This window comes from Cobetia sp. 5-11-6-3, assembly GCF_013374055.1.
GTDB lineage: Bacteria > Pseudomonadota > Gammaproteobacteria > Pseudomonadales > Halomonadaceae > Cobetia > Cobetia marina.
Map to the genome: position 1 here is coordinate 57672 of NZ_BLWJ01000001.1, position 57671 is coordinate 115342.

The 57671-nt window shown below is 60.7% G+C and carries 45 protein-coding genes (2 of these 45 cut by a window edge); 23 read left to right on the top strand and 22 right to left on the bottom strand.

Going from position 1 to position 57671, the window contains the following annotated elements; all coding sequences use genetic code 11:
• Positions 1–62 carry the beginning of a type VI secretion system Vgr family protein gene (locus tag HXS66_RS00210; RefSeq protein WP_176502592.1) on the bottom strand. Its footprint begins 2545 nt before the window's first position, so 62 of the gene's 2607 nt are visible here — the first part of the coding sequence; the start codon lies at positions 60–62; its stop codon lies off the left edge, out of view.
• Between the two features lie 301 nt (positions 63–363).
• Here HXS66_RS00210 and HXS66_RS00215 point away from each other — a divergent pair, with 301 nt between their 5' ends.
• The 5 genes from HXS66_RS00215 (at position 364) to HXS66_RS00235 (ending at position 5996) form a co-directional block, all read left to right on the top strand.
• Entirely contained in the window at positions 364–504 is a 141-nt protein-coding gene (locus tag HXS66_RS00215; RefSeq protein WP_176502593.1) for a hypothetical protein, read from the top strand.
• 86 nt (positions 505–590) lie between these two features.
• Complete coding sequence (gene aldA / locus HXS66_RS00220; protein ID WP_136938011.1) at positions 591–2015, top strand: aldehyde dehydrogenase; 1425 nt, start codon at positions 591–593, stop codon at positions 2013–2015.
• 172 nt (positions 2016–2187) lie between these two features.
• Positions 2188–3423 (top strand): mandelate racemase/muconate lactonizing enzyme family protein, encoded by a 1236-nt coding sequence (locus HXS66_RS00225; protein ID WP_176502594.1) that lies wholly within the window; start codon positions 2188–2190, stop codon positions 3421–3423.
• A gap of 5 nt (positions 3424–3428) precedes the next feature.
• On the top strand, positions 3429–5057 hold the full coding sequence (locus HXS66_RS00230) for a GMC family oxidoreductase (RefSeq protein ID WP_176502595.1): 1629 nt from the start codon (positions 3429–3431) through the stop codon (positions 5055–5057).
• A gap of 180 nt (positions 5058–5237) precedes the next feature.
• The gene (locus HXS66_RS00235; protein ID WP_176502596.1) at positions 5238–5996 is read left to right on the top strand and encodes an IclR family transcriptional regulator; all 759 of its coding nucleotides are present in this window, start codon (positions 5238–5240) and stop codon (positions 5994–5996) included.
• Between the two features lie 304 nt (positions 5997–6300).
• Here HXS66_RS00235 and HXS66_RS00240 read toward each other — a convergent pair whose 3' ends face one another.
• The 5 genes from HXS66_RS00240 to HXS66_RS00260 all read right to left on the bottom strand — a co-directional run bounded on the left by HXS66_RS00240 (position 6301) and on the right by HXS66_RS00260 (position 12556).
• Positions 6301–7734: an aldehyde dehydrogenase family protein gene (locus HXS66_RS00240; protein ID WP_176502597.1), complete on the bottom strand. Its 1434-nt coding sequence runs from the start codon at positions 7732–7734 to the stop codon at positions 6301–6303.
• 108 nt (positions 7735–7842) lie between these two features.
• Positions 7843–8802, bottom strand: a complete 960-nt coding sequence (locus HXS66_RS00245; protein WP_136938016.1) for an NAD(P)-dependent oxidoreductase — start codon at positions 8800–8802, stop codon at positions 7843–7845.
• A gap of 322 nt (positions 8803–9124) precedes the next feature.
• A complete protein-coding gene (locus tag HXS66_RS00250) occupies positions 9125–10039 on the bottom strand; it encodes a LysR substrate-binding domain-containing protein (RefSeq protein ID WP_176502598.1) in 915 nt (304 codons plus the stop codon).
• A gap of 268 nt (positions 10040–10307) precedes the next feature.
• Complete coding sequence (locus HXS66_RS00255; RefSeq protein WP_176502599.1) at positions 10308–11564, bottom strand: Xaa-Pro peptidase family protein; 1257 nt, start codon at positions 11562–11564, stop codon at positions 10308–10310.
• A gap of 86 nt (positions 11565–11650) precedes the next feature.
• Positions 11651–12556 carry a phytanoyl-CoA dioxygenase family protein gene (locus HXS66_RS00260; RefSeq protein ID WP_308477987.1) on the bottom strand — a complete coding sequence of 302 codons (906 nt, stop codon included), beginning with the start codon at positions 12554–12556 and terminating at the stop codon, positions 11651–11653.
• A gap of 98 nt (positions 12557–12654) precedes the next feature.
• Here HXS66_RS00260 and HXS66_RS00265 point away from each other — a divergent pair, with 98 nt between their 5' ends.
• From HXS66_RS00265 to HXS66_RS00275, 3 genes are all read left to right on the top strand, one after another.
• Complete coding sequence (locus HXS66_RS00265; protein ID WP_176502600.1) at positions 12655–13569, top strand: LysR family transcriptional regulator; 915 nt, start codon at positions 12655–12657, stop codon at positions 13567–13569.
• Positions 13570–13780: 211 nt separating this feature from the next.
• Complete coding sequence (locus HXS66_RS00270; protein ID WP_176502601.1) at positions 13781–15391, top strand: BCCT family transporter; 1611 nt, start codon at positions 13781–13783, stop codon at positions 15389–15391.
• Positions 15392–15704: 313 nt separating this feature from the next.
• On the top strand, positions 15705–17327 hold the full coding sequence (locus HXS66_RS00275; protein ID WP_176502602.1) for a BCCT family transporter: 1623 nt from the start codon (positions 15705–15707) through the stop codon (positions 17325–17327).
• A gap of 101 nt (positions 17328–17428) precedes the next feature.
• Here the strand turns inward: HXS66_RS00275 and iolB are convergent, their stop codons facing one another.
• From iolB to HXS66_RS00290, 3 genes are all read right to left on the bottom strand, one after another.
• Entirely contained in the window at positions 17429–18232 is an 804-nt protein-coding gene (gene iolB, locus HXS66_RS00280) for a 5-deoxy-glucuronate isomerase (protein ID WP_084208911.1), read from the bottom strand.
• A gap of 35 nt (positions 18233–18267) precedes the next feature.
• On the bottom strand, positions 18268–19263 hold the full coding sequence (iolG, locus tag HXS66_RS00285) for an inositol 2-dehydrogenase (protein ID WP_088743391.1): 996 nt from the start codon (positions 19261–19263) through the stop codon (positions 18268–18270).
• Between the two features lie 107 nt (positions 19264–19370).
• The gene (locus HXS66_RS00290; RefSeq protein WP_176493110.1) at positions 19371–20291 is read right to left on the bottom strand and encodes a MurR/RpiR family transcriptional regulator; all 921 of its coding nucleotides are present in this window, start codon (positions 20289–20291) and stop codon (positions 19371–19373) included.
• A 360-nt stretch (positions 20292–20651) separates the two neighbouring features.
• On the opposite strand from HXS66_RS00290, the gene HXS66_RS00295 reads away from it, so the two are divergent.
• The 9 genes from HXS66_RS00295 (at position 20652) to HXS66_RS00335 (ending at position 32885) form a co-directional block, all read left to right on the top strand.
• Positions 20652–21665 carry a sugar ABC transporter substrate-binding protein gene (locus tag HXS66_RS00295; RefSeq protein ID WP_176502603.1) on the top strand — a complete coding sequence of 338 codons (1014 nt, stop codon included), beginning with the start codon at positions 20652–20654 and terminating at the stop codon, positions 21663–21665.
• Positions 21666–21738: 73 nt separating this feature from the next.
• Positions 21739–22857, top strand: a complete 1119-nt coding sequence (locus tag HXS66_RS00300; protein WP_176502604.1) for an ABC transporter permease — start codon at positions 21739–21741, stop codon at positions 22855–22857.
• 110 nt (positions 22858–22967) lie between these two features.
• Positions 22968–23750, top strand: coding sequence for an ATP-binding cassette domain-containing protein (locus HXS66_RS00305; RefSeq protein ID WP_084209753.1), 783 nt, complete (start codon positions 22968–22970; stop codon positions 23748–23750).
• A 118-nt stretch (positions 23751–23868) separates the two neighbouring features.
• Entirely contained in the window at positions 23869–25860 is a 1992-nt protein-coding gene (gene iolC, locus HXS66_RS00310; RefSeq protein WP_176502606.1) for a 5-dehydro-2-deoxygluconokinase, read from the top strand.
• Positions 25857–27734 carry a 3D-(3,5/4)-trihydroxycyclohexane-1,2-dione acylhydrolase (decyclizing) gene (gene iolD, locus HXS66_RS00315; protein ID WP_176502607.1) on the top strand — a complete coding sequence of 626 codons (1878 nt, stop codon included), beginning with the start codon at positions 25857–25859 and terminating at the stop codon, positions 27732–27734. The genes iolC and iolD (HXS66_RS00315) overlap by 4 nt, the downstream gene beginning before the upstream one ends.
• A gap of 144 nt (positions 27735–27878) precedes the next feature.
• The gene (gene iolE, locus HXS66_RS00320; protein WP_176502608.1) at positions 27879–28781 is read left to right on the top strand and encodes a myo-inosose-2 dehydratase; all 903 of its coding nucleotides are present in this window, start codon (positions 27879–27881) and stop codon (positions 28779–28781) included.
• Between the two features lie 55 nt (positions 28782–28836).
• Positions 28837–30339, top strand: coding sequence for a CoA-acylating methylmalonate-semialdehyde dehydrogenase (locus HXS66_RS00325; protein WP_176502609.1), 1503 nt, complete (start codon positions 28837–28839; stop codon positions 30337–30339).
• Between the two features lie 100 nt (positions 30340–30439).
• Complete coding sequence (locus HXS66_RS00330; protein WP_218015129.1) at positions 30440–31282, top strand: sugar phosphate isomerase/epimerase; 843 nt, start codon at positions 30440–30442, stop codon at positions 31280–31282.
• 148 nt (positions 31283–31430) lie between these two features.
• Positions 31431–32885 (top strand): sugar porter family MFS transporter, encoded by a 1455-nt coding sequence (locus HXS66_RS00335; RefSeq protein ID WP_176493103.1) that lies wholly within the window; start codon positions 31431–31433, stop codon positions 32883–32885.
• A 210-nt stretch (positions 32886–33095) separates the two neighbouring features.
• On the opposite strand, the gene HXS66_RS17585 is transcribed toward HXS66_RS00335, so the two are convergent.
• The 13 genes from HXS66_RS17585 to HXS66_RS00395 form a co-directional block, all read right to left on the bottom strand.
• Positions 33096–33236, bottom strand: coding sequence for a VOC family protein (locus tag HXS66_RS17585; RefSeq protein ID WP_373996110.1), 141 nt, complete (start codon positions 33234–33236; stop codon positions 33096–33098).
• Between the two features lie 414 nt (positions 33237–33650).
• Positions 33651–35150: a sugar porter family MFS transporter gene (locus HXS66_RS00340; protein WP_084208921.1), complete on the bottom strand. Its 1500-nt coding sequence runs from the start codon at positions 35148–35150 to the stop codon at positions 33651–33653.
• A gap of 164 nt (positions 35151–35314) precedes the next feature.
• Positions 35315–36223: a TIM barrel protein gene (locus tag HXS66_RS00345; protein WP_176493101.1), complete on the bottom strand. Its 909-nt coding sequence runs from the start codon at positions 36221–36223 to the stop codon at positions 35315–35317.
• Between the two features lie 140 nt (positions 36224–36363).
• The gene (locus HXS66_RS00350) at positions 36364–37566 is read right to left on the bottom strand and encodes a Gfo/Idh/MocA family protein (RefSeq protein WP_084208923.1); all 1203 of its coding nucleotides are present in this window, start codon (positions 37564–37566) and stop codon (positions 36364–36366) included.
• Between the two features lie 124 nt (positions 37567–37690).
• Entirely contained in the window at positions 37691–39541 is a 1851-nt protein-coding gene (gene iolD / locus HXS66_RS00355; protein ID WP_176502610.1) for a 3D-(3,5/4)-trihydroxycyclohexane-1,2-dione acylhydrolase (decyclizing), read from the bottom strand.
• Between the two features lie 352 nt (positions 39542–39893).
• Positions 39894–40658: an SDR family NAD(P)-dependent oxidoreductase gene (locus HXS66_RS00360; RefSeq protein WP_084208925.1), complete on the bottom strand. Its 765-nt coding sequence runs from the start codon at positions 40656–40658 to the stop codon at positions 39894–39896.
• 55 nt (positions 40659–40713) lie between these two features.
• A complete protein-coding gene (locus HXS66_RS00365) occupies positions 40714–41496 on the bottom strand; it encodes an HpcH/HpaI aldolase/citrate lyase family protein (RefSeq protein WP_176502611.1) in 783 nt (260 codons plus the stop codon).
• A 48-nt stretch (positions 41497–41544) separates the two neighbouring features.
• Positions 41545–42501, bottom strand: coding sequence for an SMP-30/gluconolactonase/LRE family protein (locus HXS66_RS00370; RefSeq protein ID WP_176502612.1), 957 nt, complete (start codon positions 42499–42501; stop codon positions 41545–41547).
• Between the two features lie 107 nt (positions 42502–42608).
• Positions 42609–44336, bottom strand: coding sequence for an L-arabinonate dehydratase (araD, locus tag HXS66_RS00375; RefSeq protein ID WP_084208928.1), 1728 nt, complete (start codon positions 44334–44336; stop codon positions 42609–42611).
• Between the two features lie 130 nt (positions 44337–44466).
• Positions 44467–45693, bottom strand: coding sequence for a Gfo/Idh/MocA family protein (locus HXS66_RS00380; RefSeq protein ID WP_176502613.1), 1227 nt, complete (start codon positions 45691–45693; stop codon positions 44467–44469).
• 337 nt (positions 45694–46030) lie between these two features.
• The gene (locus tag HXS66_RS00385) at positions 46031–47062 is read right to left on the bottom strand and encodes a LacI family DNA-binding transcriptional regulator (protein ID WP_084208930.1); all 1032 of its coding nucleotides are present in this window, start codon (positions 47060–47062) and stop codon (positions 46031–46033) included.
• Between the two features lie 676 nt (positions 47063–47738).
• Positions 47739–47933: a CsbD family protein gene (locus tag HXS66_RS00390; RefSeq protein WP_054555838.1), complete on the bottom strand. Its 195-nt coding sequence runs from the start codon at positions 47931–47933 to the stop codon at positions 47739–47741.
• 639 nt (positions 47934–48572) lie between these two features.
• A complete protein-coding gene (locus tag HXS66_RS00395) occupies positions 48573–50114 on the bottom strand; it encodes a carbohydrate porin (protein ID WP_255303009.1) in 1542 nt (513 codons plus the stop codon).
• 373 nt (positions 50115–50487) lie between these two features.
• On the opposite strand from HXS66_RS00395, the gene HXS66_RS00400 reads away from it, so the two are divergent.
• The 6 genes from HXS66_RS00400 to HXS66_RS00425 form a co-directional block, all read left to right on the top strand.
• On the top strand, positions 50488–51756 hold the full coding sequence (locus HXS66_RS00400; protein WP_176502614.1) for an ABC transporter substrate-binding protein: 1269 nt from the start codon (positions 50488–50490) through the stop codon (positions 51754–51756).
• Between the two features lie 15 nt (positions 51757–51771).
• Entirely contained in the window at positions 51772–52746 is a 975-nt protein-coding gene (locus HXS66_RS00405) for a carbohydrate ABC transporter permease (RefSeq protein ID WP_176493092.1), read from the top strand.
• Between the two features lie 11 nt (positions 52747–52757).
• Positions 52758–53600 (top strand): carbohydrate ABC transporter permease, encoded by an 843-nt coding sequence (locus tag HXS66_RS00410; protein WP_216061623.1) that lies wholly within the window; start codon positions 52758–52760, stop codon positions 53598–53600.
• A 26-nt stretch (positions 53601–53626) separates the two neighbouring features.
• Entirely contained in the window at positions 53627–55267 is a 1641-nt protein-coding gene (locus HXS66_RS00415; RefSeq protein ID WP_176502874.1) for an alpha-glucosidase, read from the top strand.
• A 45-nt stretch (positions 55268–55312) separates the two neighbouring features.
• Positions 55313–56419, top strand: a complete 1107-nt coding sequence (locus HXS66_RS00420) for an ABC transporter ATP-binding protein (RefSeq protein ID WP_176502616.1) — start codon at positions 55313–55315, stop codon at positions 56417–56419.
• 151 nt (positions 56420–56570) lie between these two features.
• On the top strand, positions 56571–57671 hold the 5' portion of the coding sequence (locus HXS66_RS00425; RefSeq protein WP_176502617.1) for an alpha-amylase family glycosyl hydrolase. It continues 549 nt past the right edge of the window; 1101 of the gene's 1650 nt are visible here — the first part of the coding sequence; it begins with the start codon at positions 56571–56573; its stop codon lies off the right edge, out of view.

Below are 57671 nucleotides of genomic sequence, written 5' to 3' on the forward strand. Positions count from 1 at the left end.
TTCTGGCTCAGCGAGATATCAAACGACGACAATAAAGCGTCGAGTCCCCATGAATCCGACATGTTCTGCATCCCTGGCAATTGACGTAGACGATGGCCTGAGGTCACTGGCCCGTCCCTGGCTCTCGATCAGGTGGCACAGCATATAGGAATGCTCTCATTTAGTTAATGACTGAACAGAGTGAACACTTACGCTGAAAGCGCGTTAATTCCAGCGAAAGATGCGCCATGAAGGGCCAGAAAGAGGCAACTCAAATGTGGGAATTCTCGCCTGACATTCCTGCACGCGCGTCATGACATCGTGTCAGAACCAACGGCTTTCCCACTCTCTTTTCGCCGGCAGCATGTAGCGTGAAGCACTGCCATGGCAGATGACATCGCTGAACAGGACATGCCCCAGGATGCCAGCGGAAATCTCTCGATGGCATGGCCGCCGCCACAGGCAGGCATGACAGCCATGGAAGACATGACGATCAAGGTAGTCCCGATCAAAAATTCCATATAAGGAATTTAACTTCCGTATGTGAAAAACAGTTTGACAGTCTTGGCACCGCTTCATAGCCTGTAAGCCAAATTCAGGAGGAGTGATGCATGCGCACTGACAAGAACTTCATCAACAACGAATTCGTCGCCTCATCCCAGGGCGAGATGATTTCGGTCTACAACCCGGCCACCGAAGCACTGGTAGGTCAGGTGCAGGCAGCAACCACTGACGAAGCGCTTGAAGCGGTGAGCATTGCGGCCAAGGCTCAAAAGGACTGGCGTGCCAAGACCAGCACCGAGCGTGCCGGCTACATGCACAAGCTTGCCGAGGCCCTGATGGCGCGCAAGGATGCCATCGGCCAGGCATTGGCAGATGAGTCGGGCAAGAGCCTTGAAGACGCCACCAATGAAGCCGTCTACGCCGCCGACATCACGCGCTACCACGCCGAGTGGGCACGTCGTATCGAGGGCGAGATCGTCCCCAGCGACACCCCCAATGAAAGCCTGCTGCTGCAGCGTGAGCCCATCGGCGTCGTGGCCTGCCTGATTCCGTTCAACTACCCGGTGTTCACCCTGCTGCGCAAGATCGCCCCGGCGCTGATCACCGGCAATGCCGTGGTCGTGCGTCCGAGCAACAACACCCCGACCTCCGCCTTCGAGATCGCCAAGGCGATCCAGGATGCCGGCATTCCGGCAGGCATCGTCAACATCCTGGCAATGGACCACGGCACCGCGGAAGCCGTCTGCACTCATCCCAAGGTGGGCATGATCACCCTGACCGGCAGCGTCGGTGCCGGTCGCAAGGTGCTGGAATATTCCCAGGTCAACATCGCCAAGTCCTCGTTGGAGCTGGGCGGCAAGTCACCGGCCATCGTCGAGCCGGATGCCGATCTGGCCAAGGCAGCGGCACAGATCGCGGCCTCTACCCTCACCAACTGTGGCCAGCTGTGCACCGCCATCGAGCGTGTCTATGTGCACGAATCCGTCTATGACGATTTCGTCGCCCAGCTGAAGCAACAGATGGAAGGCGTCAAGTTCGGCAACCGTCTGGACGATGCCAGCCTGATGGGGCCGCTGATCAACGAGAATTCGCGTCTCAACATCCATCAGATGGTGGAACGCGCCATCGATGACGGCGCCACTCTGGAAATCGGCGGCTACATCCCCGAGGGCAAGGGTCACTTCTACCCGCCGACCCTGCTGACCGGTTGCCGTCAGGACATGGAGATCGTGCAGGAAGAGATCTTCGGTCCGGTGCTGCCAGTGCTGACCTACCGCGATATCGATGAAGCCCTGGAGCTGGCCAACGATCACCAGTTCGGCCTGGCCTCCGTGGTCTTCACCGAGAACTATCGCACTGCCATGAAGGTCGCCAACAACATCGAAGCCGGCGAGCTCTACATCAACCGCACCCCGGCGGACCCCTACCAGGGCTACCACGCCGGCTGGAAGCGCTCTGGTCTGGGCGGTGATGATGGCAAGCACGGCATGCTCGACTACACCCAGACCCGTCTGGTCGTGATGAACTACTGATCACGCCATTCCGTCTTGCCTGTCACGCCTCCGGGGAGCCCTCTCCTCGGAGGCGCTGACGCCCTACCCCATTTCTTTCCGGAAGCGCGCTGTTGGCGTCGAATGACGGCATGTCAGGCAGTGCGCTCCCACACCATCCTGCTAGCCAGTGACCACTGAAAGGCCTGCCACCATGAAAGTTGTCAGTTGCGAGACACACATCGTCGCCACTCCGCCGCCCCACGTCGGCGGCATGTACTGGATCTTCGTCCAGCTACGTACCGCTTGCGGCATTGAAGGGGTCGGTGAAGTCTATGCCGCCACCTTCCATCCGGAAGTCATGAGCAAGGCGATCGCCGATGTCTTCTCGCGTTATCTGGAAGGCAAGAACCCGCATCATATTGAACGTCTGTACCGCGAAGCCTTTTCCAGTGGCTTCACCCAACGCCCTGATCTCACCATGATGGGCGTGCTGAGTGGTCTCGAGATGGCCTGCTGGGACATCGTCGGCAAGGCGGCTGGCCTGCCAGTCTATGAACTGATCGGTGGCAAGGTCCACGACAAGCTGCGTTCCTACACCTACCTGTACCCCAAGGATGCACGCGGCAACTACGACTATGACAACGTCGAGCTGGCCGTCGAGTGCGCACTGGAGAACAAGGAAAAGGGCTTCACCGCATTGAAGTTCGATCCGGCTGGCCCCTACACAGCCTACTCCGGTCAGATGCTGTCTCTGGAAGGCATGGACAAGAGCGCCACCTTCTGCCGCCGCATCCGCGAAGCAGTCGGCAACAGCTGTGATCTGTTGTTCGGCACCCACGGCCAGATGACACCGGCGTCTGCCATTCGTCTCGCCAAATATCTCGAGCCCTATGACCCGCTGTGGCTGGAAGAGCCGGTACCACCGGGACAGAGCGAAGCCATGGCGCGCGTGGCAGACCACACCTCCATTCCGGTCGCGACCGGTGAGCGCCTGACCACCAAGTACGAATTCCACGATGTGCTCAAGAACAACGCGGCCTCCATCCTGCAGATGAACCTGGGGCGCGTCGGCGGCATTCTGGAAGGCAAGAAGATCGCGGCGCTGGCAGAAGTCTATTACGCCCAGATCGCGCCGCACCTCTACAACGGCCCGGTCGGCGCCGCGGCCAGCATCCAGCTGGCGACCGCCACGCCCAACTTCCTGATTCAGGAAAGCATCGGCACCTGGGATGGCTTCCACGCCGATGTGCTCAAGGAGAAGATCGAGTGGCGTGATGGCTACATCATCCCCTCCACCAAGCCAGGCTTGGGGGTCGAGCTGGACATGGACGTGGTCAAGGCCAATTCGCCTTACACCGGCCGGACACTGCACCTGAGCATGGACCCGCGTCCCTATGACGTGAAGGAACAGTCCAGCACCGACTGGAAGCGCAAGCCGGAGGCGTAACGCCGATGCAATACGATTTCATCATTGTCGGTGCCGGGTCGGCGGGGTGCATCCTCGCCAACCGGCTGAGCGCCAACGGTCGCCACAAGGTGTTGCTGCTGGAGGCCGGCGGCAAGGACACCTCGCCCTGGATCAAGGTGCCGGTCGGGTTCGCCAAGACCTACTACAACCCGACCTACAACTACATGTATTACAGCAAGGAAGAAGCCGCGATGGGGGGCCGCAAGATCTATACCCCCCGCGGCAAGGTGCAGGGTGGCTCCGGCTCCATCAATGCGATGATCTACGTCCGGGGCCAGGCCTCGGACTTCGATGACTGGGCGCGCGCCGGCAACGAGGGCTGGTCCTATCGCGAGGTACTGCCCTACTTCAAGCGTCTTGAATGCCACCCGGGAGGCGATACCGAGTATCGCTCCGGCCAGGGCCTGATCGGCATCACGCCGCTGAAACATGGCGCGCACCCGATCTGCCAATCGTGGCTGGAAGGGGCCCGCGAGCTGGGGTACACGCTCAATGATGATTTCAATGGCAAACACTTCGAGGGGGCTGGCATCTATGAGGCCAACATCCGCAAGGGACAGCGGGATTCCAGCAATACCGCCTACCTGAAGCCGGCACTGTCACGCGACAACCTCACGCTCAAGCATATCTGTCGGGTGGAGCGCGTGACGCTGGAAGAGACGCCCGATGGCGGCAAGCGTGCCACGGGTGTTGCCTACCGGCTTGATGACGAAGTCATCGAGGTGACGGCGCGTCGCGAAGTCATTCTCTGCGCTGGCGCGGTGGACTCCCCGAAGCTGCTGCAGCTTTCGGGGATCGGCGGGCGTGAGGCGCTGGCCACGCATGGTATCCAGACACAGGTAGACCTGCCGGCTGTCGGTCAGAATCTGCAGGACCACCTGTGCGCCAGCTACTACTACCGCGCCAATCGCACCACACTGAATGATGACTTCGCGTCCTTCTGGGGCCAGGCCAAGGCGGGACTGCAGTACCTGATCAACCGCAGCGGGCCGCTGGGCATGAGCGTGAATCAGGCCGGAGGATTCTTCCGGGGCAGCGAGGCGGAGTCAGAGCCGAACATCCAGCTCTACTTCAACCCGATGTCCTACCAGATTCCCAACGACCCGAAGGCCAAGCTGACACCGGAGCCGTATTCCGGCTTCCTGCTGGCCTTCAATTCCTGCCGACCGACCAGCCGTGGCAGCATTTCACTGTCCTCGGCAGACCCGGCAGACCCGGCGACGATCTGCCCCAACTACCTCAGTACCCAGAAGGACATCGATGAGGTGATCCAGGGCAGTCGCCTGGTGCGCAAGCTGATGGGCGCGCCCGCTCTCAAGGCCATCACCGAGTGCGAGGTCGCCCCGGCCGAGACGGTCCACGATGAGGACAGCATGCTTGCGTACTTCCGCTCCCAGGGTGGCTCCATCTACCACCTGTGCGGTTCCTGCGCGATGGGGCCGGACAAGGCGAACGCCGTGGTCGACAGCCGGCTGAAGGTACATGGTGTGGCGGGGCTGCGGGTCATCGATGCCGCCATCTTCCCCAACATCACCTCCGGCAACCTGAATGCGCCGGTGATGATGGTGGCGGAAAAAGGCGCGGATCTGGTGCTGGCCGACCACGCAGACTGACCCGGCGGATAGCCGCCAACCCCACGAACGGCCCATGGGTCTGGTACCCTATGGGCCGTTCCCCTTTCCACGGATGGGCGATGCAGCCCGAGGCATCGCCCATCCGTCGTCACAGTGTCACAGCCTTCGGTCAGAAACCGCCTGTGACCGAGATTCGCGTTTCGGAGTGACCCCGCGTTCATGAATCACGAGAAGACCAAAGCCCCTGCCGTCGACCACAGTGTCATGATTCTGGATCTGCTTGCGGCAGCCTCCTACCCGCTGACGCTCTCGGAAATCTGTGAGTCCACCGGCATCTCGCCCGCTACCGGTCACCGCGTGATCAATGCCCTGCTGCACCATCAGCTGGTCGCTCACGATCCCGGTCGCAAGAAGTCCTATTGCATCGGCTCGCGCATCTTCCAGATCTCCTCGACGATCTACAACAAGCAGAGCCTGATCCCGGTCTTCTACCCCATCGCGGAGATTCTCAAGAACGAGATTCACCGCTCGATCTTCCTGTGCATCCCCATCGGGGACCAGGTGGTGGTGATCTCGAAGGTCGATGCCTCCGGCAGTGGCAGCTACAACCTCTATATCGGCAAGACCATGACCCAGCACGCCTGCGCCGCCGGCAAGGCGATTCTTGCCATGCGCCCCGAGAGCTCGCGTCAGCTGTACCTGGAGGCTGCCACACGTATCACGCCCGAACTGGCCGAACGCCGTGACGAGATGGATGCCGAGCTTGAGCGTGCGCAACGCCTCGGGTATGCCGTATCCAGTGGCGATGCCGAGGGACAATTGAGCTGTATCGCCGCGCCTGTACTGAACATGCGCAATGAGCCCATCGCCGCCATCAGCGCCGTCATCAGCCAGGACTGGCTGAATCCGCAGCAGGCACGCGCCTACTCCAAGCATCTGGTCCAGGCGGCGCGCCAGCTGTCCTCGCGCATCATCTGAGGCCGAAAACGTTGCCTGGCGAGCCCGCCATGCTGCACCGCACAAAGTCTTGCCACTATATATAGGTATTTTCAGCACCCAATATAGGTATTTTTCAGCACCCAGCGATCTGACAGACGCGATGGGCGTTGCTCTGATAGCGAAACGCGGCGGCGACAGCCGACAAGCACCTTGAGGGCGCCTTTTGTCGATGGCGCGAATGGTCGATGGCGCGAATGCAAGATACCCGTGATTCACGGGCCACTCTGGCCTCACGAATCACGGGTATCTTGCGTGGCATCACGGCTGCGTCATTCGCCTTCTGTCAGGCGATGGCCGGCGCCCCGAGCAGTGCCTTGACCTCGACATATTCCGCCAGGCCTTCGTCACCCCATTCGCGGCCATTGCCGGAACGCTTGTAACCACCGAAGGGGGCATCGAAGGAGAACTCTGCCCCTTGCAGATAGCATTGTCCTGCCTGCATGCAGCGGGCGATGGGCAATGCTGCCTCGGCGTCACGCGCATAGACCGCAGATGACAGGCCATAGACGCTGTCATTGGCGATGGCGATCCCCTGCTTAACATCGTCGTAGGGCAGGATGCACAGCACCGGGCCGAAGATCTCCTCGCGGGCGATCTCCATTTCATTGCTGACATTGGTGAAGATGGTCGGACGCACATAGCAGCCCTTCTCGAGCCCTTCGGGCGGCTCGACGCCACCGAGCGCCAGCTCGACACCATCATCGATGGCACGCTGCACCAGATGCAGGACACGTTCGCGCTGACGCTCGGAGACCAGCGGCCCCATGGTGGTCGCCGGGTCGTTCGGGTCACCCACCACCTGCTCATTGGCGATCTCGACTGCCAGGCGGGTCGCCTCTTCCAGTCGCGAACGCGGCACCAGCAAGCGAGTGAAGGCGTCGCAGGTCTGGCCGGTGTTGGCCATGATGTTCTCGACGTTCAAGCGCACGGCCGCGGCCAGGTCGGCATCTTCGGTCACCAGCAGCGGCGACTTGCCGCCCAGTTCCTGACAGACCCGCTTGACGGTGGGCGCGGCACTCTCGGCGACCTTGCTACCGGCAATGGTGGAGCCAGTGAAGGACACCATGTCCACTTGCGGATGGCCGGACATCACCGGACCGATCTCGCTGCCCTCGCCCGTCACCACATTGAAGACCCCTGCAGGCAGACCGACCTTCTCGAAGATCTCGGCCATGATGAAGTCCTGCAGCGGAGTCTGCTCCGCCGGCTTGGCGATCACGGTGCAGCCTGCCGCCAGCGCCGGGGCCAGCTTGCCGATCAACTGATGCAGCGGATAGTTCCACGGATTGATCAGCGAGCAGACGCCGATGGGCTCGCGCATCAGGGTCACATCGCCCTTGCGCTCGTCCTCTTCCATCTGGAAGGCGCGTTCGGCGTAGTACCGCATTCCCTCGATGGGGCCTTCCACGTGCAGCGCGCCGGCCAGTTGTACCGGGCAACCCATGGTGAGCACCTGAACGTCGCGCAACTCAGCGAAGCGACGCTGCATCTCATCCGCTGCCGCCATCAGGATATCGTGGCGTTCCTGCGCGGATGTCGTGGACCAGGCAGGCAGCGCCTGACGTGCTGCCATGATGGCAGCCTCCACATCCTGCTCACCGGCGCGCGGCACACTGGCGCACAGCTCGCCGGTGGCCGGATTGATGACCTCCATGCGCTCGCGCCCGCAGGGTGCCTGCCAGTGGCCATTGATGTAGAAGTTGTCGTGATGTTGCATGCCAGACCTCTCGTTGCTGGTGGGAGATAACACTCTCCCTGAGGGTGAGTCTCAAACGCAAATGCCCCGGAGGCCATTCTCACGGCACCCCGGGGCAGTCTTCACGGCTCAGCTGCGGCCGGTAACGCCGACCTCGTAGCCGACTTCTTCCGGCTCGTCATCGGTCAGCTCTGCCGGGAAGCCGGTGCCGAGCACACGGACATCGGCGGCTTCCTCGAGACGACGGATGATGTTGGATGACCACTCACGCGGGCCGAAGCGTTCCTGACCATCGCGGAAGATGTCCATCAGCATCGGGGAGATTTCCAGCGGCACGTCCAGGTTCCTGGCCAGGGTGTCGAACAGGCCGACATCCTTGAGCACCAGATCCATGGTGAAGCTGATGTTGCGGCTACCGTTCAGGATGACCTGGGACTCGGTCTCGTGGACGAAGGAGTTGCCCGAGGAAATCTTGATCGCCTCGTAGGTGGTATTCATGTCCATGCCGGCCTTCTTGCAGACGGTCAGGGCTTCGGCGACGGCGCACAGGTTGGCGGTGGCCAGATAGTTGGTCATCACCTTGAGCACCGAGGCGGTACCCAGCTCCCCGGTGTGCAGGACACGGCGACCCAGGTTGGTCAGCACCGGCAGCACCTGCTCGAAGGATTCGCGGTCACCGCCGACGAAGATGGAGATGTTGCCGGTGGCGGCGCGGTGGCAGCCGCCAGAGACCGGGGCTTCCAGTGCCTTGGCACCGGTGGCCAGCACCTTGTCGGCGATGCGACGCAGTTCGCCGTCATCGGTGGTACTCATCTCGAGCCAGATCTTGCCTTCGCACAGACCGGCAATGATGCCGTCATCGCTTTCCATCACGGCGCTGCAGGCAGCCGGAGATGGCAGGCAGGTGATGACCATGTCGTTGGCTTCGGCGAGTTCCTTGGAAGAATCCGCCCACTTGGCACCCTGCGCGAGGAAAGGCTTGGCGGCTTCCGGGTCAAGGTCACGCACGGTGACGTCATGCCCATTGCGCAGCAGGCTACCTGCCAGCTTGCCACCCACGTTACCGAGACCGATGAATCCGACTTTCATGTGCTGTCCTCTCTGCTGTCTGCCTGCTGGCTGTCCGGTGTCCTGCACAGGGCCGCTCGGGACGGAGGGAAATCCTGTCCGGTGTGGCCCATGTCATCTTGAGGCTCACCCTACTGGCCGACCTGCCTGCCAACAATTCATAAGAATTTGGCGATTGGTAACAATTTTTGTGAGCCCGCCTAGACCCCGCGCCTCCGCACAGCGATCCGCGATCCGCCCACAAACGTCAGAGCCTCATGCGCCAGAACCCAGAACCAGATGTCGGAAACAAGAACGCCACCCGAAGGTGGCGTTGTCACGTAACCGCTCTCGCTCTGGCGGATCAGGTAGGCACGCTGCGACTCTGCGACGCCAGCCAGCCAAGGAGGGTCGCGACGCGCGGATCCCGCTCCAGCTCGCGGTGACAGACAGCACCCCATTCACCGCACCCTGTCGTCACCTGCCCGGTCGGGTTGATGAGTCGACCGTTCGCCAGGTCATCGTCGGCAAAGGGCCCGTTGACCAATGCCACGCCCTCCCCCCGCGCCGCCATCTCCAGGGCGACGGCCAGGGTGTCGACCACGATGCAATTGCGGGTAGGACAAGGGCCTAGCGACAATGCCTCGAAGTAACTCTCCCAATTCCAGCCCTCGGTGTAGACCCCGATCAACGGCAGCGTCTTCAAGGCATCCGCGGGGACCGGGCGTGCATCGTCGCCCAGCAGCTGGGGGCTGCAGACCGGGAAGAGGCGTGACTCGAACAACGGCTGCCAGTGGAGGTGGTCCGCCAGCGGCGCATCGCGGAAGACGATACCGACATCGGCATTGGCCTCATCGAACTCCCAGCCGAGACTGCACGTCATCAGCTTGAGCTCGACTTCAGGATGCATGGCCTGGAAATGCGACAAGCGAGGTGCCAACCAGCGAATCGAGGTCGTCACATAGACCTGAATCGTCAGCGGCTGGGCATGCTGCATCTGGCGCAGGGACTCGGCGCCTTGCACCAGACCCGCCAGCGCTTCACGCACCACCGGATAGAAACGCTCGCCAGCCGCCGTCAGCACCACATGACGGCCTTCACGGGCAAACAGTTTCACCTCCAGACTCTCTTCGAGACGCTGAATCTGGTTGGCGATGGCCGGATGCGTCAGGTTCAGCTCCTCGGCAGCCGCGCGGAGACTCAGCAGACGCGCAGCCGCTTCAAACCCTTTCAGCGAACTCAAGGGCGGCAGTTTCTGCAGTGGCAGAGGGGTTGGCATAGACGACACTCACGAAAGGCGAAAGGCGAGCAGGAAGCAACCGGTACCCCATGAACGATAGACGTTCTCGACGCTCTCTCCCGTTCACGGCACACGGCCGCCCTCTGGCCCTCTTTCGCCATGAGACAATGGCAAAGCGGGTGACCGTCGCTGACAGCCACCCGCACAATTGACCTCATGTTACCAAAGCCGCCATGCCGCGTAATGCCGATGCGCGTCGGCAAGCTACCTGGGTCCGGCTCCGCCGGCCTGACTCAACCGGCCTGACTCAGACGGCCTGGCTCAGCAGACGCTCATCGAAGGGATAGTCCGACAACAGCTCCACCTGACCATCGTCACGAATGTACAGCTGCTCTTCGAGCTTGACGCCTTCGCCGCCGGACTCATGTCCGATATAGCTCTCCACGCATAGTGTCATCCCCGGTTGGAGGATGCCGTCGTAGCCCTTGTCCTCGATATCCTCGCGATGAACGATGTAGGGATACTCACCGTTCATCCCGACACCATGCGCCAGGGCAAAGTAGCGACGCGCGCGATAGCCGGGAGGGATTCGCCAGGCACGTTCGGCGTATTCCTTGAAGCTGACCCCCGGCTTGAGATTTTCCATGTTGGTCTGGATCTGGTCATACGCCATGCGATAGAGCGATTTCTGCTCGGCGCTGGCCTCACCCGCGCCACACAGGAAGGTTCTCGAGAAATCCGCGTAGTACCCGTAACGCCCGACCACATCGGTATCCAGCGCGACCAGTTCTCCCGCCTGGATGATCCGGTCGGAACATTCCTGGAACCAGGGATTGGTGCGCGGCCCGGAATTCATGAGGCGTGTCTCGATGAAGTCGGCGTCTGTCTCGATGATGTGCTGATGCAGTCGGGACCAGACGTGATTCTCGGTGATCCCAGGCCGTATGGAGGCCTCCAGTTTGCGCACTCCCTCCTCGACCGCTCTCAGCGAGGAGCGAATCATCTTTATCTCGTTGGGCACCTTGAAGGCTCGCGCCTGCTCAAGGGGCTCCTGAGCATCCAGCACCTGATAGCCTCGCTGCTCGAGCATGAAAGCGGCTTCCGCGGTCGCGCTCTCGATGGCGATCCGCTCACCTCCGCCGCACTGACGCACCAGATCGATGATTTCATCCGCCCAGGCTCTGGTGACGGCTTGTGTATTCTTCTCGTTGAAGTAATAGGAAATCGCCTTGGCCGGGCGAATCTCGTCCACGGTCGGCAGATGGCTGGCCAGGTGTTCGCACCCCGAGAACTCGAACAACACGACCGGCCCTGCGGCGGGGACGAATACGTAGCGAGCGGGATTGCGCGAACTGTACACCTGCATGTTGCGGGACCCGGTGGCATAGCGGACGTGTGCCGGGTCGAACAGGACTGCCGCCATGATATCGCGTCGGGCCAGCTCCTGGCGAACACGCGCGAGTCGGTCACATTGGATCTGCGCAATCTCTTCCGACGTCGGTTCGCAGTCTTCCAGTGCATGGGTCGGAGCGAGGATGCCCATCGCCGTCAGGTCCATTTTCATGTGGGATGCCCTGTGGGGAGTGTTCGATCAAGCGCCCGAAAGGCGCATGCAAGTTGAGAAGGCGTCACGGGAATACCGGACATCGATCAGTCGAGCAGACCGTCGGCGCGCTGGACGTATCGGGCTTCCGCCAGAATGTGCTGCTCCGAGACGCGCCCATACAGCTGGCGCGTGCGTTCCAGTCGCCCCACCACTCCCGGCGTTTCGGAATAGGCGAAGATCGCCGTCAGTCGGGGCACCTCACCCGACACCTGCGTGACGCGGTGCAGACTGAACCGCCCCTTGAACAACTGCAGATCCCCCGGGTTGAGACTCAGGGTCTTCACCGCTTCACGCGACTCTCCCCGGATCACTTCGCCCACGGCAGCGTAATGCTCATCGTTGGGGGTGCGGATGCCGGGACAATACTCGAACTGACCACCGCTCTCGGGCTGTTGGGTCATCATGGTGACGATGAATTCGTTGGTGTCGTAGTGCCAGGGTTGCTCGGTGCCCTCTGGCAGCACGTTGAGCACGAGCCCGGCAAAGGGGTCGGCATACTCGTACACCCGCTCGCGCCCAAGACAGGCCGACACCAGTTGCTTCATGGCCTGCGAGACGAACAGCCGCTGCATCAGGCTATCGACAGGAATCATGTCGCGCGTCACGAAGCCACTGGTGCGGGTCATGAACAGGCGACGCGGATCCTGGTGGGGCAAGCGGTCGTCATCGGCCGTGAAATAGGCATTCACCTCGCGAGTGTTGAAGAACGCGCACTCGGCGAGACGAGCCGTTTCCGCTTGCATCTGCGCAAGACGCTCCGGACGCAGAAATCCTCTCAATACGGCGCAACCCTCACGTTCAAGATCTTCACGCGCCTTGGCGATCGCGGCCTCAAGCGCTGGAGATCGGGGGTCATGCAGGGGGTAACGCTCGGTATCGATCAGCGCGGAGAGATCGACGGTCTCGGCATCGGCCAATGGCGGGGGCATCGCGGAAGTCAGGTCAGTCACGGAGGTATCCTCACGTCGTGGGGCTGGGGGACAAGACAGCTCGTGGGTCAGGCACTATGCTGGCCAGAATCCATGCATTTGAGAAACGAGTCATTTCAATGAAATCCATCGGAAAACCCGATACATCAAGCACAGACGCCCCTCGCCCCTTGCCATCGCTGGATACGGATCTGCTGCTGGCATTCGTGACCGTCGCCGACAGCGGGAGCTTCACTCAGGCGTCACGCCATCTGCACCGTACCCAGTCCACCGTCAGTCTGCGCATCAGCACTCTCGAGGAACGACTTGGCTATCGACTGCTGATACGCACCAGTCGTCATATGGAATTGACCGATGCCGGCCGAACGTTTCTTCGCTACGCACGCCGCATCCTGCAATTGCAACGTGAAGCCGTGGCTGCCCTCGGTGAAAACGATCAACCGATCACGTTGCGCCTCGGCTTGCCGGAGGACTACGCCACCACCTGGCTGCCGCAGCTATTGGCACAGATCAGTGAGCGTCATCCCCAGATCCGGCCACACATCCACTGCCGGATGTCCACGGAACTGCTGGAACAGCTCGATGCCGGTCAGCTGGATCTGGTCATCGCGGTCAGTCACAACCAACAACGCCAGGGGGAGTTGCTGTCTCGCGAGCCTGTGGTGTGGGCGGCGCATCAACGCTTCGTGCTGGACCCCTGCGCTCCGCTGCCATTGGCACTGTTCCCTGAGCAATGCATCTATCGCGAACGGGCCTTGTCCGCCCTGACGCAGGCCGAACGCGGCTGGCGTATCGATTCCACCAGTCAGAGCCCCAGCGGCTTGAGAGTCATCGTCAATCAGGGCCATGCCATCACGGTGGCAGATCGACGTTCGTTGCCTGAAGACTGGTATGAACTGGGTGAGGACATGGGTCTGCCAACGCTGCCTACCGCGGAGATCGAACTTCATCGCTCTCCCAGCCTGACGCACCCGATATTCGATACCTGTGCAGAGATGATTCGCGAATTGTTGCGAGACGAGGCTCAGACCTGAGGCGAGAAGGTGCCGCCCATGCGGTCTTGCTGCTTATGCACGAATTTTCACTATCCCGAATACGCCCTCCACGCATCCATTGACGACAGCCGAGAAGATTTTTCTCTTACCACTGCCCTACGCTGCACGGCAGTTCACTGCATGCCCCTGATCGACTGGCGCCCTCCCCGGCAACATCGCAAGACACGACAACAAGAACGAGGAAACTCACATGTTCGGAGCATCCGTGCGTCCACTGGTCTTCTGGCCACCTTTCATTCTGCTGTTCGCCTCCGTATTGGCGAGCTTGATCGATCTGGACAGCTTTCTGGCTGTCACCACCAATCTCAACAACCAGGTACTCAGCAAGTTAGGCTGGTTGTTTTCCATCACGGCGCTCAGCATGGTGGTGGCCTGCCTCATCGCCTATCTTTCGCCACTGGGCCGTACCCGTATCGGCGGCGAGAACGCGACGCGACTGTTGTCCCCATGGCGTTGGTTCTCCATCACGTTATGCACCACGTTGGCCGTAGGCATCATGTTCTGGTCGACCGCAGAGCCGCTTTATCATCTTCACTCGCCGCCCACTTCGCTGGACATTGCCGCCAATAGCCCGGAAGCCGCGCGGTTCGCGCTCTCGACCATGTTCCTGCACTGGTCGTTCACGCCCTATGCGATCTACACCGTCCCTGCGCTGATCTTTGCCCTGATGCATTACAACCTCGGCAAGCCCTTCTCGCTCGGCACCCTGTTCGTGCCGCTGCTGGGAGACCGACTGATCGGTCGCAAGGGACGTGTGCTCGATGCACTCGCGCTCTTCGCCCTGGTCTGTGGCATGGCGTCGTCCCTCGGCACAGGGGCCATGACCCTGGCAGGCGGCATCGACCGTTTCCTCGGCACTGGCTCGGGTCCGCTGATGCTGGGCATCGTCACCCTCGCGATCGTGCTGTGTTTCACCGCTTCAGCGGCCAGTGGTCTGCAGAAGGGCATCGCACGCCTGTCCGCCATCAACGCCAAGGCCTTCTTCGCCTTTCTCATCTTCGTGTTCGCCTTCGGTCCGACGCTGACCATCCTCGGCTACGGCACGGAAGCGGCTGGCGAGTACTTCACCAACTTCATGAGCAAGAATCTGTTCACCGGGGCCTTCGACAATGACCCCTGGCCACAGAGCTGGACCATCTTCTACTGGGCCAACTGGATGGCATGGGCGCCGATTTCCGCCCTGTTCCTGGGCAAGATCTCGCGGGGCTATACCGTGCGGCAGTTCATGCTGATCAACATGGTGGCGCCCTCGCTCTTCTCGATCATCTATGTCGCGGTGTTCAGCAGCACCACGATCAAGCTGGATATGGAAACTGGCGGCGCCCTGTATGGCATCCTCTCGGATTCCGGCGCGGGCTCGGTGATCTACGCACTCTTCGATGAGCTACCGATGAGCTCTCTGGTGGGGGGAATCTTCCTGGTCATCGCCTTCCTGTCCTTCGTGACAGCGGCCGACTCCAATACCGACGCCATCAGCCAACTCTGCAGCTCGGATAGCCAGGAAGCTCTGGCAGGCAACGAAAGCGAAGACCGCAGCAAGGGGCGACTGATGATGAAGATCATCTGGGGCTCGACCATCGGCGCCGTCGCCTGGATCATGACCTCCTTCGTCGGCATCGACGGCATCAAGATGCTCTCCAATCTCGGCGGCGTGCCGGCGCTGTTCATCGTCATCGGCGCGACTGCCTCGTTGATTCGACTGGTCTCCATCGGTACCGCCAAGATCGGTCTCGAGCATACGCCGTCACGCAGTTATTCGGCAGAAGCCCATCAGCGTTGGCAATCTTCCCAGTCCAGCTGAGCCAACTCGAGATGGCGTGATACTGCAGTCCTCAAGAGAAAACCACGACACCCCCGGGCCGAGAGGCGACGGGGGTGTCGTGGTTTTCTCTTGAGCGTCATGGCCCGCACGGTGGCGTAGACCCTGCGGCCCGCGTGGCGGTCAGAACGCGCGCACCTCTGGAGTAATTTTTGACAGAACTTTCCGCAAATCCTGCCAGCGCATTACATGAACGCGCGCGTATATACGCCGTTGATGAGCGAATCTCAACGCTGACAAAACAGAAATTTATGAGTTAGCATCCGCATCCTCATAAGAAATTATAGGAATGCGCATGTTTGGTTCATCCGTCCGCCCACTCGTCTTCTGGCCACCGTTCATCCTGCTGATGGTTGCGGTGGCCGCGAGCCTCATCAATCTTGAAGGATTCCTCGCGACCACCACCACCCTGAATGACTGGGTGCTCGACAAGTTCGGTTGGCTGTTCTCGATCACGGCGCTTGCCATGGTGGTAACGTGCCTGGTGACATACCTTTCACCATTGGGACGCACGCGAATAGGCGGAGAAAATGCCAGTCGGATTCTGACGCCATGGCGCTGGTTCTCCATCACGCTGTGTACCACCCTGGCCGTTGGCATCATGTTCTGGTCAACTGCAGAACCGCTCTATCATCTGCATACTCCGCCAGGTTCACTGGATGTGGCTGCCAATACGCCTGAGGCTGCCAGATTCGCACTCTCGACCATGTTCCTTCACTGGTCATTCACGCCGTATGCCATCTATACCGTCCCCGCCTTGCTGTTTGCCCTGATGCATTACAACCTGGGAAAACCCTTCTCTCTGGGGACGCTTTTCGTGCCATTGATCGGTGACAAGTTGATCGGTCGCAAGGGGCGTGCGCTGGATGCATTGGCGTTGTTTGCGCTGGTCTGCGGCATGGCATCTTCGCTGGGAACCGGTGCCATGACGCTTGCCGGCGGCCTGGATCGCTTCCTGGGCACCGGTACCGGCACCATGATGCTGGGTCTGGTGACTCTCGCCATCGTGGTCTGCTTTACCGCCTCCGCGGCCAGCGGTCTGCAGAAAGGCATCGCGCGCCTGTCCGCCATCAATGCCAAGGCCTTCTTCGTCTTCATGGCCTTTGTCTTCCTGTGTGGCCCGACCCAGACCATTCTCGGCTACGGCACGGAAGCGGCTGGCGAGTATTTCAACAATTTCATGCAGAAAAGCCTGTTCACCGGTGCCTTTGATGGTGATCCGTGGCCGAAGAGCTGGAGCATCTTCTACTGGGCCAACTGGATGGCATGGGCACCGATTTCCGCCCTGTTCCTCGGCAAGATCTCCCGTGGCTATACCGTGCGTCAGTTCATGCTGATCAACCTGGTCGCACCGGCCCTGTTCTCGATTACCTATGTCAGTGTCTTCGCAAGCTCCACCATCGAATTCGATATGCAGAGCGGCGGCGCGCTGTATCAATTGCTGAATGATTCAGGTGCCGGTTCCGTCATCTATGCCCTGTTCGATGAGCTTCCGATGAGCGGCCTGGTCGGCATCGTCTTCCTGATCATCGCCTTCCTGTCCTTCGTGACGGCGGCTGACTCCAATACCGAAGCGATCAGTCAGCTGTGTAGCACCGACAGTCAGGCTGCCATGGCCGGAGACAGCGATGAAAATACCAATGACCGCCTGCTCATGAAGATCATCTGGGGCTGCACCATCGGTGCCGTCGCCTGGATCATGACCGCATTCGTCGGGATCGATGGCATCAAGATGCTCTCCAACCTCGGCGGTGTCCCGGCGCTGTTCATCGTGATTGTCGCAACAGCCTCCCTGCTGCGCCTGGTGTCGATCGGTACCGCTAAGATCGGTCTCGAGCACACGCCTTCCCGCAGTTACTCCCCGGAGGCCCACCAACGCTGGGAGAGCACACGCAAATCGTCGGCAACCTCGCAGTAGACTGCGATTGATGCGTCACAACGAAAACGCCCTGCACATTGTGCAGGGCGTTTTCATGAGAGTGTCGACAGTGAGGCAGCTCTCATCATGCGGCTCGGGCATCATTTCATGTCGACGATCCACTCATGCGCGGGGTCATTCTTGAATTTCCAGACCCGCTTGGGGCCAGCCATGACATTGAGATAATAAAGCTCATAGCCGTGTGGAGCGGCGGCGGGATGATACCCCTCCGGTACCATCACACAGCAGCCATCTTCCACCGCCATGGTCTCATCCAGGGATCGGTCATCGGTATAGACGCGCTGGAACGCAAACCCTTGTGACGGATTGAGCTTGTGGTAGTACGTCTCCTCCAGGAAAGACTCTTCCGGCAGATTGTCGGCACAGTGCTTGTGCGGAGGGTAGCTGGACCAGTTGCCAGGGGGCGTATAGACCTCCACCACCAACAGACTATCGGCGGGCTCCGTCTGGGGAAGAATGTCCTGCACGTGACGTGTGTTGGTCCCCTCGCCACGTGTCGAACAGGCCACCTGCTCGGGGCGAATCAGGCGAGCGGCATGATTGCCATGCCCCGGAGCACTGCAGACGGCTATCTCCAGCTCCGTCAGTGCTTCCACTGAATAGGCTATCCCGTCCGGAAGATACACCGAGTACGGCGGCAGGTGTTCAAACACGCTCATGCGTTCACCGATGTTCTCGAACGTCTGGTCACCGGTACGCACGGTTGCGCGTCCCGAGAGCAGCACGAGGCACTGTTCGCGACTCTCGGTGTGGCGCTCGAAACGCTCACCTTGTTTCAGGCGATGTACGCGAAAGCCTACGTGTGTCCAGCCTGCAGATTCCGGAGTGACTTCCAGTAGCGTTCCATCTTCACCAGGGGCATGCGGTCTCACGAGAAGTGTCATGTTCTTGTCCTTTTCAGCAGCAGGGAGAAGTGGGCTCAACGAATCTCACTGAGCAGTACCCGGCGCCCTTCGCGATAGGAAATCAACGCCGCTTCGGCCAGTTCAAGCGCGGCGAGTCCATCCTGCGCGCCGGCCAGCGGGGCACGACCTTCTTGCCAGGCAGTGACGAAATCTCCCACTTCACGCACATAGGCCTGCGCGTAACGCTCGAGGAAGAACCACTGTGGACGCTCTTCCACCACACCTTCCACGCCGGTGAAGCGCAGGCGCGTATCCGTCTCGTTGCGCGCCTCCAGCATGCCCTGGCTGCCAAAGACCTCGATCCGCTGGTCATAGCCGTAACAGGCACGACGCGAGTTGCTGATGGAGACCAACTTGCCGGAAGCACTCTTCAGATTGATGAGTGCGCTATCCAGATCTCCCGCTTCACCGATGGCTGGATCCACGAGGCAGCTGCCACTGACCGTCACCTCCGTGACCGGCTCGCCCAGCAGCCAGACCGCCATGTCCAGATCATGAATGCTCATGTCACGGAAGAGTCCTCCCGAAGCTGCCACATATTCTGCGGGCGGCGGCTCTGGATCACGGCTGGTGATGGTGATCATCTCGAGTTCGCCGATTCGTCCCGCTTCCAGCGCCTGCTTGAGCGCCGAGAACTGAGGGTCATGGCGACGATTGAACCCCAGAGCACAGGTCACGGGGTGCTCCGCCAGCACACCAAGACAGTGACGCGTTCGCGCAAGATCCAGATCGATCGGCTTCTCGCAAAGTACCGCCTTGCCCGCACGGGCCGCACGCTCAAGGAAGTCACAGTGAGTCGGAGTGGAGGAGGCGATCAGAACGCCATCAATCTCCGCTGACGCGAAGATGTCCTCCGCCGTCATCACCGGCACACCATATTCCGCAGCGAGTGAATTGGCAGCCTCCGGGAAGGCATCACTGACACATGCCAGTTGCGCCAGGGGGTGATCAGAGATGGCGCGAGCGTGAACACGGCCGATGCGACCGGCGCCCAGCAGAGCGATTTTCATGTGAAGCGTCCTCCATATCTATGGCGTTTGTTGTTGTTGCGTCTCGAACGAATTGAGAGAGATTGTCGGCGGTCACTACCTCCTGTAGTGCTCGCCTTTGCCGTACTTCAGCCTCGAAGGTTGGCAGCGCCCTCTTCCTGCAATGAGATGTCGTGCGGTGTGGTGCCCTGCACTTCCTCGCTGCCCTGCTGGCGAACGCCCAGTCCGATGGCCAGTGCCTGGGCCAGGCATAGCGTGGACGTCAGGCCTCGGAAGCCTTGCACTTCGGCTTCGTTCACCACCAACACGACATCTGCATGGTGAGTCAGTGGGCTCAGGGAAGAGTCGGTGATGAGTATCGTGGGGGTACCACGCTCACGCGCCACATGGACGGCAGACTGCACCTCTTCTGCGTAGGGCGCGAAGCTGGTGACCAGCAGACAGTCCTGGCGGGAGATCGCTTCTGCCTGCTCGCGATACATCGCCCCCATGCCATCCATCAGGAAGGCGCGTTTGGCGATATGCCGCAATGAGTAGGCCAGGTAGCTTGAGACGACGAAACTTCGCCGTGCTCCCAGAAGGTGAACAGCCTCCGCGGCTTCCAGCAGATCGAGAGCTCGCTCGATATCCTTGGGCGCGATACGTCCTGGCAGTTCGCCAAGTGCCTGCTGATTGGCAGCCGAGAAACTTCTCAACAGCTCGTGAGCGCCAGGACTCTCGCCGGTCACCTCGCGAGCGACCCTGATGCGCTCACTGTAACTGGGCTCCGCTTCGACCAGGCGAGCCCGAAACAGCTTCTGCATCTCTGAAAAGCCCGAAAACCCCAGCGCGTTCGCGAATCGAATAAGCGTCGAGGGAGTGACATCAGCCTTCTCGGCAAGCCCCGCCACCGTGCCGAAAGCCACCTCCTGGGGGTGATCCAGCAAAAAGCGCGCGCTTTGCTGAAGACGGCGCGACAGATGCGGATACTGCTGCGTGATATGCGCTTCGAGAGATTCAAATGACTGCAATTGGCGTGCAGTCGTCTGCAAGGGGGTTATCTCAGCCATGGGACCTCCTGTCGCGGCTCACCTGCCAATGCGGCGTCGGAGCGGCCGTACCTCGAGTGAGCGATGATTGGCAGTGTAGGCATATGGAATGAAAATTCCAATACAAAAATAAATCGAATATTCCTGTTGCATTCCCCAATTCTGGAATCTACATTCCATAAGCGGATCAAAACGGAACGCCATGTTCCTGCCTTGTGTCAGGGCGCCCGCTGAGTGACAGGCACCACCGTGACGGCACACCACCTCACACAATGAAATGATCCTGCTTGCGCCCATAGAGGCACTGAAACGGGATGCCGAGACGCCAATCCGGCAGCCCGTACTGACAACGACAATAATCAGAGACGTCAGGAGTCATCGATGAACCACGCCAATTCACACGCTCATCCAGTTCCAGCCCATCCCCGTACCGGAAAGCCCCGCCACGAAACGTCCCGCTTTCGTCGCATCACCGCCGGCATCGTCACGGCTCTGCTGGCAGCCTCAGCCGCCAATGCCGTGTGGGCAGCGGACTCCGAGCGCTATGTCATGATCACCCATGGACAGAACTCCGACCCTTTCTGGTCCATCGTCAAACGCGGTGCGGATGATGCTGCCCAGGCGCTTGGGGTCAAGGTCGAGTATCGCGCTCCCTCCACCTTTGACATGGCCAAGATGGCGCAATTGCTGGATGCCGCAGTGGCCTCTCAGCCCGATGGCCTGATCATTTCATTGACCGATGCCGATGCACTGGGCAAGGGCATCAAGAATGCGGTGGACCAGAAGATTCCCGTCATCACCATCAATTCCGGTGGCGACAAATCCAAGGACGTCGGTGCTCGCTTGCATATCGGTCAGAGCGAGTATGAGGCTGGGCGTGCTGCGGCTGAGCGCATGATGGACAGTGGTGCCAAGCACGGCCTGTGCATCAACCAGGAACAGGGCAACGTGGGTCTGGATGCCCGCTGTGCAGGCTTTATCGAGGGGTTTGACGGCAGTGCAGACGAGCTGGCGACCAGTACCGATCCGACCGAGATCAAGAATTCCCTGGTGGCATATCTCAATCAACACAGCGAGATCGACTCGATTCTGGCTCTGGGGCCCCTCAGCTCTGAACCCATGCTCAAGGCCATGCAGGAAGCCGGTGCCACCCAGAAATTCCAGCTGGGCACCTTCGATCTCTCTCCCGATATTCTCGCTGCCGTCCAGGCCGGGGAAATGAACTTTGCCATTGATCAGCAACAGTACCTGCAGGGCTATCTGCCGGTGGTCTTCATGCATCAGTACCACCTTCACGGTCTGATGCCGGCTGGCGATGTCGCCACAGGGCCGGGATTTGTCACCGCCGAGAATGCCGGTCAGGTCATCGAGCTGTCAGAGCAAGGCATTCGCTGAGCTCTCCCATCTGGCAACACTTTCATTTCCGTGAGATGGCGCCTTCCTCGAGGAGGCGCCAGGAGGGAACATCATGACCGATCACGCCATGAGCGCTGTTTCAGAGACGGATGACGAGCGCCTCCGTCGCGTTCACCCCTTGAAAGCCGCACTGAAACGCCCCGAATTCGGTGCCATTGCCGGCACTATTCTGGTATTTGCCTTCTTCTCTGCCGCGGCCTCAGGGACCGGGATGTTCAGCCTGGCAGGCATACTCAACTTTCTGGAGGTCTCCGCTCAGCTGGGGATCCTGGCCATCGCGGCGTCATTGCTGATGATCGGAGGGGAGTTCGATCTTTCCCTTGGCTCCATGATCGGCTTTGCCGGCATCCTGATCGCCATCCCTGCCGTGCAATACGGTTGGCCACTCTGGTTGGCCATCACCTTCGCCTTTGCCAGCGCCGTGCTGATCGGCTGGATCAACGGCTATCTGGTGATGCGCACCGGCCTGCCCTCCTTCATCGTGACCCTGGGATTCCTGTTCATTCTTCGTGGCCTGGCCATTGGCCTGACGCGCTGGACGACCGGCCGCACTCAAGTCGGGGGCATCCAGGAACTGGCGGATCACGATTGGCTGGCCCCGCTCTTCTCCGGCGAGGTATTCACCGGCCTCTTCAGCTGGATGGCGGCGCAGGGCTGGATCGCGACCAACTTCGCGGGCAACCCTAGCGTCACGGGAGTACCGATCTCCATCGTCTGGTGGATCGTGCTGGCCATCGCCGCGACCTGGCTGCTGCTCTACACGCGATTCGGCAACTGGATCTTCGCGTGTGGCGGCGACGTGAATGCCGCTCGCAACGTCGGCGTCCCGGTCATGAAGGTCAAGATCGTGCTGTTCATCTTCACGGCTGTCGCCGCCACCATCTTTGCCTGCCTGCAGGTGATGGATACGGGGTCGGCTGACACGACGCGCGGACTGCTCAAGGAACTGGAAGCCATCATTGCCGTGGTCATCGGCGGCGCTCTGCTTACCGGCGGCTATGGGTCTGCCATAGGGGCCGTCTTCGGTGCGCTTATCTTCGGCACGGTCCAGATGGGCATCTTCTACACCGGGGTCAACACTGACTGGTTCAAGGTCTTTCTCGGCGCCATGCTTCTGATCGCGGTGCTGTTCAACAACTACGTGCGCAAGAAAGCCCTGGAGGCCAAGTGATGACTGCCAATGCCAACCTGCAACAGGTGCCGGAACAGACCACGACCGCCGCAGACCGAGCCAGAGGTAACACCCCGAAAGCCGCTGACACTCGCACGCCATTGATCGAGATGCAGGCCGTCGACAAGCACTTCGGCAATGTGGTCGCTCTCTCCGACATTTCGCTGAAAGTGTACGCAGGCGAAGTCATGTGCCTGCTGGGCGACAATGGCGCCGGCAAGTCTACCCTCATCAAGACCCTGTCAGGGGTACATGCCCCGACCCACGGTGAGCTGCTGCTCGAGGGCACCCCTGCCAACTTCACGACACCAGGTCAGGCGCTTGATGCCGGCATCGCGACGGTCTTTCAGGATCTGGCGATGATTCCCCTGATGTCGATCACCCGCAACTTCTTCATGGGACGTGAGCCCACCAAGGGGGTCGGCCTCTTCAAACGTGTCGACTGGGCATTCGCTGACCGTGTCGCGCGGGAGGAAATGGCCAAGATCGGGATCGATGTCCGCGATCCGTCCCAGCCGGTGGGTACCCTGTCCGGCGGTGAGCGTCAGTGCGTGGCGATCGCACGGGCCGTCTACTTCGGTGCCAAGGTGCTCATTCTTGACGAGCCGACCTCGGCACTGGGGGTCAAGCAGGCGTCCAAGGTGCTGCGCTATATCGCACAGGCTCGCAATCGAGGGCTCGGGGTCATCTTCATCACGCACAACGTTCATCATGCCTATCCCATCGGCGATGCGTTCACCCTGCTCAAGCGCGGTACCTCTCTGGGTAGCTGGCGCAAGGAAGACATCACGCGTGAGGAAGTGCTCAACATGATGGCCGGCGGCGAGGAAATGGCCAGCCTGGATGCGGAACTGGCGGAATTCCAGCGGATGGACGCCGCCACGGTGGCCTGACACGGCACCATCGCGCCGGTCACGCTGCAGCAGAGACGTCGAGGCTGCTCCAACGCCTCGACGTGCACCGATTACTGTCAATGCCGGTCATCACCGGCCTATATCAAGGGACATGCCAATGACGCGCCACTCACCTCACTCACCTGACCTGGATGTCATCTGCCTCGGCCGCGTCGCCGTCGACCTCTATGCCGAACAGATCGGTGCGCGCCTCGAAGACGCCACCAGCTTCAAGAAATATCTGGGCGGCAGCTCCGGCAACATGGCGTATGGCACGGCACGCCTCGGACTCAACTCCTCGATGCTGGGTCGCGTCGGCAATGAGCAGATGGGCGAATTCCTGCGCGAGGAACTCGCCTCGGTCGGCTGCGATGTCAGCCATCTCAAACGTGACCCCGAACGTCTGACCGGACTGGTGCTTCTGGGCATCAAGGACAAGGACCAGTTCCCGCTGCTCTTCGTACGCAACGACTGCGCCGACATGGCCATTGATGAAGATGATGTGGACCCGGCGTTCATCGCTCGAGCCCGCGCCCTGGCGATCACCGGCACCCACCTTTCCACTCCCCGCACCCAACGTGCCGCCCGCAAGGCACTGGATGCCGCACGCGAGGCCGGCGTGAAGCGCGTGCTGGATATCGACTATCGCCCCGTACTCTGGGGGCTGACCAGCATCGGGGATGGCGAGACGCGCTTCGTCGCGGACGAGAGTGTCAGTCAGCACATGGCCCGTTGGCTGGGTGACTTCGACCTGATCGTCGGCACGGAAGAAGAGTTTCATATCGCGGGCAACAGTACCGACACGCTGGACGCGCTGCGCGAGGTTCGCCGTCACAGCGATGCCGTGCTCGTGTGCAAGATAGGGGCACGCGGCTGCGTCATCTTCGAGGGCGACATCCCACGACATCTGGAAGACGGCATTCTGGTCGAGGGCGTCAAGGTCGAAGTCATGAACGTGCTTGGCGCCGGTGATGCCTTCATGAGTGGCTTCCTGCGTGGCTATCTTCGCGATGAAAGCTGGGACACTTGCGGCCATTACGCCAACGCGTGTGGCGCATTGGTCGTGTCTCGCCATGGATGTGCACCTGCCATGCCCACGGAAGCGGAACTGTTCGATTATCTGAGCCGCCGCGAGTCCGTGCCACGCCCGGACCTTGATGATCATCTGACCCACCTGCATCGCGTCACCACTCGTCGGGTAGCGCACTGGGAGAGCGTGCTGGGGCTGGCATTCGATCACCGTCGTCAATTCCTGGACATGGCACGCGATGTCGAAGGCGACCCCGAGCGCCTGCCACGCCTCAAGCAGCTACTGGTAGAGGCCACCCGCAGCGCGGCGCAACAGGCCGGTATCCAGCGCCCTGCCATTCTCTGTGATGATGTCCTGGGACAGGATGCGCTCAATGACACGGCAGCACTGGACTGGTGGGTAGGCCGTCCGGTCGAGCTCCCCAGCTCGCGGCCTTTGCGCTTCCAGCATGGTGATGACATCGGTAGCCAGTTGCGACGCTGGCCGCGCCACCACATCGTGAAGTGCCTCGTGTTCTATCACCCGGACGATGAGGCCACGCTGCGCCTCGATCAGGAAGCCCGCCTGCGCCAGCTGTATGACGCCTGCTGCATGTCGGGGCATGAGTTGCTCATCGAGGTCATCCCGCCACGTCAGGCAGACGCACCCGCCTGTGATGAGACCACCGTTCCACGTAGCCTGGAGCGTCTCTACAACCTCGGCATTCGCCCGGACTGGTGGAAACTGCCCGCTCTGACGACGCAAGGTTGGGAACGCGTCAGCCGAATCATCAGCGCTCGCGACGCCTGGTGTCATGGTGTCGTGCTGCTGGGGCTTGATGCGCCGATCGAAGAGGTCAAACGCGGTTTCGAGCAGGCAGCGCGTTTCCCGATCTGCAAGGGGTTCACCGTCGGGCGCACCTTGTTCACTGCCCCTAGCCAGGCCTGGCTGTCAGGCAGCATTGACGATGCGACCCTGATACGTCAGGCCGCTGACAACTATCTCGACTTGATCACCCATTGGCAGCAGCTGCGTGATGCCCATTGCGGCGCAGCGGATGTCAGTCCTGCCACACCGCTCGCAGAAGGAGTCCTGCAATGAGCCCCGTTTTCCACTCGGCGCCGCCGCCGGGTACCGTGCGTCTGACCGTCGCCCAGGCACTGGTGCGCTACCTGAGCCGGCAATACATCGAACAACATGGACAGGAAGTCCCCTTGTTCGGTGGCTGCTTCGCCATCTTCGGCCACGGCAACGTGGCGGGTCTCGGCGAGGCCTTGCACGCCGCGGGCGATGATTTTCCCACCTATCGCGCCCACAACGAACAAGGCATGGCCAATGCGGCCATTGCCTACGCCAAGGCCAACAATCGCCGTCGCATCATGGCGTGTACCTCGTCCATCGGGCCTGGTGCCACCAACATGGTGACGTCTGCAGGGCTTGCTCATGTCAATCGGTTACCGGTGCTGTTCCTGCCCGGCGATACCTTCGCCAGCCGCGCACCGGACCCGGTGCTCCAACAGGTCGAGCACTTCAATGACCCGGGCCTGAGCGTCAATGACTGCTTCCGTCCCGTGTCACGCTTCTTTGACCGCATCACGCGACCGGAACAGTTGCTGACCAGCCTGCCTCAGGCGCTGGCCACGCTGCTGGACCCCGTGGATTGTGGCCCTGCCACCCTGTGTCTGCCACAGGATGTCCAGACGCTTGCCTTCGAATGGCCGGAAGACTTCTTCACCCGTCGGGTGCATCACATCCGTCGCGCTCCCGTCGCTCAGGAAGAGCTGGTGGCAGCCCTGGACACACTGCGCACAGCCAAGCGGCCACTGCTGATTGCCGGGGGTGGCGTGCATTACAGCGAGGCGTGCGAGGCCCTCGCCGCCTTTGCCCAGCAACACGGCATTCCAGTGGTCGAGACACAGGCAGGCAAGGGCGCCCTGCCCTGGGACCACGCTCGCAACATGGGCGCAATCGGTGTCACCGGCGCGGCCAGCGCCAACCAGCTGGCACGTGAAGCCGACGTCATCATGGCCATCGGATCACGACTTCAAGATTTCACCAGCGGCTCTCGCACGCTCTTTGAAGCCGCCGGCCAGACACTCATCAACCTCAATGTCGGTCGCTTCGACGCCGTCAAGCATGGCGCACGGCAACTGCAGTGCGATGCCCTGCGGGGGCTTGATGCCTTGACGGCAGGGCTGGGTGACTGGAGCGCGCCAGACAGCTGGGTGCAACGCCAATCCGGGCTCAAGCAGGAATGGGAAGCGGTCCGCAAGAGCGTGATGGCTGATCAGGGTCTCTCGCTGCCAACCGATGCCCAGGTGCTCGGGGCCGTGAATCGTCAAGCGACAGATGACACCACGGTGGTCTGTGCTGCCGGCGGTTTGCCAGGTGAGCTTCACAAGCTATGGGCGGCCAGTGTCCCCGGCAGTTATCACGTGGAATATGGCTTCTCATGCATGGGCTATGAACTGGCCGGCGGGATGGGCGTCAAGATGGCACGCCCGGAGCGGGACATCGTGGTTGTGGTCGGCGATGGCAGTTACCTGATGCTCAACTCTGAGCTTGCCACCTCCGTGATGCTCGGCCACAAATTGACCGTCGTCGTACTCGATAACCGAGGCTACGGCTGCATCAATCGCCTGCAACATGCCACCGGCGGCGCCGGCTTCAACAACCTGCTCAAGGACTGCCGCACCGTTCCGGAAGGCGCCCCCAAGGTGGACTTTGCGGCGCACGCTCGTGCACTGGGCTGTCAGGCCGAACAGGTCACGGGGATTGGCGAACTGGACGCCGCGCTCGAGCGTGCTCGAACCTCATCGACGACCTACGTCATCGCGCTGGACACGGACCCATTGCCCTCCACCCAGGAAGGCGGGCACTGGTGGGAGGTCGCCATTCCCGAGGTCAGCGAACGTACTGAGGTCCGTGACGCCTATCAGAGCTATCTGTCGCACAAACGCCAGCAAGCTCGCTGACGCATTTCAGGGCCGGCCAACCGCCATTGCGACATCCGTTGGCCGGCCTGGACGATACGCCATCTCTCGGAGGCCACCGTGCCTCCCTGCACTCTCGATATCTCAATATCTCAATATCTCAATATCTCGAAGAAGGATACCGCCATGAGCATTCGCCTGGGCATCAACCCGCTGACCTGGACCAACGACGACCTGCCAAGCCTCGGCGCGGATACCCCGCTGGAAGTCTGTCTCGGCGAAGGCCGCCAGGCAGGTTTTGTCGGTTTCGAGCTGGGCAACAAGTTTCCGCGCGAGGCGCAGGCCCTGTCTCGCGCACTCGGCGCGCACGATCTGGCTCTCGTTTCCGGCTGGTATTCCAGCCGCCTGCTGGAACGCAGCATTGACGAGGAAATTGCCGCGCTGGATGACCACCTTCAGCTACTGAAAGCCTGCGGCGCGACAGTCATGGTGTACTGCGAGGTCAGTCGTTGCGTGCACGGTGACCAGGACATGCCTGTCTCGCGGCGCCCGGTCATGAACGACGCCGATTGGCAACGACTGACCACCGGGCTGGATGCCGTGGCACGCCACATGGCAGACCAGGGCGTGGAGATGGCCTATCACCACCATATGGGTACCGTCATCGAGAGCCAGGCCGACATTGAACGGTTGATGGCCTCCACCACACAGGTACGACTGCTGCTGGACGCCGGCCACCTGACCTATGCCGGTGGAGACCCCGTCACCATCGCCGAGCGCCACGCGGACCGCATCAGCCATGTGCACTGCAAGGACATTCGTCTCGCCGTCATGGATAACGCCATCAACCGTGACAAGTCCTTTCTGGATGCCGTACTCGATGGCGTGTTCACCGTGCCGGGGGATGGCGGGATCGACTTCGCCGCGCTGTTCGCCGTACTGGCACGCAAAGGCTACGGCAAGGATACAGAGCGCTGGCTGGTCGTGGAGGCCGAGCAGGATCCCTCCGTTGCCGACCCGCTGACCTACGCCACTCTGGGCTACCAAAACCTCTCCCGGCTTGCCCGGGACGCAGGCCTCATCAACTGATTTCACCCTTTTCAGACATCGCCACTCCTCCTGAACAAGACGCAAAGGATGCCTCATGCAACAGTTACATCACTTCATCAACGGTCAGATCCAACCCGGCGACAGTGGTCGCAATGCGGCGGTCTTCAATCCTGCGACCGGTGAGCAGTCCGCCAGTGTCGCGCTGGCCAGCGCCGAGGAAACTCGCAGTGCCATCGCGGCCGCCAGCGCCGCCTTCCCTGGCTGGTCGAATACCTCGGCGCTCAAGCGCTCACGCATCCTGTTCCGTTTCAAGGCGCTGCTGGAAAAGCACAGCGACGAACTCGCCACGCTGATCTCCCGCGAGCACGGCAAGGTGCATTCGGATGCGCTTGGCGAGGTGACTCGCGGCATGGAAGTCGTCGAATTCGCCTGCGGCATGCCTCACCTGCAGAAAGGCGAGCACTCGCTGAACGTGGGCACCGGGGTGGACAGCCACTCTCTGATGCAACCGCTGGGGGTGTGTGCGGGCATCGCTCCCTTCAATTTCCCGGCCATGGTGCCGATGTGGATGTTCCCCATCGCCCTGGCCACCGGGAATACCTTCATCATGAAGCCGTCCGAGAAAGATCCCTCTGCCCCGCTGCGTATGGCGGAACTGCTGACGGAGGCCGGCCTGCCGCCGGGCGTGTTCAACGTCGTCAATGGTGACAAGGAAGCCGTCGATGTCCTGCTGACCGATGAGCGCGTCGAGGCCGTGTCCTTTGTCGGTTCTACCCCGATCGCCGAATACATCTATTCCACTGCCTCGGCACATGGCAAGCGTGTTCAGGCCCTGGGGGGGGCGAAGAATCATATGGTCGTGATGCCGGATGCCGATCTGGATCAGGCGGCAGACGCCCTGATGGGAGCGGCGTACGGCAGTGCCGGTGAGCGCTGCATGGCCATCTCGGTGGCAGTCCCGATCGGCGAGCAGACCGCAGAGCGACTGCGCGACAAGATCCTCGAGCGCATGGCCACTCTGCGGGTGGGGCCGGGTGAGGTCGAAGGCCAGGAAAATGACATGGGACCGCTGATCTCCCGCGTACATGCTGACAAGGTCATCGAGTTCATCGACAGCGGTGTTGAGCAAGGTGCGGAGCTGGTCGTGGATGGCCGTGACATCACGGTGCCCGGACACGAGAACGGCTATTTCGTGGGCGCGACCCTGTTTGATCATGTCCGCCCAGACATGCGCATCTATGCCGAGGAAATCTTCGGACCGGTCCTGTGTCTGGTTCGTCAGGAGTCACTCGATGAGGCGATCGCGCTCATCAATGCCCACGAGTATGGCAATGGCACGGCCATCTTCACTCGCGACGGTGATGCTGCCCGCCAATACACCACTCGCATTCAGGTCGGCATGGTCGGCGTGAACGTGCCGATTCCTGTACCGATGGCATTCCACAGCTTTGGCGGCTGGAAGCGCTCTCTCTTTGGCCCGCTTCACATGCATGGCCCGGATGGCGTGCGCTTCTATACCCGCATGAAAGCCGTCACCACCCGCTGGCCTGACGGTCTGCGCAGTGAAGCCAGCCACTTCACCATGCCGACACTCTGATCCACCACTCTCAGGGTCGGGCATGACAGCGTCATGCCCGACCGCTTTTCATCGCGCCTTGCCAGACCGGCAAGGCACATGACCGCCATGGAGGCACGTCATGACGCACAACATGAAAGTGGGTGTCTGTACCTGGACCTTCGGCCCGCTGCCGATCGAGGATATCTTCGCGCGGACCGCACGCCTGGGGTTTGACGGGGTGGAACTGCATGGCGATCTCGACGCCTTCACACCAGACATGATCCGCGCCCTTTGCCAGACGCATGGGCTGGAAGTGTTCTCACTCACGCCGGGAGATTGCGATCCCGCCTCCCCCGACGCGTCGGATCGCGAGGCTGCCGAGACCTACTATCGACAGCTGATCGACTTTGCCCAGGCGCTCGGCGGCGCGCGAGTCTCACTGCACGGACTCGTGGGGCGAATCCGTCCCGCGGATGGCAGTGATCAAGACAGCGAATACCGCCACCTCGTCGAAGTGCTCACCCCACTGTGTGACCATGCAGCAAGTCGCGAGGTGCCGCTCGTCTTCGAAGTTCTCAATCGCTACGAATCCCACCTCATCAACACTGCAGCCCAGTGTCGCAGGCTCATCCAGGACATCGGTTCTCCCCAGCTCAAGGTATTGCTGGATGCCTACCACATGAATATCGAAGAGCCTGACCCCGTGCGAGCGCTGGCCGAGACTGGCGATCACCTGGGGCTTTATCACGTCGCCGACTCCAATCGCGGCGGTATCGGTCAGGGGCATAGTCAGCTGGCGGATCAATTCACCCAGCTGCGGGCCATGCACTATGACGGCCCGATCATCGTCGAGGCACCTGCCATGGGCCCTGACCCCTTCACGCCGGTCAAGACGGGCGATTATCTGACAACACTGGAAGATCAGTTGTCACGCAGTGTCTCGGCGCTTCGCCAGCATTTCGCGCTCGACGTACCTGCCTGAGCCTTCAGGCGCCTTACCTCCCATGGAGTGATACCTCATCACCTGCATGGGCATAACAACATCGCGGGCAGCGAGTCACGCCAACCCACTCGTCTGCCTGTTGCCATCTGCGCGGGACGCCTTCACGTCCCAACGCTGGAGATTTCACATGACTGCCAAGCTCTCGCCCGACAGGGCCGGACATTCCCTGTCACGTCAGCAACTCGGCTATCTGATACGTATCACGCTGATCGCCACTCTAGGCGGGTTGCTCTTCGGTTATGACACCGGCGTCATCTCCGGAGCCATCGGCCCCATCGCTGAATATTTCCAACTGACACCCGCCGAAAAAGGCTGGGCGGTGTCCTCCGTCGTCATCGGCTGTATCGCAGGGGCCATCAGCGCCGGCTGGATCTCCATCCGATTCGGCCGACGCAAGGCCTTCCTGATTGCCGCCATCTTGTTCCTGCTCTCCGCCATCGGCTCTGCCACGGCGACTGATTTCCACTATTACACCCTGTGGCGCATCATCGGAGGGATGGCGGTGGGGCTGGCCAGTGTGGTCGCGCCGATGTACATCTCTGAAATGTCCCCCGGGCATCTGCGAGGTCGTACCGTCAGCCTGTTCCAGCAGTCGATCGTCTTCGGACAGATGGTGGTGTTCTTCGTTAACTACTTCATCGCCAAGGGCATGGCCGAACACTGGATGATCGACCATGGCTGGCGCTGGATGCTCGGGTCCGAGGCCCTGCCCGCCTTGCTGTTCGGCGCATTGCTGTTCTTCATTCCGGAATCGCCCCGCTGGCTGGTGCTGAGAGGTCGTCCCGAGCAAGCCCGCAGCATACTGAGCCGCTTCACTCCTGCCGAAGACCTGGACCAGACACTCAACAGCATCATCACCTCCTATCGTGACTCCTCGCGGGACAATCTCATCAGTCTGCGTGAGCGCGGCCTGCTGGGGCTGGTGATACTGGGTGTCTTCATCGCCAGTGCCCAGCAACTGACCGGCATCAATGTCGTCATGTATTACGCGCCGGACGTATTGTCCTCGGTAACCGCCAGCAGCGAGGATGCCCTGCTGCAGACCTCGATCATGGGTGTCACCTTCGTGGGCGGCAACCTGCTGGGGATGTTGTTGATCGACAAGGTCGGGCGTCGCCCACTGCTGATTGCCGGCAGTATCGGCAGCATGATCGGCATGTGTGCATTGGGCATCATCATCGGGCGAGATGCGGTGGGCTATGGCGCGCTGTTCGCGCTGATCGTCTACGTGGTGTCCTTCGCCATTTCCTGGGGCTGTGTCTGCTGGACACTGTTGTCGGAAATCTTCCCCAACGCGATTCGTGGACGCGCCATGGCGCTGGCCGTGGCTGGCCAATGGTTCGCGGGTTTCATGGTCACGCAGACCTTCCCGATGCTGCGCGAGAGTGACTGGCTCAACCACCTGTTTGGCAGCGGTTTCAGCTTCTGGCTCTATGCCGTGCTGACGCTGATGAGCCTGCTGGTGGTATTGCGCTATGTGCCGGAAACCAAGGGCAAGACCCTGGAAGAGCTTGAGAACATCACAGGCACTCGCCTCAGCAAACGTCGGCGGGCGCTCGCCAGCACGAGCTTGAGCAGCTGACGGCCATTGGTGACGCCCAGCGTCGTCTGGGCATCATGACCCATGTGCCCAATGACACATGAGTTGCATGCCACATGAGTTGCATGCCACATGAGCTCCTTGCCGACCACCTGATCACGTGGCCTTGGCAAGGAGCTTTCCTGTAGGGAGCCCGGGTGAGGAAAATTCAGCAGCACAGCACAGGGCACCCTCCTGGCATTGCACATGCGCTCAATACGCCATCTGCCCCACGAAACCGGCCTCATCTCGAATCCCTACTCGATTACCATCCGGGTCATGCAGATGGATCGTCCTCCCCCAGGGCGTCTCTTCGATCTCGGCCTCGATCCCCCATGCCCTGACCTCCGCCAAGGCCTTTTCGATGTCGCTGACATTGAAAAGGCCTTGGCGCTACCTTGCTCGGGACTCTTGCCTCCCTCAATCGCCCTTCCGCCCTGCTCGATCATCAAATATCCGTCTCCATAGGCCAGGCAGGTCAGCCTGAAACCGCTATCTTCCTGGTTGAAAAGAAGCGGCAGTTCAAAAAGGCCCTGGTAGAACGCGACACACTCATCGAACCGCTCTGTATTCAATATCAGGCCATACCGTGCGACGTTATGCTTCATCCCTGTGTCCTCTGGAAGCAGCTCGTGGTCTCTTGAGCATGCCACCGATGACAAGGCAGGACGATGTCGCTTTCACAAGAATACGCTCCCGCCGGCGCATGAAGATTGCCAGCGGGAGCGTCGCGCAACAGAGTGATGGCAAGCCTTGAGCGCTGCTGTTTTACTCCGTTGTCAGCGGCAAGCCTTGACGCGCCAACCGGCGACGACGCTTGCTGAGACGAGTCCCGGTGATGCCTTCCAGCTCTTCCAGGGTCTTGCCCTTGGTTTCCGGCACGTACCGCAGCACGATCAGCAGACTGAGGAAGGTCAGCACCGCATAGAGCCAGAAGCTGAAACCGCCACCGACCAACTCATTGAGGAAGTCGCTCTGGCGCATCATCGGGAAGGTCTGGGTGACGATGAAGCCGAGCAGCCACTGTGCGGCGACGGCCAGCGACATGGCGCGTGCGCGGATGGCATTGGGGAATATCTCGGAGACCAGTGTCCAGCAGACACACCCCCAGGAGATGGCAAACGAGACGACATAGACGATCAGGGCGATCAAGGCGCTGATGCCCGGCTCACCGTTACCGATGACGACCCCGAGGAATGTCATCCCGACGATGCTGCCAAGGCTCCCGGCGATCAGCAGCGGACGGCGCCCGACCTTGTCGATCAGCAGCATGCCCAGCAGGTTACCGGCGACGAAGGTGACGCCCATGATGGAAGTCTGCAGCAAGGCGTCTTCATTGCTGGATGTCACCGTCGACAGGACATCAGGCGCGTAATACATCACCACATTGATGCCAGTCAGCTGTTGGGCGGCGGCGATGAAGACACCGATGGCCACCAGCCCCAACATTCCCTTGGTGCGCAGAGACGCGTGGCGTTTGCTCTCGTTGTGCTGGAAGGATTTCTGGATCTCGCCCAGGGTGCGCTCGATGGCATCGGCGTGATAGAAGCGCGCCAGTACCCGCCGCGCATCATCCAGACGTCCTTTCAACACCAGCCAGCGCGGGGATTCCGGTACGAAGGGAATCAGTACCGCGAACAGGATCGAGATGATGGCTTCCGATCCCAGCATCCAGCGCCAGCCATGATTCAGGATCCAGGTCTCGGCCATGCCCTTGGCGATGAAGTAGTTCACGAAGAACACCACCATCTGGCCAAACACCACGGATTGCTGGAACAGGCTGACGGTGCGCCCACGCATGTAGCCCGGTGACATCTCGGAGATGTACATCGGTGCCATGACGCTGGCCATCCCGACCGCCAGTCCCCCCAGAATCCGCCACCAGATATAGGCATCGAAGGAGCCCGCCAGGCCAGAGCCCAACGCGGAAGCCGTGAACATCACGGCTGACAGCATGAACACGGCCTTGCGGCCATAGGCGATGGACAGGCGACCGGCGATGAGGGCGCCACCGATGCAGCCGATGACCACCGAGGAGACCGCCCAGCCCTTCTCTGCGGCGGACAGGTCGAAATATTCTGCGATCGGCCCGATGGCCCCGGAGATGACCCCCGTGTCATAACCGAACAACAGGCCGCCCAGGGCAGCCACCAGAATGATCTTGATCAGAAAGACGAGCTGGGTTGGCGTGAGACGCTCTTGTGCAAGTGATGTGGGTGAGTTGGCTGAAGAGGCAGCGGTTTCGCGGCCAGGGTGTGAAGTGGGCATGACGACCTCTCGTGATCGATTGTTATAGTATTACGAGAACTGCTGAAGCAGATGTGGCTCGTGCATTCATGGCCCGTGACGGACCACGCTGGCGAGACAAGTCATTGCGGTACCTTCCATGCCCTGCCGTCTTCTGGCGTGATGACGGCAGGGCTTCTTGCGGATCAGGCTTCGGCCAGCCCTTTCTCCAGTATGCTGCGTTCGATGAATTCGCGGCTTTCGCGGGCGTTTTCCAGCGCACTGTTGTCCTTGGTCGGGTCCACGTCCTGCTCGACGGTGATCCAGCCTTGATAGCCGATGGAATCCAGACTCTCGCGGACCGCGTCAAAGTCCACACAGCCCTGTCCCAGCGGGCAGAACACGCCCTGGCCGATGGCGGTATAGAAGTCGATGCCATCCTTCACCACGCTTTCGAGTACTGGCGCCTGAATATCCTTGAAGTGGATATAGGCGACGCGCTCGCCGTAGGTGCGAATCAGTTCCGCCGGATCGATGCCTGCATAGGTGCAGTGCCCGGTATCGATGCACAGCTTGACCAGATCAGCATCCAGCTCAGCCATCGCACGGTCCACTTCATCGCGATACTCGATGTAGGTGCCGGCATGCGGATGCAGCACCGGTGTGACCGCATATTCCTGACAGATTTCCGCCACCTGACGAATCGTGACCATCATCTCGCGCCACTGCGCATCATCGAGACGGGTCGCGGTTTCCTGCTGGCCGGCTTCATCGGTACGTGGCGAGCTGACATGGTCGATGATGACCATGTAGTTGCCCTGCTGAGGCTTGAGCACTTCACAGGTCGCGCGGGTGTAATCCAGGATTTCCTGACGGCGTGACGCATCGTGCAGATGCTTGAAGATGGTACCGGCGATCAGCTCGAGCCCTCGACTGTCCAACGCGGACGCCAGCGCGGCCTGCTCGGTCGGCAGGTAATTGAGCGGGCCAAGCTCCGTCGCCTTGAAACCGGCGCCGGCGATTTCGTCGAGCACGGTCTGCCAGCTGGGATTGGCGGGGTTGTCGGCGAACTCGATACCCCAGGAACACGGTGCGTTGGAAAGCTTGATGTGCATGATGATGTCCTTCTTATTGGCGTTGTCGTTGTCTTTCGGGATGACCATCGTCAGTGACGTGGAAATGAGGCCTCACATCGGGTGCCGAACGAGTGGCAACGGTGGAGCCGACATGAGGCGCTCCTGATGTCGCAGTCAGATCAGAACGCGACCCAGCGATTCTCGTTGTCAGAGGATTCCACACAGCACTCCAGCAACCGCACGCCTTCGATGCCTGCATCGATATTGGGGAACCAGAGAGACTCCAGCTCCTGCTCCGACAGGCCAAGGTGTTGAGTGCCTGCGCCGTTACGACGTGCTTCAGCGCCCTGCATGGCGAGGGCATAACGGTGATAGACATTGGCCCAGGATTCGAAGAAGCCTTCCGCGTGGCCGCCGCCGATGCGATTGCTGTTCACGGCGTTGTCGCCCTCGGCCAAATAGCCCATGCCACGTTCCAGAATCCGTACCGGTTCGCCCTGGACCTCGTAGCGCAGCTGGTTGGGATATTCATCCCACCATTCGATACTGGCCTTCTCTCCCACCACACGAATCTTCTGCTGATGCATGGATCCCGCATTCACCGCACTGGCCCACAGTGACCCCACCGCGCCGTTCTGGTACTGGAGCAACACCTGGGCGTTGTCTTCCAGCGGCGCCCGCGAGGCCACGAAGCTCTGGCGGTGGCACATCAGGCGTTCGACCTTGAGTCCGGTGATGAACTGGCCGGCATAGAAGATGTGCGTCCCGAGATCCCCCAGCACATAAGTCGGCCCGGAAACGGCAGGACTGGTGCGCCACTTGGCGCCGCTGCTGACCTGTTCGACCGGCTGGCTATGGAAGCCATGGGCAAATTGCATGTTGACCATGCGCACCTGCCCCAGCTCACCGGACTGCACCATGGCACGTGCCTGATGCAACATCTGATAGCCGCTGTAGCCATACATGACACCGAAGACCAGACCGCGCGCCTGTGCTTCAGCCTTGAGCTCCTCTGCCTCGGCAACCGTGAAGGTCACCGGCTTTTCACAGATCACATGCAGGCCAGCCTTGAGCGCCGCCAGACTGATGGCATGGTGAGTACTGTTGGGTGTGGCGATGCTGACGGCCTGAATGCCATCGTCGCGGGCAGCTTCGGCCTCGAACAGGCTGGCGTAATCCGGGTAGCAACGCTCTGGATCGAGCCCCAGGTTGGTGCCGAATTCACGACCGCGTTCCGCGTCGAGATCGAAGGCACCGGCGACCAGCTGGAACAAGTTGTCACGATGGGCAGCAGCACGATGGGCGTGGCCGATTTCACTGCCACGGCCACCACCGACCATGGCCCAGCGCAGCGGCGCGAGATTGTGTTCTTCATTGAACATCAGAGATTCTCCTGGCAAATGCATGGGTGCTGATAATTGGCGTTGTCATTGCAGAGGGGTTCATGAGGCCCGTTGCTGCGTGCGCCAGGCCTCACGACTCACGCAGAATCAAAGTCCAGCAGAATCAAAGCCCGCGGCGCTGATGGACACGGCCGGCATTCATGGCGGCCACCTGTGCTTCATCCACGTCCTCGCGGACGACTTCCGGTAGCCCCACATCCCACCAGCAGTCACAGGAAGACCACTTGGTGGAATCGATATCCACCACGATGACGTAGGTGCGTGGGCTCTCCTTGGCGCGCTGGTAAGCGGCCCGGAAAGCACTGATGTCACTCAGGTGCTCACCGTAGGCACCTTGCGACTGGGCATGCTGGAGGAAGTCGACGCGTACCAGCTCGTCGGCCTGGCTACGACAATCGGCCAGCATGTTGTTGAAGGAAGGGTTGCCGCTGTTGTTCTGCAGCTTGTTGATGACCGCAAACCCGGCGTTGTCACAGACGACAACGATCATCTTGTGGCCTGTCAGTACCGAGCTGTAGATATCGGAATTCATCATCATGTAGGAGCCGTCGCCGACCAGGACCACGACCTCGTTGTCGGGGTTGGCGATCTTGGCACCCCAGCCACCGGCCACTTCATAGCCCATGCAGGAGAAGCCGAACTCGATGTCGAACTTGCCGAGCTGCTTGCTCTGCCAGTTCATGTTCAGTTCTGCCGGCAGGCCACCGGCGGCCGTCAGCACGGTATCACCGGGCTCCTGCACCGCATTGACGCTGGCAATGACCTGGGCGTAGGACGCCATCTGCCCCGCGACGATCTCCCCGCGGTTGGCGCACAGGGATTTCCACTCGGTGACTTCAGCCTGGCCCTTTTCCAGCCAGCGCTGATCGGCCTGCCATTCACCCAACCCTGAATCAAGACGCACCAGCGTGTGACGAGCATCGCCGATGACCGCCATGGCGCGATGCTTGATGGCATCCATATGCGCCACGTTGACGGATACGATCTTCACCGCCGGATTGCGAAATACCGACCAGGACCCGGTGGTGAAGTCCTGCAGACGTGTGCCGATGGCCACCAGCACATCACATTCCGCTGCCATGGCATTGGCGGAATTCGAGCCAGTCACGCCGATGGGGCCCATATTGCAGGGGTGAGATTGCAGCAGGGAAGAACGCCCTGCGATGGTCTCGACCACCGGGATATTGCGACGCTGAGCAAACTCCGCCAGCAACTGATTGGCTTCGGAATAATGCACACCACCGCCAGCGATGATCAGTGGCTTCTCGGCCTTTTCCAGCAGAGAAATAGCCGCTTCAATCGAGCGTGTGTCAGCTTCCGGGCGACGAATATGGTGAATGCATTCTTCGAAGAGCGCCTCTGGATAGTCATAAGCCACGCCCTGGATATCCTGAGGCAATGAAATCATGACCGGGCCGCAATTGGCGGGATCCGTCAGGGTCGCGATCGCAGTCGGCAAGGACTGCATGAGCTGTGCGGGGTGAGTGATGCGATCCCAAAAACGAGTGACGGGCTTGAAGGCATCATTGACGCTCAGGCTGGGCTGATGGGCATGCTCGACCTGTTGCAGCACCGGGTCTGGCAGGCGCGAGACATGCGCATCGCCGGCAAACATCAGCAACGGCAGTCGGTTGGTATGCGCGATACCTGCCGCCGTGATCATGTTGGTGGCACCCGGCCCGATGGAGGTGCTCGCGATCCCGATCCGCTGACGCTTGTTGGCCTTGGCGTAGGCAACGGCAGCAACCGCCATGGATTGCTCATTCTGGCCGCGCCAGATCGGGATGGTGTCCTGGATGTTGTGAAGCTGTTGCCCCAGGCAGGTCACATTGCCGTGACCGAAGATGGCGAACCCGCAACCGAACAAGGTCTCGACTTTACCGTCGATGTCGATCTTCTGCGCCGCCAGATATCTGGCGATGGCTTCGGAGACGGTCAATTCTATCGTTTTCATTCCTCTCTCCCGACGAGCATATGGCGTTGTTTTATTGTGTGCATTCAGGTCGAAAAATCGGCACCTGAAGCTCAGTGATCATGACGCAGGAAAATGATGGTCAGCGCTGAATTCTTCACCGTTCGAAAAGACACTAGCAGTGCCTGAAAACGTTTTCATCCAAATTTCAAAAAAAAGGCCTCGCCTTGGATCAAAGTTCAATAAGGTCAATCATGCATGATTGAAGTGGCCTATCCGACAGGCAGAAAAGACACGTTTCACCTATCGAGAGCCGTATCAGCAACGTCGCCTTGTCCCGGCCCTCTTCCCCACGACACAGCCCATACAGACCCGTCCCTCTAGACCCGTCCATCTAGACCAGTCCACCATCCACGATATAGGTCTGGGCGGTGATCATCCGGCTATCGTCCGCAGCCAGGAACAGCACCATCCGTGCGACGTCCTCCGGCTGCACACGTTGATGCAGACTCTGATTTTCCAGCACCTGGCGCTCAAGCTCCGGGTCCCACCACAAGGCTTTCTGGCGCTCGGTGATGACCCATCCCGGCAAGACCGTATTGACGCGAATTCCGGCGTCTCCCATGTCACGCGACAGCGTCCGCGTCAGGCCGATGGTAGCGGCCTTGGCGCTCGAGTAGCCTGTGATATCACGCGAACGCCGCAAGAAACTGGGAGAGCTGAAGTTGATGATCGACCCGCCGCCCGCTGCCTGCATGCCAGCAAACACCGCCTGGCTTGCGAAGACCACATGTCGCAGATTGGTGGCCTGCAGGTTGTCCCATGTCTCGACATCCAACTCCGACAAAGGCACACGCGTATCCCGAGCCGCATTGTTGATCAGTACTTCAATCGTCCCGAACTCATCAGCGGCAGTACAGATCACAGCACGAAGCTGTGTAATATCGGTCACGTCACAATGCTGATAGCGTACCTTCCCACCTGTGCCTGAGAGCTGCTCCGCCAGCGCTTCGCCTGCCGCATCATCGATATCGACGAAGCTCACACAGGCCTGTTGCTTGCAGAAATGCTCGACCAGCGTGGCGCCAATGCCACTCGCGCCCCCACTGATGAAGACATGTCGCCCCTCAAGACTCGGATAACGTGCAAATTGACTCATGTTGCCTCTCCTCTCCTATCGCGGGTTCGTGACTTGCAGGTAACGCACGCCTCGATCAATACCCTTCGCGGTGACCCGTCTCGCGCTCCATGGCACTCAACAACTCGCGGGCCCCTGCCATCAGCAGACGAGTATCTGACCCGACGGTGACGAGGTCACAGCCACGTGCCAGCATTCGCTTCGCATGCGCAGCCCCCCCATTGTGGATACCGACGATCTTGTCATGCAGACGAGCCCGCTCGATGAGCTGACCGATCAGGGTATCCATCGGGCCATCCCCGTGATCGAACCCCGGAGCATGGCCATGAGAGAGCGCCAGATCCGCGGGACCGATATAGAGGCCATCCAGCCCCTCCACGGCAAGAATCTCTTCCAGGTTCGCCACACCTTCACGGGTCTCGATCATGCCCAGCACCAGCATCTCGTCATTGGCATGCTTCGCATAATCTGCCCCGCCATACAGCATGGCGCGATGAGGGCCGAAGCTGCGCATCCCCAGCGGGGGATAACGACAGGCAGCCACCAGTGCCCGGGCGTCATCGGCCGTGTTGATCAAAGGCGCGATCACGCCATAGGCCCCCGCATCCAGCACCTTCATGATCAAACCGGGTTCCAGGCTCGGCACTCGCACCAGCGGAACGGTGTCAGTGGTGGAGATGGCCGTCAGCATCGGCAGCAGATCGCTGTAATCGATCACCCCGTGCTGCAGGTCGATGGTCAGGCTGTCCCAGCCCTGATGGGCCATGATCTCTGCCGAAAAGGCACACGGCATGGAGAGCCAGCCATTCACGACGCCCTCCTTTCGGGCAATGCGTTGCTTGAGGCGATTGAGGCGCATGGGGTCTCCCTCTGGAGTTCATCAATGGTGGAAGTCACAAGGGACAGGTCACTCGTGAGGCTCACGAATCGTGACCCGGGAGGGTGAGCGTTCCCCACTCGGCATGTCGGGTGATGCTGGAGAGCGAGAGGCAAAGGCGGCGACGGGGACGCCCGGCACCTCAACCTCCAGGGCGAACACGCTGCCGGACAACGGGGCCGCGGCCAGCGCCTCAGGGCTCATGCCCTTGCGCAAGGTGGTCACGTAAAGCGTTGTCATGTCGGCCCCGCCGAAGCACGGCATGGTCGGGCCGGGACATGGCAGGTGGACCTGGCGCGCCAGACGTCCCTCGGCATCCCAGTAATTGAGCACTCCGCCAAAGACGCCTGCACTCCAGTAGCCTCCCGCCATATCCATCGCTCCGCCATCGGGGCGGCCGTGCAGTGCAGGCTGGGTCTCGGCGAATACCCGCGGTGTGCCCATGACACCACTTTCCGGGCAGTAGTCCGCGATATAGATCGTGTCACGTCGCGTATCCGCAAAAATCATGCGCTGTCCATCAGCGCTCCAGGCCAGGCCATTGGCGACGATGAGGCCTGACTGCAGCCGTTGGGTCTGTCCAGTGGGAGAGACATCATAAAAATGCCCCAACGGCCGTGAACGACTCGCCTCATCCATGGTGCCGATCACGAAGTGTCCATTCGGCGCGACCTTGCCGTCATTGAAGCGCGTACCCTCCAACGGCTCGGAAGATGGGCAGGCCAGAAACGCCAGGGCGCCAGTATCAAAATCAAGCAGATAGATGCCGGAGCGCATGGCAACGATCAGACGCCCATCGGCACAGCGCCCGAAGGCACCCAAGGTCTCTGGCAGCACGCGCCGTTCTCGCTTGCCATTACTCAGGCAGTAGCGCTCGATCGCCGGGGCATAAAGGTCTGCCCAGAACAGGCTGTTGCCACTGGCATCCCAGACCGGGGATTCCCCCAACTCCGCCCGGGTCTCTATGAGCAGTTCAATTTCCGCCATTTCCTGGACTCCCGTCGACGATGGCCATGGCGCCTGCGTGGGCGCACGCCTTCCAGACCTCTGCTCCGATACCCTCGACCTCATCTCCCTGCTTCACGCAGCGACGCTCAATAGATATCGGGTTCAGGGGTACTGCCAGGCGCGCCATTGGCAAAGTCGAAGTCACAGCCCTCGTCCGCCTGGGTGACATGTGCCTTGTAGAGAGAGGCATAGCCGTGAGGGTGCCGATCCCTGGGCGGCTGCCAATCCGCCAGTCGGCGCTGGATCTCCTCTTCGTCGACCATCAGATCCAGCCGACGATTGGGGACATCGACTGCGATGATGTCACCGGTCTGAACGATGGCCAGCGGCCCGCCGACGGCGGCTTCCGGCGCCACATGCAGAATGCAGCTGCCATAGCTGGTGCCGCTCATGCGCGAGTCGGAGATCCGCAGCATGTCGCGCACGCCTTGTTTCAGCAGCTTGGCCGGAATCGGCATCATGCCCCATTCCGGCATGCCGGGGCCGCCCACCGGCCCGCCATTCTTGAGCACGATGATGCTGTCGGCCGTGACCGGGAGGTCCTCATCATCGATGCGCGCCTTGAGGTCGGCGATGTTCTCGAACACATAGGCAGGCCCTTGATGGACATGCAGGCGAGGGTCCGCCGCGGTCGGCTTGATGATGGCGCCCTTCGGCGCCAGGCTGCCGGTCAGCACGGCGGTCCCGCCCGAGGCATTGACCGGACTGTCCAGCGGGAGAATGACTTCCGGGCGCCAGACCTTGGCACCCTCGATGTTGTCGCCCAGGGTACGGCCGGTCACGGTCATGGCGGAAAGCTTCAGCTCACTGCCGATGTTCGTCATCAAGGCCGGAAGCCCTCCGGCATAGAAGAAGTCTTCCATCAGATATTCGCCGGAAGGCTTGAGGTTCAGCACCAGCGGCACACGACGCGATATCTCGTTGAAGCGCTCCATCGGCAGCGTGATTCCGAGACGCCGCGCCATGGCCACGATGTGGATGATGGCGTTGGTCGAGCCCCCGATCGCCATGTCGACGGCAATCGCGTTATCAAAGGATGCCTCGCTCATGACATCGGTCGGCTTGAGATCTTCCCAGACCATTTCCACCGCTCGCTTGCCGCTGGCGTAGCACATGCGGTTGTGATTGGCGTCCACCGCGGGAATGCTCGAGGCCCCCGGCAGGCTCATGCCCAGCGATTCCCCGATCGACATCAGTGTCGCGGCCGTGCCCATGGTCATGCAGGTGCCCGGAGAGCGGGCAATACCGTTCTCGATCTCGTTCCAGTCACTCTGACTGACGTTGCCGATACGCCGTTCATCCCAGTACTTCCAGACATCCGTACCGCTCCCCAATACCTGACCACGGTAATTGCCACGCAGCATGGCGCCGGCCGGCACATAGATGGTCGGCAGATTCATGGAGATCGCGCCCATGAGTACGCCCGGCGTGGTCTTGTCACACCCGCCCATGACCACGGCACCATCCACGGGGTAGCTGCGCAGCAGTTCCTCGACTTCCATGGCCAGCATGTTGCGATACATCATGGCGCTGGGCTTCATCAATTGCTCACCCAGTGACATGGCAGGCAATTCGACAGCAAAGCCCCCCGCCGCCGTGATGCCACGCTTGATATCCTTGACCCGCTCAGGGAAGTGGGAATGGCAGGTATTGAGGTCATTCCAGGTATTGATGATCGCGATCACCGGCTTGCCGACGAACTCCTCTCCCCAATAGCCCATCTGCTTGACGCGGGAGCGATGCCCGAAAGAGCGCAGATCATCCTGCTTGAACCAGCGATTACTGCGCAGATCGTCGACCCCTTTCCTGTTCATCCCGTACTCCTTGCAACGTGATTGACCGAACAATGGCGTAGCAGAACCCGCACCGGCTGCCGCGAGGGCGACCCATCATTGCGTCATTCCTGAATGAAGTGGCGTTGGCTATCTCAATGGAACCATCGAATCAGCGCGCCAATTGACTGTCCTGCCGCGAGGGCAGAGACACCCAGTCACCATTGCGCCGACTTGAGTCGAGCGCGGTGGCAGCGAATTCGACACCGCGGACCCCGCTACGGATGTCGGGATACCAGAGGGCAAGCGGATCGACAGGGATGCCCTGCTGGCTGGCCGTGATGTCTTCATGAAGATCGCTGTACAGCGAGGAAAAGGCTTCGCGATATCCCTCGGGATGTCCAAAGGCCACTCGCGAGATACGCGTGGAGGCATCATGCAGGCCGGCCGCTCCCTTGGAGAGCAGTAAAGGGGCGCCATCGAGCCGTCGGAACAGGAGCTGATTGGGGGTTTCCTGGTGCCACTCAAGACCGCCGAGACTGCCGAAGATCCGGAAGCTCAGGCCATGTTCTGCGCCGGCCGCCGCCTGGGTAATCCACATCAATCCGCGGGCGCCATTGGCATAGCGCAACAGTACGTTGGCGTTATCGTGAGCGTCACGTCCGGCCACGCTGGCCGTGACATCGGCACTCAATTCACTTGTCTCAAGTCCGGAAACATACTCGAGCATATGGAAGGCGTGAGTCGCGATGTCATTGAGAATCATCGATTCTCCCGCGATGGCCGGATCCATGTGCCAGTCATGCCCCGCCTTCTCGGCATCCGTCAGGCTCGCCAGATGCCCCTGGACGTAGTCACATTGCAGCTGACGAATCTCGCCCAGTTCCCCGTTCTCGATCATGGCGCGTGCCTGACGCACCATCGGATAGCCGGTATAGCCATAGGCCATGCAGAAGCGCAGACCTGCCCGCTCGGCGAGCGCTTCAAGCTCTTTCGCCTGAGCCGGATCATTGACCAGCGGCTTTTCACAGACGACATGAAAGCCCAGCTCCAGAGCCAATCTGGCCAGGGCGAAGTGACTGTCGTTGGGCGTGAGAATGGCGATGACCTCAGCCCCATCTTCGCGAGCGGCTTCCTCGCGCAGCAGTGATTCACCATCGCCATAACCACGTGCGATGTTGAGTTGCTCCGCCTGCTGGCGTGCGCGCTCAGGATTTGAGGACAGTGCCCCTGCCACGACGCGGTACCGCCCATCCATCTGTGCCGCTGCACGATGGACCTGACCGATGAAGGACTGGACACCGCCCCCTATCATCCCCAGACGCAATATCTGTGGAGTCTCGTCATGAGACTGGGTCTGGAGGCGTTCGGCGCAAGCGGTTGTGGTCGGCTGAGTCATGGTGCATCCCGGCTTCAGGCATGAATGGCATTGTTGTTTTCTCGCGCACCACCGTCGTGAACCTCTTGACGTCGGTGCGCGGCATACCGAGCAGCCTAGCGCAGCCAAACCGGCTTTGAAAATGTTTTCAAAGCCATTTAGACCAAGGGACGAGACGGGAGAAAACCAGGTGATCTGATGGGGTTCAGCGCATGGCGCATGGCACCTGGAAGATGAGCGCCTGAAAGATGTAGCCGCTGTGCAAGCGCTGGAAGACAGGCGCGAAGTCCAGAGAGAATCCTCTGAAGCTTCATCCAGAGCGAGACGTATCCAGAGCAGGTTTCGTCGAGAGTGGGTCTCAGCCGACGTGCTGGGTCGTGCCGCGCTGGGTGATATGACATGGCATGATGATACGGTCTGGCGCCGTATCCCCTTGCTTGATGCGCACGAACAACAACGACACCGTCTTGTTGACCATTTCCGTGAAGGGCTGGCAAATCGTCGTCAGATCATAGGATTTGCTTGAGGCAAAGCGGATGTCATCCACCCCGACGATGCCGATATCCTGCGGAATCCGGTGAGAGAATTCGTGGCGAATCGCATCCATGCCACCACAGGCCATGATGTCATCGAAGTAGAAGATACTGTCAGGAATGACCTCGGCGGCAGCGAGCAACTCACAGGTCGCTTCATATCCTGCGTCGTAGCTGTGACGGTGCCCCTCGCCCACACCATGCAGCGTGAGTCCGCGCTGCTCCAGGCGCTCGATGAAACCACGCTTTCTGTCCAGCGTGGCCTGTTCCTTGGTCGATGCCCCCACATAGGCCAGGCGGCGATAGCCATGATCAATGAGATGATCCGCTGCCATTCGGCCCATCTCGACATCGTCACAGGTGACGACGCTTGCACCGGAATCTTCGCCATCACGCCCAAAGATCGCGACCGGCGTGTTCTGCCTGGCACAGGCTTCGACCAGCTCAGGAGGGACAGAGGCCGACGTGACGATCAGTGCATCGACGTGATACTCCATCACCAACGAGACGGCTTCCGAAATGCTTTTCTCGGTGTTCACGTTGATCAGCAACGTATGGCAGTTGTGTCGTTGTATGGCCGCCGAAAACTCGCTGAGAATCGCCAGATAGACCGGATTCTCGAAATTCGTCACGAGAATGCCGATCAAGCTGGACTGTGACTTGATGCCTCTCGCCAACCGATTCGGCTTGTATCCCAGGCGCTCTGCTACCGCCAGAATACGACGGCGCATCTCGGGTGAACTGCTCCCTTCCGGATTCATGGCACGCGAGACCGCCGCTATCGAGACATTGGCCTCTCTGGCCACATCCGTGATGGTGACGCGCTTGGTGGCAGGTGCGCTGTCGGTTTTTTTCATGCTCTCTCCCTAACGAGGCTCAATGCCCAATATCTCATCAAGGCATCCCACCCCACATTGGATAATCATTGGCCGACCATATCGCGGATCACGCAAGCATGCAGCAGGCACATGATGAAGGATACAGCCGTATCACGTTGGCTTTGATGTGTGCCACCAGAGAGTCAATATCCTCCTTTCGATAACACGACCCTGGCGACTATCTCTGGCAGCATGAGTGCTCAAGACCACAGTAGAACTGACGCAACAGACGATGCATCGGTTACTGGAGCCTCGTCGTGGTACACCCGGACGATGACCTTGGATACGACTTGGAGGTCGCCGATCACGAAGATATTGCAAGGGGCTTTGCAGTAGATGTGTTTCTATGCCCCTATAGTCCCCTCCTGGCAATGAGCCAATGAGCACATCAATGGCTTGGCACGGCAGTACTTCTCCAGGGAGCAGTCTCCAAGAATGTCAGTACAGCTGAGCTACGCAAGATGCGTCGAGAAACCGAATGACCATTCCCGACAACGCCTATGCTGTCGAATAGCCAGCCCAGGTATTCTCGAGAAAATATTTTAAAACCCTGCATGCCATGCGTGCTGCTCTTGTTGCTGGAGCTCAGACACAAAAAACCGATGCCTGCAAAATGCAAGCATCGGTAACATAAAATATATATATTAAAAAAACTTCACGAATCGGACAGTTTATCCCATTCTTTTTCAGCATCTTCTTTCTTCATGCCATAACGCTCTTGAACCTTCCCGACAAAGTGCTCCTTGCGACCCGCAATTTCGTCGACATCTTCATCGGTAAGCTCTCCCCAACCTTCGCGAACCTTACCTTTGAGTTGCTTCCACTTACCTTCGGCGATATCGCTATTCATGGCAGCCTCCTAAATAAAACAGATAATGCGACAAATAAAAATTAACCAATGACCCGTCACATGCTGTGATTGAGCCTCATGGCAGGCCACGAATATAAGCTAGCACAGATATTAGTGCTCAACAACAGCCCTACCGCTTCAACCCATTGGTGGCGCTACCATTGACTTGAAATGAAATATAGCGCGAGCCAGCAAATCCGATACAACATCATCGACAAAAAGTTCCCGTCATCTTTGCGTGGCATATCGTCATTTACCGACTCCCAACAATTAATATAAAACCGTCATTAAATGTATAGGGCAAAACGTTCAGCATAACTCATCGACAACTCACTACAGGGTGCCGGATGATCTATTTTTGCAACGAATCTATCCTTTATTAGCCTCTCGTAAACGCATCAAGTAATTCATACAGAAAAGGCTTCATGGTTATCAAGCTGTATAAGCAAGGGACAACGACACCGAAAATTCATGCCGACTCCTTGGGCAGCTCCTTCCAGCATTACGGAGAAAAGATCTCGCTGGTCAGCTTGGGGATCAGCGTCTCAACCATACAGCGATGGCGTTACAAAAAACCCGCGGCTAACCGCGGGCAAGATCGAAACACTGGCAGGCGATGACTGGCTTGGCGTCCTGTTCCTAGAACCATACCTCGCTCTGGACGCCGAAGGCCCATTCACCTCCCGTGAAACCTGCACTCCCAAGCGCATCTTCATCCGAGAAGTCATTGAGCTCCTCATCCCAGTCACTCCAGGACGCGAACAGGCGGATTTCCGGACGTTTCCAGAAGCCACCGACTTCAGGCTTGAAGGTCGGCGCGATGGTGAATTTTCGATAGCTCCCTTCCACGGCAGTGCCTGAGGCACCGGGGTCAAGATCCATCCATTGATAGCTGAGTTCATATTGCATCTCGAAATTCGCCGTCAGCTCATTGGCCAGACGCGCATTGAACGTCGCCCAGGAGTATTCGTCGCCTTCGGCATAACGGTCTTCACTGACTTCCGCCAGCACGGCCGGTGCCAGACGCCACTTGGGCGCGAGATAGGTCGTGCCATACAGACCGAGTCGAGTCGAGGTCGCGTCATCTGTCAGATTCCCGTCCCCCCCGATGACCTTCGTCTCCGCGCCAAGCCCTCGGCCATGCAGCACGGCGGCCTTGAAACTGCCGTCGGCGAGACCAAAGAAGCTGTCGCCATGATAGGCCAGCATGGTATGGAACCCGGAATCCGCGGCTGTGGCGCCCGTGTCCATGGCGCGCTCTTCGTTGTCTGCGGCAGACAATGCACTGACCATCCACTGCCAGTTGCCGACGTAGTTGTTCATCGTGAAGGTCAGGTTGTCGGTATCGCCGCCAGTGTCGGAATCCTCGGTCGGATATTCACTGTAACTGCGTCCGTAGACCGAGAAGTTGGCTTTCCAGTCATCGGTGAGCTGGACGTCGTAGATACCCGCGCCGGTGCCGGCAAGGAAGATGAAGTCACTGTCGAGCCAGTGGATGTCGAAGTTGTCCCGATCGAAGCGCTTGCCGGCCCAGATGGCGGAATTCTCGAAGGCGCCAGTGAAGCTCGGCAGATCGCTCAATTCCACGTAGACCTGTCGTACGTTCAGGCTGGACTCGTCCGAGGTCCAGTCGTTGCTGGTCTCCACCCCGTCGGCAATCATGGTGCGGTAGTGCGCCTTTGCCCCGTTGTCGTAGCGGGTCTTGTAGTTGAGCACCGTCTCGACATAGGTATCGGGCTCATTCCCCAGCCGCCCGACCGCTCCCCCCACCGACCCCGCCGGGGTGAGATAGGGGCCGCCATCAATGCTCTTGCCCCCCTCCCCGATCAGGAGACCTGAGCGGGCATAGGCATTGAAGGAGAAACCTTCCTCGCCACTGGCCTGACGCTCCACGGCGGCCAGACGCTCTTCGAGGTCCTCGGTCTGCGCGGTCACGCGCGCGGGTTGATCAGTCTCATTCGTTCGGCGCTGAACGGCCATCGCCTGCTCTGCCTCGGCGGCGCGGCGCTCAGCCGCTCTGGCCCGCTGTTCGGCGTCATTGATGCGCTGCTCCAGCTCTGCGAGCCGCGCCTCGATGTCGCCCGTACTGTCGGCAGTGGCGAGACCACTGGTACTCATGATGGCAATGGCAACAGCCATGGCCAGAGGGGCCTTGAGCGGGCGCTGGGGGGAAGTAGTCATATTGGAGAGAGCCTTTGTTGTTGTTGACGAATCACTCGCTTGGCGATGATCAGCGAAGTGGCGCCTTCGTCATTGGCGTTGTCGTAGGCGCCATACTCACTTAATCGTTTAAGACCCTAGTGGCAATCTGGCCTCTCAGACACACGACCTATGTCGAAATTCGACCAAAGGGGAGCGATCACCGCGTAAAACTCACATTTCTGGCGACATATCAGCGACAGCAAGACCAAAGTTCAGGTTGCGGATATCGACGCCAATCGCTTGACTGTGATCACGCCTTAATCGTTTAAGAAGCACCATCGGACAACCTCAGGATTCTCCCCCGCCAGATGGCCGATGAATGCCCAACAACAACAAGTGACGAGGATTTGCCATGCAACGCAAGACACTGATCGCCTCAAGTTTCGCCCTGCTGGGAGCGGCCACCACCGCCCCCGCCATGGCCGCGGACCTGACCATCTCCTGCGGCGCGGTCGGGGCCGAGCTGGAACTCTGTGAACAGGGCGTCGCGGCCTGGGAGGAAAAGACCGGCCATGACGTCGACATCGTTTCCACGCCCAATTCCTCGACGGAACGCCTCTCGCTCTACCAGCAGATTCTGTCGGCCCAGTCCGGGGATATCGACGTCCTGCAGATCGATGTGGTCTGGCCGGGGCTGCTCGCCAATCACCTGCTTGATCTGCACCAGACGCTCGGCGAAAAGGCGGCGCAGGGCCACTTCGCGACCATCGTCGACAACAACACGGTGGATGGCCGCCTGGTGGCCATGCCCTGGTTCACGGATGCCGGGGTGCTCTACTACCGCAAGGACCTGCTGGAGAAGTACGGCTTCGCACCTCCCGAGACATGGCAGGAATTGACAGAGACCGCCACGCAGATCCAGGCGAAGGAGCGTGAGGCCGGCAGCGAGAAGATGTGGGGGTACGTCTTCCAGGGACGTGCCTATGAGGGCCTGACCTGCAACGCCCTGGAGTGGGTCGCCAGCAATGACGGCGGCGCCATTGTCGATGCCGATGGCGAGATCACCATCGACAACCCCAACACGGCCTCGGCACTCGACCTGGCCGCCAGCTGGATCGGCGAGATCACCCCGCAGGGCGCACTCAATTATTCCGAGGAAGAAGCCCGCGGCATCTTCCAGTCCGGCAACGCCGTCTTCATGCGCAACTGGCCCTACGCCTGGTCGCTGACCCAGAGCGATGACAGCAAGGTGGCCGGCAAGGTCGGGGTGGTCAAGCTGCCCCATGGCGCCGAGGGCGAGAGTGCCGCGGCGCTGGGCGGCTGGAACCTGGCGGTCTCGAAGTACAGCGAGAATCCCGAGCTCGCCTCTCAGCTGGTGGCCTTCCTCACCGGTGAACCCGAGCAGAAACGCCGAGCCATCCAGGCCGCCTACAACCCGACCCTCACGGCGCTGTATCAGGACGAGGAGGTGCTCACCGCCGTGCCCTTCTTCGGCACGCTCTACGACACCTTCACCAATGCCGTGGCCCGTCCGTCAGCCGTCACCGGAGACAACTACGGCCAGGTGAGCAATGCCTTCTTCAACGCGACCCATAGCGTGCTGAGCGGCGAGCAGAGCGGTGCCCAGGCGGTTGCCCAGCTCAAGAGCGAACTGTCACGCATCAAACGTCGTCGCTGGTAACCCGGGAGGTTTCGCATGACAACCACGCTCAATGAGTCAGTGTCGACGGGCTCGCCCTCGGCCAGGACTCGCAAACGCGGCACCAAGGTCAGACGCCAGCGGGTACGCGCGGCCTGGACCTATCTCGCCCCGATGCTGGTCGCGCTGGCACTGGTGGCCGGCTGGCCCCTGCTGAGAACCTTCTATCTCAGCCTGACCGATGCCTCGCTCTCGGACACGACCGGTGCCGCCTTCATCGGCTTCGAGAACTATCTCGTGAAGGACGACGGCGTCTGGTACGGCCTGCTGGCTGACCCGGTGTGGTGGAACTCCGTCTGGAACACCGTCTACTTCAGCGTCATCTCGGTGTCGCTGGAAGTCGTCTTCGGCATCATCGTGGCGCTGCTCCTGAATGCCGAATTCAAGGGGCGCATGCTGGTCCGGGCCGCGGTGCTGATTCCCTGGGCCATCCCGACCATCGTCTCCGCCAAGATGTGGGCCTGGATGCTCAATGACCAGTTCGGAATCATCAACCACCTGCTGATGGGGCTGGGGCTGATCGATGCGCCCCTGGCCTGGACGGCGGATGCCGATCTGTCGATGTGGGCCGTGATCATGGTCGATGTCTGGAAGACCATCCCCTTCGTGGCACTGCTGGTACTCGCCGCGCTGCAGATGCTGCCCAAGGACTGCTATGAGGCCGCCGAGGTCGATGGCATCCACCCGGTGAAGGTGTTCTTCCGTGTCACCCTGCCATTGATCACCCCGGCCCTGCTGGTGGCCGTGATCTTCCGCCTTCTCGATGCACTGCGCGTCTTCGACGTCATCTATGTGCTGACCTCCAACTCGTCGAGCACCATGACCATGTCCATCTACGCCCGCCAGCAACTGGTGGAGTTCCAGGACGTGGGCTACGGCAGTGCCGCCTCCACGATGCTGTTCCTGATCATCGCGCTGGCCGTCGTGGTCTACCTCTACCTTGGCCGCCGCCAACTGGGAGTGGAGAAATGAATCAGACTCCGATGAACCGCTACCAGCTGACCCGACTCGCCAAGCATGTCGGCAAATGGGCCTTGATCGCCGTCATCATCGTCTACGCCGTGTTCCCCTTCTATTACGCGGTGATCACCTCACTGAAACCGTCCAGTGAGCTGTTCGAGGTCAACTACTGGCTGACCTCGCTGGACTTCAGCAACTATGCCCAGATCTTCGCGCAGAAGAGCTTCCTGCAGGCGATCGGCAACTCGATCCTGATCGCCTTGAGCGTCGTGTTGATCGCGCTACTGCTGGGCATCACCGCCTCCTATGCGCTGGGACGCGTGCGCTTTCGCGGTCGCTCCACCGTGATGCTGATCATCCTCGGGGTCTCGATGTTCCCTCAGGTCGCAGTGCTCTCCGGGCTGTTCGAGGTGATTCGCAGCCTGAATCTCTACAACAACCCCGGTGGCCTGATTCTCAGTTACACCATCTTCACGCTGCCCTTCACCGTCTGGGTACTGACGACCTTCATGCGTCAGCTGCCCATGGAACTGGAAGAGGCCGCGATCATGGACGGCGCCACGCCGTGGGAGACCATCACCAAGGTCTTCCTGCCCCTGATGTGGCCGGCCATGGCCACCACCGGGTTGCTCGCCTTCATCGCGGCCTGGAACGAGTTCCTGTTCGCCTTGACCTTCACGCTGACCGACAGCGAACGCACCGTGCCGGTCGCCATCGCCCTGATCTCCGGCGGCAGCCAGCATGAGCTCCCCTGGGGCCCGATCATGGCCGCCTCCGTCACCGTCACCATACCGCTGGTCATCCTGGTGATGATCTTCCAGCGCCGCATCGTCTCCGGCCTGACCGCCGGCGCCGTCAAAGGATAATCGTCATGTCATTGCTCGAAGCCCAAATGCAGACCTCCTCCAGCTGGTGGCGCGGTGGCGTCATCTACCAGATCTACCCGCGCAGCTTCCTGGACAGCAACGGCGATGGCATCGGCGATCTGCCGGGCATCACCGCCAGACTCGATTACGTGGCATCGCTGGGCGTGGATGGCATCTGGCTGTCGCCCATCTTCACCTCCCCGATGCTCGACTTCGGGTATGACATCAGCGACTACCGGGATGTCGACCCGATGTTTGGCACCCTGGAGGACTTCAAGACCCTGCTGGAGCGCGCCCATTCCCTGGGCCTGAAGGTCATGATCGACCAGGTGATCAGCCACACCTCCGATGAGCATCCCTGGTTCCAGCAAAGCCGTCAGGACCGCACGAATGACAAGGCCGACTGGTTCGTGTGGGCAGACCCCAAGCCCGACGGCACGCCGCCCAACAACTGGCTGTCGATCTTCGGCGGCTCGGCCTGGACCTTCGATTCACGTCGCCAGCAGTATTACCTGCACAACTTCCTGACCAGCCAGCCCGACGTGAACTTCCACCACCCGGAGGCCCGACAGGCACAGCTCGACAACATGCGCTTCTGGCTTGAGTTGGGTGTGGATGGCTTCCGCCTGGATACCGTCAACTTCTACTTCCATGATCAGGCCCTGCGCGACAACCCGCCGGTGCCGGCGGGCGAGGCCAAGACACTGGGCGCGCCGGATTCCAACCCCTATACCTGGCAGCGACACGTCTATGACCTGAGCCGTCCGGAAAACCTCGACTTCCTGAAAGCGCTGCGCGCCCTGATGGATGAATACCCCGGCACCACCACGGTGGGCGAAATCGGTGATGACAAGCCGCTGGAGCGCATGGCGGAGTACACCGCCGGGGGCGACAAGCTGCACATGGCCTACGGGTTTGATCTGCTCAATGCGCCGCACTCTGCAGGCTATCTCCGCGAAGTCATCGAGCGCTTCCAGCGTCTGGCCGGCGATGCCTGGCCGTGCTGGGCGCTGTCGAACCACGACGTCGTGCGCAGCGCCACACGCTGGGGCGCCGACGAAGACCCGGTGGCCTACCCCAAGGTCGCTCTGGCCATGGTGCTGTCACTGCGCGGCAGCGTCTGCCTCTACCAGGGTGAGGAGCTGGGCCTGCCGGAAGCCGACGTGCCCTTCGAGCGCATTCAGGACCCCTACGGCAAGGTGCTGTGGCCGGAATTCAAGGGCCGCGACGGTTGCCGGACCCCCATGCCCTGGCGTCAGACGGACCAGGGGGACTTCTCGAGTGTCGAGCCCTGGCTGCCGGTCGATGAACGCCACCTCCCCCTGGCCGTGGCCAATCAGGAAGACGACGCCAACTCGGTCTTGCATGCCACCCGCGCCCTGCTGAATTTCCGCCATCAGCATCCGGTATTGCGTGAGGGAGACATTCAGCTGGTGGACGTGGGGGACGAGCTGCTGGGCTTCCTGCGCGAGCATGACGGCACGCGCATGCTGTGCCTCTTCAATCTCACGGGCGCTGAACAGGTCACCGCACTACCGCAAGCCTACGCCGGCAGCGCGCGTCTGCTCGAAGGCGCAGGCTTTACTGCCGAGCTGGACACGGCCCAGTCCCAGGCGGCGCGGCTGGTGCTTCCCGCCTATCAGGCTGCCTTCCTGGCACTCGACTAACCTTCTTTCGAAAGCCGGTGCCGAGCACCGGCTGGGAGTCGCAAGATGACAAGCGTAACCCTCTCCAAGATCAACAAGACCTTCGGCAGCACGCACATCATCAAGGATCTGGATCTCAAGATCGGCAGCGGCGAATTCGTGGTCTTCGTCGGGCCGTCAGGCTGTGGCAAGTCGACCCTGTTGCGCCTGATCGCCGGACTGGAATCGATCACCGACGGTGAGATGCATATCGCCGGCGATCTGGTCAATGACCTTCCCCCGCGTGAGCGTGGCGTGGGCATGGTCTTCCAGTCCTATGCCCTCTACCCGCACATGACGGTGTACGAGAACATGGCCTTCGGCCTCAAGCTTGCCAAGACCGACAAGGAAAGCGTCGAACAACGCGTGATGGAGACGGCACGCATCCTTCAGCTCGAGGAGTTGCTGCACCGCAAGCCCAAGGCGCTTTCCGGCGGCCAGCGACAGCGCGTCGCCATGGGGCGCGCCATGGCGCGTGAGCCGAAGATCCTGTTGTTCGATGAGCCGCTCTCCAACCTGGATGCCTCGCTGCGGGTGCAGATGCGCAATGAGATCGCCCGCCTGCACCACCGCCTGGGCTCCACCATGGTCTACGTCACCCACGACCAGGTCGAAGCCATGACGCTGGCCGACAAGATCGTGGTACTGCGTGATGGGCGTATCGAACAGGTCGGCAGCCCCCAGACGCTCTATCAGGCGCCGGCGACCCGCTTCGTGGCCGGCTTCATCGGCTCCCCGACCATGAATTTCCTGCCGGCAGAGCTGCTGCGGAGCGAGGGCAATGGCTGTCGCATCACGACAGCCGGGATCGGCGAGCTGGAGCTGCCTCGCGACGCCGGCGACGAACGCACCGGCAGCCGTCTGACGCTGGGGATTCGTCCCGAACACCTCTGCCTGGAAGAGGCCCGCGGCGACAACGCCTTCGAGATCGTCAACGTCGAGTACCTGGGCAACGAAGTCTACGTCTATCTCGACCCGAAAGACGGCGACAGCCTGCTGATCCACCGCAGCGAAGCTCCCAGTCAGTGGAAGATCGGTCAGCGCGTCGCACTGGTGCCGGACCTGGAGCACGTGCATCTGTTCGACAGTCAGGATCGCGCGCTGAGCCTGACCCGGCAACGCCAGGCAGCCTGACGTTCAGGGCCTGTTCTGCAGGGCTTTTTCTCGAGGACCTGACAGCCAGGACTGAGTATCCAGCGCCTGCTCACGGCGCCTCAGGCCAACCGCTTCATTCTCCGCAAGGACCGCACGGGCGGGAGCCATGGCTCCCGCCCAGGAGACTCGCATGTCCACGATTCGAGACACCCAGGTGTCGGCCCATGACTGGTGGCGCGGCGCCGTCATCTATCAGATCTACCCGCGCAGCTTTCAGGACAGCAATGGCGATGGCATCGGTGATCTGCCGGGCATCCTCGAGCGCCTGGATTACATCGCCTCGCTGAATGTCGATGCGATCTGGCTATCTCCCTTCTTTACCTCGCCCATGAAGGACTTCGGCTATGACATCAGCGACTATCGCGATGTCGACCCGATGTTCGGCACCCTGGAGGACGTCGACCGTCTGGTCGAGGCAGCGCATGCGCGCGGCCTGAAAGTCATCATCGACCAGGTACTCTCACATACCTCCGACGCCCACCCGTGGTTCGAGGAAAGCCGCCAGAGCCGCGATAACCCTCGCGCCGACTGGTATGTCTGGGCAGACCCCAGGCCCGATGGCGCGCCGCCCACCAACTGGCAATCGGTCTTCGGGGGTTCCGCCTGGCAATGGGACACTCGCCGCTGCCAGTACTACCTGCACAACTTCCTGACCGAGCAACCGGATCTCAACTTCCACCACCCTGAGGTCGTGACGGCCATTGTTGAAGAAGTGCGCTTCTGGCTGGAGCGGGGGGTGGATGGTTTCCGATTGGATGCCATCAATTTCTGCACACATGGTGAGCTGAAGGATAACCCGCCACGACGTGAGATCGCCGAGGGCTTCATTGGCGTGCGTCCGGACAACCCCTACGGCTATCAGCAACATCTCCATGACAAGACCCAGCCGGAGAATCTCGCCGTTCTCGAACGGCTACGACGTCTGCTCGATGAATACCCCGGCACCACCAGCGTCGGCGAGATCGGCGACGATGACTCCTTGCGCGTGATGGCCGAGTACACCCAGGGCGACCAGCGGCTGCACATGGCCTATTCCTTCGATCTGCTGACCGAGAACGCCTCGCCTGAGCACCTCCAGGCCACCGTACGCTCGATGGAAGCGCAGATCGGGGACGGCTGGCCGTGCTGGGCACTGGGAAACCACGATGTCACACGCCTGGCAACGCGCTGGGACGCTGAAGCCTCCCCGGCGCGCCTGCGCCTCTATCTCGCCTTTCTGCTGACCCAGCGC

Bases quoted from the DNA above. Each gene is read 5' to 3' on its own strand.
- HXS66_RS00215 (WP_176502593.1), top strand. From the start codon at position 364: ATGGCAGATGACATCGCTGAACAGGACATGCCCCAGGATGCCAGCGGA.
- aldA (WP_136938011.1), top strand. From the start codon at position 591: ATGCGCACTGACAAGAACTTCATCAACAACGAATTCGTCGCCTCATCC.
- HXS66_RS00225 (WP_176502594.1), top strand. From the start codon at position 2,188: ATGAAAGTTGTCAGTTGCGAGACACACATCGTCGCCACTCCGCCGCCC.
- HXS66_RS00230 (WP_176502595.1), top strand. From the start codon at position 3,429: ATGCAATACGATTTCATCATTGTCGGTGCCGGGTCGGCGGGGTGCATC.
- HXS66_RS00235 (WP_176502596.1), top strand. From the start codon at position 5,238: ATGAATCACGAGAAGACCAAAGCCCCTGCCGTCGACCACAGTGTCATG.
- HXS66_RS00240 (WP_176502597.1), bottom strand. From the start codon at position 7,734: ATGCAACATCACGACAACTTCTACATCAATGGCCACTGGCAGGCACCC.
- HXS66_RS00245 (WP_136938016.1), bottom strand. From the start codon at position 8,802: ATGAAAGTCGGATTCATCGGTCTCGGTAACGTGGGTGGCAAGCTGGCA.
- HXS66_RS00250 (WP_176502598.1), bottom strand. From the start codon at position 10,039: ATGCCAACCCCTCTGCCACTGCAGAAACTGCCGCCCTTGAGTTCGCTG.
- HXS66_RS00255 (WP_176502599.1), bottom strand. From the start codon at position 11,564: ATGAAAATGGACCTGACGGCGATGGGCATCCTCGCTCCGACCCATGCA.
- HXS66_RS00265 (WP_176502600.1), top strand. From the start codon at position 12,655: ATGAAATCCATCGGAAAACCCGATACATCAAGCACAGACGCCCCTCGC.
- HXS66_RS00270 (WP_176502601.1), top strand. From the start codon at position 13,781: ATGTTCGGAGCATCCGTGCGTCCACTGGTCTTCTGGCCACCTTTCATT.
- HXS66_RS00275 (WP_176502602.1), top strand. From the start codon at position 15,705: ATGTTTGGTTCATCCGTCCGCCCACTCGTCTTCTGGCCACCGTTCATC.
- iolB (WP_084208911.1), bottom strand. From the start codon at position 18,232: ATGACACTTCTCGTGAGACCGCATGCCCCTGGTGAAGATGGAACGCTA.
- iolG (WP_088743391.1), bottom strand. From the start codon at position 19,263: ATGAAAATCGCTCTGCTGGGCGCCGGTCGCATCGGCCGTGTTCACGCT.
- HXS66_RS00290 (WP_176493110.1), bottom strand. From the start codon at position 20,291: ATGGCTGAGATAACCCCCTTGCAGACGACTGCACGCCAATTGCAGTCA.
- HXS66_RS00295 (WP_176502603.1), top strand. From the start codon at position 20,652: ATGAACCACGCCAATTCACACGCTCATCCAGTTCCAGCCCATCCCCGT.
- HXS66_RS00300 (WP_176502604.1), top strand. From the start codon at position 21,739: ATGACCGATCACGCCATGAGCGCTGTTTCAGAGACGGATGACGAGCGC.
- HXS66_RS00305 (WP_084209753.1), top strand. From the start codon at position 22,968: ATGCAGGCCGTCGACAAGCACTTCGGCAATGTGGTCGCTCTCTCCGAC.
- iolC (WP_176502606.1), top strand. From the start codon at position 23,869: ATGACGCGCCACTCACCTCACTCACCTGACCTGGATGTCATCTGCCTC.
- iolD (WP_176502607.1), top strand. From the start codon at position 25,857: ATGAGCCCCGTTTTCCACTCGGCGCCGCCGCCGGGTACCGTGCGTCTG.
- iolE (WP_176502608.1), top strand. From the start codon at position 27,879: ATGAGCATTCGCCTGGGCATCAACCCGCTGACCTGGACCAACGACGAC.
- HXS66_RS00325 (WP_176502609.1), top strand. From the start codon at position 28,837: ATGCAACAGTTACATCACTTCATCAACGGTCAGATCCAACCCGGCGAC.
- HXS66_RS00330 (WP_218015129.1), top strand. From the start codon at position 30,440: ATGACGCACAACATGAAAGTGGGTGTCTGTACCTGGACCTTCGGCCCG.
- HXS66_RS00335 (WP_176493103.1), top strand. From the start codon at position 31,431: ATGACTGCCAAGCTCTCGCCCGACAGGGCCGGACATTCCCTGTCACGT.
- HXS66_RS00340 (WP_084208921.1), bottom strand. From the start codon at position 35,150: ATGCCCACTTCACACCCTGGCCGCGAAACCGCTGCCTCTTCAGCCAAC.
- HXS66_RS00345 (WP_176493101.1), bottom strand. From the start codon at position 36,223: ATGCACATCAAGCTTTCCAACGCACCGTGTTCCTGGGGTATCGAGTTC.
- HXS66_RS00350 (WP_084208923.1), bottom strand. From the start codon at position 37,566: ATGTTCAATGAAGAACACAATCTCGCGCCGCTGCGCTGGGCCATGGTC.
- iolD (WP_176502610.1), bottom strand. From the start codon at position 39,541: ATGAAAACGATAGAATTGACCGTCTCCGAAGCCATCGCCAGATATCTG.
- HXS66_RS00360 (WP_084208925.1), bottom strand. From the start codon at position 40,658: ATGAGTCAATTTGCACGTTATCCGAGTCTTGAGGGGCGACATGTCTTC.
- HXS66_RS00365 (WP_176502611.1), bottom strand. From the start codon at position 41,496: ATGCGCCTCAATCGCCTCAAGCAACGCATTGCCCGAAAGGAGGGCGTC.
- HXS66_RS00370 (WP_176502612.1), bottom strand. From the start codon at position 42,501: ATGGCGGAAATTGAACTGCTCATAGAGACCCGGGCGGAGTTGGGGGAA.
- araD (WP_084208928.1), bottom strand. From the start codon at position 44,336: ATGAACAGGAAAGGGGTCGACGATCTGCGCAGTAATCGCTGGTTCAAG.
- HXS66_RS00380 (WP_176502613.1), bottom strand. From the start codon at position 45,693: ATGACTCAGCCGACCACAACCGCTTGCGCCGAACGCCTCCAGACCCAG.
- HXS66_RS00385 (WP_084208930.1), bottom strand. From the start codon at position 47,062: ATGAAAAAAACCGACAGCGCACCTGCCACCAAGCGCGTCACCATCACG.
- HXS66_RS00390 (WP_054555838.1), bottom strand. From the start codon at position 47,933: ATGAATAGCGATATCGCCGAAGGTAAGTGGAAGCAACTCAAAGGTAAG.
- HXS66_RS00395 (WP_255303009.1), bottom strand. From the start codon at position 50,114: ATGACTACTTCCCCCCAGCGCCCGCTCAAGGCCCCTCTGGCCATGGCT.
- HXS66_RS00400 (WP_176502614.1), top strand. From the start codon at position 50,488: ATGCAACGCAAGACACTGATCGCCTCAAGTTTCGCCCTGCTGGGAGCG.
- HXS66_RS00405 (WP_176493092.1), top strand. From the start codon at position 51,772: ATGACAACCACGCTCAATGAGTCAGTGTCGACGGGCTCGCCCTCGGCC.
- HXS66_RS00410 (WP_216061623.1), top strand. From the start codon at position 52,758: ATGAACCGCTACCAGCTGACCCGACTCGCCAAGCATGTCGGCAAATGG.
- HXS66_RS00415 (WP_176502874.1), top strand. From the start codon at position 53,627: ATGCAGACCTCCTCCAGCTGGTGGCGCGGTGGCGTCATCTACCAGATC.
- HXS66_RS00420 (WP_176502616.1), top strand. From the start codon at position 55,313: ATGACAAGCGTAACCCTCTCCAAGATCAACAAGACCTTCGGCAGCACG.